50 protein-coding genes (2 of these 50 cut by a window edge) are annotated in these 56,614 nt (G+C 71.0%); 24 read left to right on the top strand and 26 right to left on the bottom strand.

Annotated features, from left to right (window positions below):
- The 3 genes from ACZ4TR_RS47960 to ACZ4TR_RS47970 all read right to left on the bottom strand — a co-directional run.
- Positions 1 to 129, bottom strand: partial view of a response regulator transcription factor gene (locus ACZ4TR_RS47960; protein WP_364524032.1) — the 5' end (the start) only. Its footprint begins 531 nt before the window's first position; the window shows 129 of its 660 coding nt (coding positions 1-129); it begins with the start codon at positions 127 to 129; its stop codon lies beyond the left edge, outside the window.
- The gene (locus ACZ4TR_RS47965; protein WP_465295860.1) at positions 126 to 1,631 is read right to left on the bottom strand and encodes a GAF domain-containing sensor histidine kinase; all 1,506 of its coding nucleotides are present in this window, start codon (positions 1,629 to 1,631) and stop codon (positions 126 to 128) included. The genes ACZ4TR_RS47960 and ACZ4TR_RS47965 overlap by 4 nt, the downstream gene beginning before the upstream one ends.
- Positions 1,632 to 1,777: 146 nt before the next feature.
- Entirely contained in the window at positions 1,778 to 2,176 is a 399-nt protein-coding gene (locus ACZ4TR_RS47970) for a pyridoxamine 5'-phosphate oxidase family protein (protein ID WP_465295732.1), read from the bottom strand.
- A gap of 232 nt (positions 2,177 to 2,408) precedes the next feature.
- Here ACZ4TR_RS47970 and ACZ4TR_RS47975 point away from each other — a divergent pair, with 232 nt between their 5' ends.
- Positions 2,409 to 3,026 carry a sigma-70 family RNA polymerase sigma factor gene (locus tag ACZ4TR_RS47975; protein ID WP_465295734.1) on the top strand — a complete coding sequence of 206 codons (618 nt, stop codon included), beginning with the start codon at positions 2,409 to 2,411 and terminating at the stop codon, positions 3,024 to 3,026.
- A 356-nt stretch (positions 3,027 to 3,382) separates the two neighbouring features.
- Positions 3,383 to 3,898 (top strand): P-loop nucleotide/nucleoside kinase family protein, encoded by a 516-nt coding sequence (locus ACZ4TR_RS47980; protein ID WP_465295736.1) that lies wholly within the window; start codon positions 3,383 to 3,385, stop codon positions 3,896 to 3,898.
- On the opposite strand, the gene ACZ4TR_RS47985 is transcribed toward ACZ4TR_RS47980, so the two are convergent.
- Positions 3,867 to 5,261, bottom strand: coding sequence for an MFS transporter (locus ACZ4TR_RS47985; protein WP_465295738.1), 1,395 nt, complete (start codon positions 5,259 to 5,261; stop codon positions 3,867 to 3,869). The two genes, ACZ4TR_RS47980 and ACZ4TR_RS47985, sit on opposite strands and share 32 nt — an antisense overlap.
- Before the next feature lie 158 nt (positions 5,262 to 5,419).
- Positions 5,420 to 6,214: an IclR family transcriptional regulator gene (locus ACZ4TR_RS47990; RefSeq protein ID WP_364524022.1), complete on the bottom strand. Its 795-nt coding sequence runs from the start codon at positions 6,212 to 6,214 to the stop codon at positions 5,420 to 5,422.
- 116 nt (positions 6,215 to 6,330) lie between these two features.
- Here ACZ4TR_RS47990 and ACZ4TR_RS47995 point away from each other — a divergent pair, with 116 nt between their 5' ends.
- From ACZ4TR_RS47995 to ACZ4TR_RS48010, 4 genes are all read left to right on the top strand, one after another.
- Positions 6,331 to 7,539 carry a CaiB/BaiF CoA transferase family protein gene (locus ACZ4TR_RS47995; protein WP_465295740.1) on the top strand — a complete coding sequence of 403 codons (1,209 nt, stop codon included), beginning with the start codon at positions 6,331 to 6,333 and terminating at the stop codon, positions 7,537 to 7,539.
- Between the two features lie 2 nt (positions 7,540 to 7,541).
- Positions 7,542 to 8,441 (top strand): hydroxymethylglutaryl-CoA lyase, encoded by a 900-nt coding sequence (locus ACZ4TR_RS48000; RefSeq protein ID WP_465295742.1) that lies wholly within the window; start codon positions 7,542 to 7,544, stop codon positions 8,439 to 8,441.
- Between the two features lie 649 nt (positions 8,442 to 9,090).
- Positions 9,091 to 10,521, top strand: a complete 1,431-nt coding sequence (locus ACZ4TR_RS48005; RefSeq protein ID WP_465295744.1) for a DUF1996 domain-containing protein — start codon at positions 9,091 to 9,093, stop codon at positions 10,519 to 10,521.
- Between the two features lie 62 nt (positions 10,522 to 10,583).
- A complete protein-coding gene (locus tag ACZ4TR_RS48010; protein ID WP_364524014.1) occupies positions 10,584 to 10,934 on the top strand; it encodes an MmcQ/YjbR family DNA-binding protein in 351 nt (116 codons plus the stop codon).
- Here ACZ4TR_RS48010 and ACZ4TR_RS48015 read toward each other — a convergent pair.
- Positions 10,910 to 12,133: an MFS transporter gene (locus ACZ4TR_RS48015; protein ID WP_465295746.1), complete on the bottom strand. Its 1,224-nt coding sequence runs from the start codon at positions 12,131 to 12,133 to the stop codon at positions 10,910 to 10,912. The two genes, ACZ4TR_RS48010 and ACZ4TR_RS48015, sit on opposite strands and share 25 nt — an antisense overlap.
- A gap of 75 nt (positions 12,134 to 12,208) precedes the next feature.
- Between ACZ4TR_RS48015 and ACZ4TR_RS48020 the strand changes: the two genes are divergently transcribed.
- Positions 12,209 to 12,754, top strand: a complete 546-nt coding sequence (locus ACZ4TR_RS48020) for an ArsR/SmtB family transcription factor (protein WP_465295748.1) — start codon at positions 12,209 to 12,211, stop codon at positions 12,752 to 12,754.
- 295 nt (positions 12,755 to 13,049) lie between these two features.
- Here ACZ4TR_RS48020 and ACZ4TR_RS48025 read toward each other — a convergent pair whose 3' ends face one another.
- The 6 genes from ACZ4TR_RS48025 to ACZ4TR_RS48050 form a co-directional block, all read right to left on the bottom strand.
- The gene (locus tag ACZ4TR_RS48025) at positions 13,050 to 13,820 is read right to left on the bottom strand and encodes an SH3 domain-containing protein (RefSeq protein ID WP_465295750.1); all 771 of its coding nucleotides are present in this window, start codon (positions 13,818 to 13,820) and stop codon (positions 13,050 to 13,052) included.
- 144 nt (positions 13,821 to 13,964) lie between these two features.
- Positions 13,965 to 15,407, bottom strand: a complete 1,443-nt coding sequence (locus tag ACZ4TR_RS48030; RefSeq protein ID WP_465295752.1) for a glycoside hydrolase family 3 protein — start codon at positions 15,405 to 15,407, stop codon at positions 13,965 to 13,967.
- A 3-nt stretch (positions 15,408 to 15,410) separates the two neighbouring features.
- Positions 15,411 to 16,241 (bottom strand): carbohydrate ABC transporter permease, encoded by an 831-nt coding sequence (locus tag ACZ4TR_RS48035; protein WP_465295754.1) that lies wholly within the window; start codon positions 16,239 to 16,241, stop codon positions 15,411 to 15,413.
- Positions 16,238 to 17,224 (bottom strand): carbohydrate ABC transporter permease, encoded by a 987-nt coding sequence (locus tag ACZ4TR_RS48040; protein ID WP_285481823.1) that lies wholly within the window; start codon positions 17,222 to 17,224, stop codon positions 16,238 to 16,240. The genes ACZ4TR_RS48035 and ACZ4TR_RS48040 overlap by 4 nt, the downstream gene beginning before the upstream one ends.
- A complete protein-coding gene (locus ACZ4TR_RS48045) occupies positions 17,221 to 18,525 on the bottom strand; it encodes a sugar ABC transporter substrate-binding protein (protein ID WP_465295756.1) in 1,305 nt (434 codons plus the stop codon). The genes ACZ4TR_RS48040 and ACZ4TR_RS48045 overlap by 4 nt, the downstream gene beginning before the upstream one ends.
- 517 nt (positions 18,526 to 19,042) lie before the next feature.
- Positions 19,043 to 19,597: an FHA domain-containing protein gene (locus ACZ4TR_RS48050; RefSeq protein WP_465295758.1), complete on the bottom strand. Its 555-nt coding sequence runs from the start codon at positions 19,595 to 19,597 to the stop codon at positions 19,043 to 19,045.
- 154 nt (positions 19,598 to 19,751) lie between these two features.
- Here ACZ4TR_RS48050 and ACZ4TR_RS48055 point away from each other — a divergent pair, with 154 nt between their 5' ends.
- Positions 19,752 to 21,254 carry a CBS domain-containing protein gene (locus ACZ4TR_RS48055; RefSeq protein ID WP_465295760.1) on the top strand — a complete coding sequence of 501 codons (1,503 nt, stop codon included), beginning with the start codon at positions 19,752 to 19,754 and terminating at the stop codon, positions 21,252 to 21,254.
- A gap of 3 nt (positions 21,255 to 21,257) precedes the next feature.
- Here the strand turns inward: ACZ4TR_RS48055 and ACZ4TR_RS48060 are convergent, their stop codons facing one another.
- Together ACZ4TR_RS48060 and ACZ4TR_RS48065 are read right to left on the bottom strand one after the other, a co-directional pair.
- Entirely contained in the window at positions 21,258 to 23,351 is a 2,094-nt protein-coding gene (locus ACZ4TR_RS48060) for a (Fe-S)-binding protein (RefSeq protein ID WP_465295762.1), read from the bottom strand.
- Positions 23,352 to 23,382: 31 nt separating this feature from the next.
- Entirely contained in the window at positions 23,383 to 23,802 is a 420-nt protein-coding gene (locus ACZ4TR_RS48065) for a hypothetical protein (protein WP_364523992.1), read from the bottom strand.
- Between the two features lie 220 nt (positions 23,803 to 24,022).
- On the opposite strand from ACZ4TR_RS48065, the gene ACZ4TR_RS48070 reads away from it, so the two are divergent.
- Positions 24,023 to 24,685, top strand: coding sequence for a nitroreductase family protein (locus tag ACZ4TR_RS48070; RefSeq protein WP_465295764.1), 663 nt, complete (start codon positions 24,023 to 24,025; stop codon positions 24,683 to 24,685).
- A 6-nt stretch (positions 24,686 to 24,691) separates the two neighbouring features.
- On the opposite strand, the gene ACZ4TR_RS48075 is transcribed toward ACZ4TR_RS48070, so the two are convergent.
- The 3 genes from ACZ4TR_RS48075 to ACZ4TR_RS48085 all read right to left on the bottom strand — a co-directional run bounded on the left by ACZ4TR_RS48075 (position 24,692) and on the right by ACZ4TR_RS48085 (position 29,369).
- Complete coding sequence (locus ACZ4TR_RS48075; RefSeq protein WP_465295766.1) at positions 24,692 to 26,788, bottom strand: putative bifunctional diguanylate cyclase/phosphodiesterase; 2,097 nt, start codon at positions 26,786 to 26,788, stop codon at positions 24,692 to 24,694.
- An 87-nt stretch (positions 26,789 to 26,875) separates the two neighbouring features.
- Complete coding sequence (locus ACZ4TR_RS48080) at positions 26,876 to 27,967, bottom strand: alpha/beta hydrolase (RefSeq protein ID WP_465295768.1); 1,092 nt, start codon at positions 27,965 to 27,967, stop codon at positions 26,876 to 26,878.
- Positions 27,968 to 28,040: 73 nt separating this feature from the next.
- A complete protein-coding gene (locus ACZ4TR_RS48085; protein ID WP_465295770.1) occupies positions 28,041 to 29,369 on the bottom strand; it encodes a cytochrome P450 in 1,329 nt (442 codons plus the stop codon).
- A gap of 124 nt (positions 29,370 to 29,493) precedes the next feature.
- Between ACZ4TR_RS48085 and ACZ4TR_RS48090 the strand changes: the two genes are divergently transcribed.
- Complete coding sequence (locus tag ACZ4TR_RS48090; protein ID WP_465295772.1) at positions 29,494 to 30,309, top strand: SAM-dependent methyltransferase; 816 nt, start codon at positions 29,494 to 29,496, stop codon at positions 30,307 to 30,309.
- Positions 30,310 to 30,539: 230 nt separating this feature from the next.
- Here ACZ4TR_RS48090 and ACZ4TR_RS48095 read toward each other — a convergent pair whose 3' ends face one another.
- A complete protein-coding gene (locus ACZ4TR_RS48095) occupies positions 30,540 to 33,458 on the bottom strand; it encodes a glycoside hydrolase family 3 protein (RefSeq protein ID WP_465295774.1) in 2,919 nt (972 codons plus the stop codon).
- A gap of 347 nt (positions 33,459 to 33,805) precedes the next feature.
- On the opposite strand from ACZ4TR_RS48095, the gene ACZ4TR_RS48100 reads away from it, so the two are divergent.
- The 5 genes from ACZ4TR_RS48100 to ACZ4TR_RS48120 are packed head-to-tail and all read left to right on the top strand — an operon-like array spanning position 33,806 to position 39,837.
- On the top strand, positions 33,806 to 34,813 hold the full coding sequence (locus ACZ4TR_RS48100) for a LacI family DNA-binding transcriptional regulator (RefSeq protein WP_465295776.1): 1,008 nt from the start codon (positions 33,806 to 33,808) through the stop codon (positions 34,811 to 34,813).
- Between the two features lie 34 nt (positions 34,814 to 34,847).
- Positions 34,848 to 36,077, top strand: a complete 1,230-nt coding sequence (locus ACZ4TR_RS48105; protein ID WP_465295778.1) for a sugar ABC transporter substrate-binding protein — start codon at positions 34,848 to 34,850, stop codon at positions 36,075 to 36,077.
- The gene (locus ACZ4TR_RS48110; RefSeq protein WP_465295780.1) at positions 36,074 to 37,012 is read left to right on the top strand and encodes a carbohydrate ABC transporter permease; all 939 of its coding nucleotides are present in this window, start codon (positions 36,074 to 36,076) and stop codon (positions 37,010 to 37,012) included. Before ACZ4TR_RS48105 ends, ACZ4TR_RS48110 begins: the two co-directional genes overlap by 4 nt.
- Positions 37,009 to 37,824: a carbohydrate ABC transporter permease gene (locus ACZ4TR_RS48115; RefSeq protein WP_465295782.1), complete on the top strand. Its 816-nt coding sequence runs from the start codon at positions 37,009 to 37,011 to the stop codon at positions 37,822 to 37,824. The genes ACZ4TR_RS48110 and ACZ4TR_RS48115 overlap by 4 nt, the downstream gene beginning before the upstream one ends.
- Positions 37,825 to 37,833: 9 nt before the next feature.
- Entirely contained in the window at positions 37,834 to 39,837 is a 2,004-nt protein-coding gene (locus ACZ4TR_RS48120) for a glycoside hydrolase family 31 protein (RefSeq protein ID WP_465295784.1), read from the top strand.
- Between the two features lie 39 nt (positions 39,838 to 39,876).
- Here ACZ4TR_RS48120 and ACZ4TR_RS48125 read toward each other — a convergent pair whose 3' ends face one another.
- The gene (locus ACZ4TR_RS48125) at positions 39,877 to 40,797 is read right to left on the bottom strand and encodes a pentapeptide repeat-containing protein (protein ID WP_465295786.1); all 921 of its coding nucleotides are present in this window, start codon (positions 40,795 to 40,797) and stop codon (positions 39,877 to 39,879) included.
- Positions 40,798 to 40,850: 53 nt separating this feature from the next.
- Between ACZ4TR_RS48125 and ACZ4TR_RS48130 the strand changes: the two genes are divergently transcribed.
- Entirely contained in the window at positions 40,851 to 41,456 is a 606-nt protein-coding gene (locus tag ACZ4TR_RS48130) for a TetR/AcrR family transcriptional regulator (protein ID WP_465295788.1), read from the top strand.
- 22 nt (positions 41,457 to 41,478) lie between these two features.
- Here ACZ4TR_RS48130 and ACZ4TR_RS48135 read toward each other — a convergent pair whose 3' ends face one another.
- A complete protein-coding gene (locus ACZ4TR_RS48135) occupies positions 41,479 to 42,036 on the bottom strand; it encodes a YceI family protein (protein ID WP_364528728.1) in 558 nt (185 codons plus the stop codon).
- A gap of 104 nt (positions 42,037 to 42,140) precedes the next feature.
- Between ACZ4TR_RS48135 and ACZ4TR_RS48140 the strand changes: the two genes are divergently transcribed.
- The 4 genes from ACZ4TR_RS48140 (at position 42,141) to ACZ4TR_RS48155 (ending at position 46,339) form a co-directional block, all read left to right on the top strand.
- Positions 42,141 to 42,617: a MarR family winged helix-turn-helix transcriptional regulator gene (locus tag ACZ4TR_RS48140; RefSeq protein WP_364528731.1), complete on the top strand. Its 477-nt coding sequence runs from the start codon at positions 42,141 to 42,143 to the stop codon at positions 42,615 to 42,617.
- A gap of 7 nt (positions 42,618 to 42,624) precedes the next feature.
- Entirely contained in the window at positions 42,625 to 43,608 is a 984-nt protein-coding gene (locus ACZ4TR_RS48145) for a glutathione S-transferase family protein (protein WP_465295790.1), read from the top strand.
- 22 nt (positions 43,609 to 43,630) lie between these two features.
- On the top strand, positions 43,631 to 44,413 hold the full coding sequence (locus ACZ4TR_RS48150; protein ID WP_465295792.1) for an SDR family NAD(P)-dependent oxidoreductase: 783 nt from the start codon (positions 43,631 to 43,633) through the stop codon (positions 44,411 to 44,413).
- Positions 44,414 to 44,515: 102 nt separating this feature from the next.
- Positions 44,516 to 46,339: a GmrSD restriction endonuclease domain-containing protein gene (locus tag ACZ4TR_RS48155; RefSeq protein ID WP_465295794.1), complete on the top strand. Its 1,824-nt coding sequence runs from the start codon at positions 44,516 to 44,518 to the stop codon at positions 46,337 to 46,339.
- On the opposite strand, the gene ACZ4TR_RS48160 is transcribed toward ACZ4TR_RS48155, so the two are convergent.
- Positions 46,323 to 47,261, bottom strand: coding sequence for a helix-turn-helix transcriptional regulator (locus tag ACZ4TR_RS48160; protein WP_465295796.1), 939 nt, complete (start codon positions 47,259 to 47,261; stop codon positions 46,323 to 46,325). The two genes, ACZ4TR_RS48155 and ACZ4TR_RS48160, sit on opposite strands and share 17 nt — an antisense overlap.
- A gap of 61 nt (positions 47,262 to 47,322) precedes the next feature.
- Between ACZ4TR_RS48160 and ACZ4TR_RS48165 the strand changes: the two genes are divergently transcribed.
- Positions 47,323 to 48,453, top strand: coding sequence for an epoxide hydrolase family protein (locus tag ACZ4TR_RS48165; protein ID WP_465295798.1), 1,131 nt, complete (start codon positions 47,323 to 47,325; stop codon positions 48,451 to 48,453).
- Here ACZ4TR_RS48165 and ACZ4TR_RS48170 read toward each other — a convergent pair.
- Together ACZ4TR_RS48170 and ACZ4TR_RS48175 are read right to left on the bottom strand one after the other, a co-directional pair.
- Entirely contained in the window at positions 48,450 to 48,983 is a 534-nt protein-coding gene (locus tag ACZ4TR_RS48170; protein ID WP_465295800.1) for an LmrA/YxaF family transcription factor, read from the bottom strand. The two genes, ACZ4TR_RS48165 and ACZ4TR_RS48170, sit on opposite strands and share 4 nt — an antisense overlap.
- Positions 48,916 to 49,569, bottom strand: coding sequence for a GNAT family N-acetyltransferase (locus tag ACZ4TR_RS48175; protein ID WP_465295802.1), 654 nt, complete (start codon positions 49,567 to 49,569; stop codon positions 48,916 to 48,918). Before ACZ4TR_RS48175 ends, ACZ4TR_RS48170 begins: the two co-directional genes overlap by 68 nt.
- A gap of 254 nt (positions 49,570 to 49,823) precedes the next feature.
- On the opposite strand from ACZ4TR_RS48175, the gene rox reads away from it, so the two are divergent.
- The 3 genes from rox to ACZ4TR_RS48190 are packed head-to-tail and all read left to right on the top strand — an operon-like array spanning position 49,824 to position 54,127.
- On the top strand, positions 49,824 to 51,251 hold the full coding sequence (rox, locus tag ACZ4TR_RS48180; RefSeq protein WP_465295804.1) for a rifampin monooxygenase: 1,428 nt from the start codon (positions 49,824 to 49,826) through the stop codon (positions 51,249 to 51,251).
- Between the two features lie 30 nt (positions 51,252 to 51,281).
- The gene (gene helR / locus ACZ4TR_RS48185; RefSeq protein WP_465295806.1) at positions 51,282 to 53,486 is read left to right on the top strand and encodes an RNA polymerase recycling motor ATPase HelR; all 2,205 of its coding nucleotides are present in this window, start codon (positions 51,282 to 51,284) and stop codon (positions 53,484 to 53,486) included.
- 41 nt (positions 53,487 to 53,527) lie between these two features.
- Positions 53,528 to 54,127 carry a hypothetical protein gene (locus ACZ4TR_RS48190; RefSeq protein WP_465295808.1) on the top strand — a complete coding sequence of 200 codons (600 nt, stop codon included), beginning with the start codon at positions 53,528 to 53,530 and terminating at the stop codon, positions 54,125 to 54,127.
- Positions 54,128 to 54,145: 18 nt separating this feature from the next.
- Here the strand turns inward: ACZ4TR_RS48190 and ACZ4TR_RS48195 are convergent, their stop codons facing one another.
- The 3 genes from ACZ4TR_RS48195 to ACZ4TR_RS48205 all read right to left on the bottom strand — a co-directional run.
- Positions 54,146 to 54,373: a hypothetical protein gene (locus ACZ4TR_RS48195; protein WP_465295810.1), complete on the bottom strand. Its 228-nt coding sequence runs from the start codon at positions 54,371 to 54,373 to the stop codon at positions 54,146 to 54,148.
- A 73-nt stretch (positions 54,374 to 54,446) separates the two neighbouring features.
- Positions 54,447 to 56,138 (bottom strand): chaperonin GroEL, encoded by a 1,692-nt coding sequence (groL, locus tag ACZ4TR_RS48200; RefSeq protein ID WP_465295812.1) that lies wholly within the window; start codon positions 56,136 to 56,138, stop codon positions 54,447 to 54,449.
- Positions 56,139 to 56,148: 10 nt separating this feature from the next.
- A protein-coding gene (locus tag ACZ4TR_RS48205; protein WP_465295814.1) for an NAD(P)-dependent alcohol dehydrogenase crosses the window boundary here: on the bottom strand, positions 56,149 to 56,614 show its end. The gene runs 560 nt beyond the window's last position; 466 of the gene's 1,026 nt are visible here — the last part of the coding sequence; its start codon lies beyond the right edge, outside the window; the stop codon is at positions 56,149 to 56,151.

Genomic DNA, 56,614 nt, shown 5'->3' on the forward strand with positions numbered 1-56,614 from the left:
CCGGACCAGCGCCTCCGCCACCGTCCCCGCCTCGCCGACCACCTCGATGTCCTCTTCGGACTCGAAGACGGTCTTCAGGCCGGTGCGGACCAGCTCGTGGTCGTCCAGCAGGAACACCGAGATCGTCATCGTCCACTCCCCTGCTCGCCCGTCCGGGCCGGCAGCTCCACGGTCCATTCCAGCCGGGAGCCGCCGCCCTCGGCGGCCACCAGCTCGCAGGTCCCGCCCCACCGGGCCGCGCGGGCGGCCAGGTTGGCGAGCCCGCTGACGCGCTCGCGTTCCGGCGGCGGGCCGGTCCCGTCGTCGCGCACGAGGAGGCTCAGCCGCCGGCCGGCCCCGTCCACGGTGACCTCGACCGAGGACGACGTCGCCCCGGCGTGGCGCGCCACGTTCGTCAGCGCCTCGCGCAGCGACGCGATCAGGTCGGACCGGACGGCGTCCGGCACCGCCGCGTCGAGCGGCCCGTCGAAGCCGACTCGCGGCTCGAAGCCCAGCGTGTCCCGCGCGTCGACGGCGACCCGCAGCAGCTCGGCGCGCAGGCTTCCCTGCGCCTGCGCGGGCGCCTGCAGCGAAAAGATGCTGTTGCGGATCTCGCGGATAGTGCCGTCGAGGTCCTGGGCGAAGCCGGCGACGCGCCCCCCGACGGCCGGATCGGCGATCAGCCGGCTGACGCCCTCCAGCCCGAGCCCCGTCGCGAACAGCCGCTGGATGACCAGGTCGTGCAGGTCGCGGGCGATCCGGTCGCGGTCCTCGAACACCGCCAGCTGCTGGCGCGCCTCCTGCGCCCGGGAGAACTCGACGGCGAGCGCCGCGTGCCCGGCGAAGGTCTCGGCCATCTGGACCTCGGCTTCGGTGAACGGCGTCTTGTCCCGGAACTTCGCGACGACCAGCACGCCCAGCGTCTCGTCGCCGACGAGCAGCGGTACCGAGATCGCCGAGTCCAGGTCCTTGATCATCGCCGGCATCGGCCCGGCGCGGTCTCGCTGTTCTTCCTGCACGTGGTCGCCGTAGTCGCGCACGACGACCGGGCGGCGGGTGGTGAACGCCATCCCGGTGGCGGTGCCTTCGGCCGGGACGGTCAGCCCGGCGAGCCGGTCGGCGTCCGCGCCCGGCGGCTCGACGACGTCGAAGACCAGCTGTCCCGGACCGGCCGGCAGCGCGATCGCGCCCCCGGTGCCGCCGGCCACCACGCGAGCGCGTTCGGCGATCAACCGCAGGGTGGCGCGCAGGTCCTGGGCGCCGAGCAGCGCCCGCGTGACGTCGTAGGACGCTTGCAGCCAGCGTTCGCGGCGGCGCATCCGGTCGACGAGCACGGCCTTGTCGACGGCCATCGCGGTCGCGGCGACGAGCGCACCCAGCACCTCCCGCTCGCGGCGGCCGAATTCGCGACCGGGAGCGGGCTCGACCTCGAACCGGCCGATCGTCTCCGGCCCGGCCCGCATCGGCAGCTCGACCACCCCGTTGCCGGCGGCCCGGCCGTACTCGGCGACGGCGCCTTCGGGACCGGTCAGCTCGACGCGGCCGTGCCGGGCGCCGACCAGTTCGCACACTGCCGTCACCCCGGCGGCCAGTACCGCCGGCACCTCCAGCTCACGCGCGATCCCGGCCACCGCGGCCAGGATCGCCGGCATGCCGATTTCGTCCGCCACTTCCCGCCGACCCCACGTGAGCCCGATCCCGGGGTGGTCCCCGGGCCGTCAAGGGTCCCACAGGCGACTGCCCGTGTCGGCCCAATCCGGTTCGTCCATCCGGTGGGTCGATCGGCGGAGCGGCTTTGTTACTCCGCGTGGCAGGCGATGCGGTGACCGGTCACGGACTCGACCGGAATCCGCAGGAAGCGGCGGCCGGCGAGCGAGGGGCACAGGCAGGCGATCGCGGCGCCGTCGGCCGGGGACTCGGCGGCCCGGCCCAGGATGCTGACGTACCACCCGGCGCCGAAGTCGGCGGAGATGTCGTCGGCCTCGAACGCGACGACGGCGTCGCGCACGCCCGCGTAGAGGGGACTGCCGGTCGGGACGGCGAACACGACGGCCTCGCCGACGACGGTGAAGCGCACCGGCCGGACGGCCGGCATGGCCCGGTGGGTGAAGATCACCCGGCCGAGGCTCGCCGTCCGCAGCAGGGCCAGGCACTGCTGCCGGTCGAGCAGCAGCCCGAAGCCCACGTCGTCCACCATCGCGTCCCTGCGTTTCTCCCCGTGAAAATCCCGATCGCCAGCGTGAGTGGTGGGCCGAGGCGGCCGGTAGGGCCGTTCGGCCCGGCCCGGCCGGGGTGTCCGGGCAGGCACGCCGCGCGGTGTCGCGCCAGGGCCGGAAGACCCGGGCCGCGGCGGCCGCCCGGCCGGTGCGGCGGCCACGCGGCGTCACCTAGCGTCGTGACCGTCAGTCGCCGAGGAGAGGTGAGACCCGATGCCGCCGCAGTCCGCCACGGGTGAGCCCGCTCCCACGGCGACGTTCAGCCTCGATCCGGAGCTGGTCCGGTCCGCGATCGCCGGCCACCGCGCCGGAATCGCCGGTGTGCTGCGCGCCCTGCGGCCGATGGTGTTCCGCTACTGCCTCGGCCGGCTCGGCACGTGGCAGGACGGCTCGTCGGACGCCGAGGACTGCGCGCAGGAGGTGCTCCTGGCGGTCGTCGGCGCGCTGCCGGGCTACCGCTACGAGGCCGACAGCTTCCTGGCGTTCGTGTTCGGCATCGCGGCGCACAAGGTTTCCGACTTCCACCGCCGCCGGGCGCGCGACCGCACGAGCCCGGTGGCCGATCCCCCGGCCGAGCGCGGAACGGGCGGCGACCCGACGGGCGAAGAGATCGAGCGCGCCGCGGGCCTGGACTGGTCGGCGGACCTGCTCGACACGCTTCCGCCGCGGCAGCGGGAGATTCTGGTGCTGCGCATCATCTTGGGCCTTTCGGCCGAGGAGACGGCCGCGGCGGTGGGGCTGAGCAGCGCGGGAGCGGTCCGCGTCGCCCAGCACCGGGCATTGACCACCCTGCGGCGCGGCTTGGTGGCCCAGAAGCGGGCGGCCTCCTGACGGGGCGGCCGCATCGAGGGACTTGGCCTCTTCCGATGCGGTGTTCCCGGCCGCGGGGCATCCCGTGCCCGCCGCGACCCGGTTCGCTCCACCGGCCACTGCGCCGCCGCCCGCACCAGCCATGCGCCGCACCGCCACCGGCGCCGGTCCGGCCGCGACCGCTTTCGCTCCCCCGGACCGCGTGACATCCCGCACCGGCCACGACCGGCCTGATCTGTCGGCCACCACCCCGACTACGGCGACCGCCACCGGCATCCCGCGCTGATCTCGCGGCGGCCACCGATTCGCCGCCGGCCCCAACCGGGGCCGCGCGGCCGCGCCGTCTCTCCGCCGCCGCGGCGTGCGATCATGCGGCCGTGCCTCCGCTCCTGATCGTCGTCGGCGGGCTGCCCGCCACCGGGAAGACCACCGTCGCCACGGAACTGGCCCGGCGCACCGGGTTCTCCTTCCTGCGGGTCGACACCGTCGAACAGGCCATCGTCCGCGCCACTCCGCTGGTGCAGCCGCTCGGGCCCGTCGGCTACGTCGTCGCCCGGGAGGTCGCCGCCGATCTGCTGCGCACCGGGGTCAGCGTGATCGCCGAGTGCGTCAACCCGCTGGCCGTGACCCGTGATGCCTGGCGGGACACCGGTCTCGGCCACGGCGCGCGGGTACTCGAAACCGAAATCGTCTGCTCGGACCCCGCCGAACACCGGCGCCGCGCGGAAACGCGCGACGTCGGCATCCGGGATCTCGTGCCGCCGACGTGGCAGCAGATCGTGAGCCGGGAGTACGAGCCGTGGACCCGGGACCGCCTCGTCGTCGACACCGCCCGGCTGCCGGTCGACGAGGCCGTCGCGGTCATCGAAGCGGCGGCGCGGCCTCGTCGTTGAGGCTCTCCAGGCGGCGGCCGGTCGTGCGCGGGCCGAGCACCGCGATGTCCACGGCCACCACCACCAGCGCCCCGGCCACGACCAGGAACAGCGTCGTCGGGCCGCTCGAGTTCAGCAGTGGCACCAGCACGAACGGCATCGCGCCGCTCGCCAGCCGCGAAAGCGAATAGGTGCCGCTCGACGCCGTCGAGCGCAACGCCGTCGGGAAGATTTCGGCCTGGTAGATGTGGTAGGCGTTCGAGAAGACGTTGCTGGTCGCGGTGTAGAGGAAGCCGAACACGAGGATCAGCGCCATCGAACCCGAGTAACCGAACGCGATGCCGAACACCGCCATGGCCAGCACCGAGCCGACCACGAGGTACTTCCGCTCGAAGCGTTCCACGAGCGGCAGCGACAGGGCCGAGCCGACCGGGTAGCCGAGGTAGGTCAGCGCGGCGAACAGCAGCGACTGCGAAAGCGCGTACCCCTTGGCGGCCAGCACGAGCGGCACCAGCGTGCCGAAGCCGTAGTAGCCGAGCGTCTGCAGGATCTGGAACACGACCATCATCCAGGTGCGGCGGCGCAGCGCCGGCCCGAAGAGGTCCCGCACCGGCGCGGCGGCGCGCCTGCGGGTGGTGCCGCGCGGCGGGGCGGGATTTTCGTTGACGCCGCCGCGTGCCTCGGCTTCGAGCCCGGCCACCAGGTGCTCGGCCTCGTCGGTGCGGCCGACGGACTCCAGCCACCGCGGCGACTCGGGCAGGCCGCGCCGAAGCAGGAACACGGCGCCCGCGCCGAGCGCGCCGATCACGAACAGCCAGCGCCAGCCGGCGATGCCGAGGATCTCGTGTTCGGTCAGGCCGCGGGCGAGGAAGCCGACGACCGGGAAGCCGCAGAAGGCGAGTGTGTACGCCCAGGCGATGAACCGGCCGCGCTTGCGCGCCGGGAGCAGGTCGGTGAGGTAGGTGTCGGCCAGCGGCGGCTCCGCGCCCAGCCCGATGCCCGCGAAGAACCGCGTCACCAGCAGCATCAGCGCGCTGCCGCTGAACGCGCCGAGCAGCGAGAAGAGCGAGTAGAGCCCGAGGTTCAGCAGGAACGCGCCGCGGCGGCCGAACCGGTCGGCGAGCCGGCCGAGCAGCAGGGCGCCGAAGAACATGCCGACGAACGTCGACGCCAGCAGCGGCGGCAGCTCCGCCTTCGTGAGGGAAAACTCCTCGACGAGCACCGAGCTGAGCACGCCGGTCAGGAAGACCTCGTAGAAGTCGAAGAACAGGCCGAGCCCGACGGCCACGGTGGCCCGGCGGTGCGTGCGGGTGATGGGCAGCCGGTCGAGCCGGCCCGCGATCGTGCCGGTGTCCGGCACGGCGGCGTCGGGGATGTTCGCCATCCGTCGTCTCCTTTGACTTCTCCACCATGTGGTTGGCCGACCCATAATGTGACGGCGATGGCGCCGAGTCAAGGACGCGCGAGACGCAACCAGGATCCGTTAACGGGCAACGAGCCGCACGCCGGGACGAACCGGGCACGACGCCGCGCCCGCGAGGCTCAGAGCCCGGCGACCTGCTCGACACCCGGCCGGTACCCGAGCCGTTCCGAGGCGCGCCGGCTCGCTTCGACCACGATCGGCGCCAGCCGCGGCACGTCCGCCGGCGTCATGCGCTGGGTCGGCGCGCCGATCCCGATCGCCGCGCTGACCTCACCGTTCAGGCCGAACACCGGAGCACTCAGGGACGCCGCGCCGAGGTCTCGCTCCTCGAAGCTGACCGCGTACCCCGCCTCGCGGATCTGCCCGAGCTGCTCGGTGAGCAGGTCGATGTCGACCGTCGTGCGCGGGGTGAAACGCGCCAGGCCGTGGCCGATCGCGTCCTTGACCGCCAGCTTGTCCCAGGCCAGGAACACCTTCCCGGCCGAGCCCGCGTGCAGCGGCATCACCATGCCGACCACGAACAGCCGCACCACCGGGTGCCGGGACTCCGCCAGCGAAATCACCGTCCGGTACGCGCCGTCGCGGACGTACAGGCAGGCCGTCTCGCCGGTTTCGTCCCGCAGCTGCTGCAGCACCGGCCGGGTCAGCCGGACCAGGTCGAGGCCGAACGTGCCCGGCGCCGCCCAGCGGACCAGGCCGAGCCCGACGCGGTAGGTGTCGTCGTAGCGGTCGAGGAACCCTTCGCGCACCAGGTTGTGCACCAGCCGCTGGCACGTGCTCGCCGGCAGCCCGGTCGAGCGGGTGATCTGCTGCAGCGTGAGCTCGGGGTCGTCGATCGTGAACGACTCGAGGATCTGCTTGAACTTGCGCAGTACGAGCACCGGCGTCGTGCCGCTGCGTTCTTCCTCTGCCATCGCCCCGCCCCGTGCCCGTGGTGTGCCGCACAGTCTATCCACGCTCGACGCTGTTGACTCGGCGACACTCGCCCGTATTCTGGATTTACAACTCACATCGTGGTTTGGAGTCGGGCATGAGTCAGCAAACCGGGCCCCTGGCGGGCATCCGGGTGGTCGAACTGGGGAACTTCATCGCCGCGCCGACCGCGGGCCGGCTCCTGGCGGACTTCGGCGCCGACGTCGTCAAGGTCGAACGCCCGGGCACCGGGGACGAGCTCCGGCGCTGGCGGCTGCACGACGGCGACACGTCGCTGCTGTTCCGCACTCTCGGCCGCAACAAGCGCTCGGTGACCGTCGACCTGCGCCGGCCCGAAGGCCAGGAACTCGTCCGCGCACTCGCCGCCCGCAGCGACGTCCTCCTGGAGAACTTCCGTCCCGGCACCCTCGAACGCTGGGGTCTCGGCCCGGGCGAGCTGCGCGCGCTCAACCCGCGGCTGGTCGTCGTCCGCGTCTCCGGGTACGGCCAGACCGGCCCGTACCGCGACCGGCCGGGCTTCGGCGGCGTCGCCGAGGCGATCGGCGGCCTGCGCGCGCTCACCGGCTACCCCGACCGGCCGCCCACGCGCGTCGGGGTCAGCCTCGCCGACTCCGTCGCCGGGCTCTACGCGGTGATCGGCGCCCTGATGGGCCTGCTCCGGCGCGACCGCGAGCCGGGCGCCACCCCGGGTGAAGTCGTCGACGTCGCGCTGTACGAAGCCGTCTATTCGCTGATGGAGTCGCTGCTCCCGGACTTCGAGGTGTCCGGCGTCGAGCGCGGTCCGGCCGGCTCCGCGCTGCCCGGGGTGGCGCCGTCCAACACCTACCGCTGCGCCGACGGCAAGTACATCGTGGTCAGCGGCAACGGTGACGCGATCTTCCGCCGGCTCATGCACGCCATCGGGCGCGACGACCTCGCCGGCGACCCGCGGCTCGCGGACAACGCCGGCCGGGTCGAGCACGCCGGGCTGCTCGACGACGCGATCGGCGCGTGGACCGCGACGCTCACCCAGGAAGCCGCCGAAGCCGTGCTGCGCGGGGCGTCCGTCCCGTGTGGACCGATCCTGACCGCCGCGGACATCGCGAAGGACCCGCACTTCGAGGCCCGCGGCATGCACGAGCGGCACCGCGTACCCGGCCACGACGGCGAAGTCACGTTCCCCGGCATCGTGCCGACGCTGACCGAGCGCCCCGGCCGCACCCACGCGCTCGGGCCGGAGCTCGGCGAACACACCGAGGCCGTGCTCGCCGAGCTCGGCGTCACCGGCGAGGCGGTCGCCCGCCTCCGCGAGAACGGAGTGATCTGACCATGACCGAAGTGCTCCTCACCGAGGTCGTGCTGCGCGACGGCCTGCAGGACGAGGCCGTCACCCTGCCGACGCACGAAAAGGTCCGGCTCGCGCGCGGCCTCATCGACGCGGGCGTGCGATCCCTCGAAGTCGGGTCGTTCGTCTCCGCGCGCCGGGTGCCGCAGATGGCCGGCACCGGCGAGGTGCTGAAGACCCTGCTGGACGCGCCGGCGGCGCTGCACACGCTGGTGTTCACCGAACGCGGGGCGCGGCAGGCGATCGACGCGGGCGCCCGGACGGTGCGGCTGGTCGTGTCCGCGAGCGACGGGCACAGCGTCGCCAACGCGGGCGTGCCGACGGCCGCGGCGCTCGACCGGCTGGCCGGGTGCGCTTCGCTGCTCACGGAGGCGGGCGTGGCCATCGAAGCTTCGGTGGCGACGGCGTTCGTGTGCCCGTTCGACGGCGACACGGACCCGGACCGCACCGCCGACGTCGCCGCGCGGCTGGGCCGGCTGGGCGCGCGCGTGGTCCACCTCGCCGACACGATCGGCGCGGCGCGGCCGAGCCAGCTCCGCACGGTCGTGTCGGCGGTCCGCGACGAGTTGCCGGACGTCCCGCTCGGCCTGCACCTGCACAACACGTACGGGCTGGCACTGGCGAACGCGTGGGAAGGGCTGGGCCTGGGCATCCGCCGGTTCGACGCGGCCCTGGGCGGCCTCGGCGGCTGCCCGTTCGCGCCGGGCGCGTCCGGCAACGTGGCGACGGACGACCTGGTCGACTTCTTCCACCGCGAAGGTATCGCGACGGGCCTCGACGTGGTCAAGCTGGCCGAGCTGCGCGACCAGATCGGGATCGCGGTCGGCCACCGGCTTGGCTCGGCCCTGTCCGCGATTCCGGCGGTCCCGGCCGCGCTGCGCTGACCCGGATGTCATGAACGAGTCGTTCACCGCGCCGGACGAGGTGAAAGAGTCGTTCATGGCTTTTCGGGGCGGCGGTCACGGGCACGGATTCTCCTGCGTCGGCGGGTATTCGGCCGGCGGGCATTCGGAAGGCCTCACCCTGGTATACGGATGCGGGTTCAGGTCGGTTCAAAGTTTTTCGCCACACCCGCCGAAGCTGGACAACGCCCCGGTCAGCGGCCCAGGATGAGCGCACACCCGAGTACGCCGGAGAGGGACACGCGCGGCAACCCAGCGTGATCCAGGTGCGGGCCGTCGCGCCCGCAGTTTTCGCGTACGCCATTCTTCCGCTATTTCCGGCGCCTTTTCGCGAGCACTCGCGACTACGGAAACGGAACCCCCGCCTGACGGTTGGTAATTGCCGATAATTTCTTCTTGCCCGGTGTCAAACCCCGGTGTAGCTTCCATCACGGAACGATAACCAGCCGGTTGACGGCGCGGCCACGGGCAGGTGGCGGCGCACCCACTGATGTCGGGTCAGTGGCCGGCCCGGGAATCGTCCGTCCCGCCGACGCTGCTTTCGAATGTCTCAGTCTGGTGAGCACGAGCCTGGGCTCGTGCCGCCAGTGTCGCGCATTCCCGCCAGCCCGACACCCCGGAGGATCCACCCATGTCCCGCACCCAAGGGCGCCATCGCATTTCCCGCAGAACGAAGATCGCGACCGGCGGCCTCGCCCTCGCGCTCGCGGTCGGCGGTATCGTCGTCGCGACGACCACCGGCAACACCGGTGAAGCGAGCGCCGACGAGGCCAACCCCGCGTTCTTCGTCGACATCCTCAAGGTCGAGCCGAACCAGTTCGACCCGCGCCCGGTGTACGGCGCGTCGACCGGCACGTTCACCGTCGACTGCGGCCGCAACGAGAACGGCCACTTCAACCCCGACAACTTCATCGCGCAGCCCGGCGTCCGCAACGGCGCGCAGCACCTGCACGACTACGTCGGCAACCTCTCGACGAACGCCGACTCGAACAACAAGAGCCTCGTCAAGGCCGGCACCACGTGCCGCAACGGCGACAAGTCCGCCTACTTCTGGCCCGTCGTGCGCATCGACACCGGCGAGGAAGAGAAGAACGAGCCCGCCAAGGCGCCGGACAACGAACGGGCGCAGGCCGACCAGGAGGCCAAGACCGTCCAGGTCGCGTGCCCGGACGTCGCCAGCAAGCTCACCGACGTCCCCGACCCGGCCATGGCCGAGGTCGGCGACAACCTCGACCAGCTCGACACGCAGACCGACGAGGCCAACAAGCGCGTCGCGCAGACGCAGGGCCAGGGCGGCGCGAACTTCGTGCAGAACGCCATCCTCGGCCCGCTGAAGGACCGGCGCGCCGCGATCCTCGAGCGGATCGCCACCATCATCGCCCGGTTCGCGCCGAAGCCGAAGGACCTCGGCGGCCTCGCGCCGTGCGCGCCGAAGCCGGGCAAGGACACCGGGACGCCCACCCCGCCGCCGAGCAGCACCGCGGGCGGCGCGCTCCCCGGCCAGGACGAGAACAACGAGCTGCCGGGCAACGACGGCGAGATCCTGCGCCCGCAGAAGGTGCAGATCACCTTCCGCGGCAGCCCGGCCGGCAAGGTCGTGGCGATGCCGAAGTTCCTGCGCGTGCTCTACGGCGACGCGAAGGTCTCGACCAACGGGCCGGCCAACGCCCGCGCGAGCTGGACGTGCAGCGGGTTCGAGAACCGCGTCACGGACAAGTACCCGATCTGCCCGCAGAACAGCAAGGTCAAGCGGATCCACACGTTCCCGAGCTGCTGGGACGGGCAGAACACCGACAGCGCGAACCACCGCACGCACATCGTGTTCCCGGACCAGTTCGGCCGGTGCGCCAAGGGGTTCAAGGCCGTCCCGCAGCTGCAGATCTCGCTGACCTACGACATCCCGCACGACATCCAGGTCAAGAAGCAGTACAAAGTGGACGCTTTCCCGCAGGAGAAGCACAACCCGGGCTCCGACCACGACGACTTCGCCAACGTGATGTCGCAGCGGATCATGAGCGGGCTCGTCAACTGCGTGAACCGCGGTAAGACCTGCCGGGCGTGACATCCGCGGAACCGGCGGCGCGGAGCACCCGCGCCGCCGGTTCCTGCGGTTGAATGGCCGGCATGGTCACCGGTGACGAAGTCCGCGCGTTCGCCTTGACGCTCCCCCGCGCCTACGAGGCGGTCGTGCGCGACCGGGCCAAGTTCCGCGTCGGGCAGATCGTGTTCGTCGCGCTGTCGCGGGACGAGACCGAGATGGGCTTCGGTTTTCCCCGCGACCAGCGGGAAGCGCTGGTCGCGGGCGAACCGGAGAAGTTCCTCATGCCCGAGCCGTCGGATCTGCGCTACCAGTGGGTGCGCTGCCGCCTCGCGGCGATCGACGCGGACGAGATGCGCGAGCTCGTCCTGGACGCCTGGCGGATGTGCGTGCCGAAGAAGGTCTGGGCGGCCTACGCGGAGACCCACCCGCTCTGATCCCGCTCGGCGGCGGCGAGCGCGTCTTCGGTGATGACGAGCAGGCCCGCGAGCACGGCGAAGGCCGGCACCGCCATGACCACGAACACCGCGTGCAGCCCGAAGGCCTGCGCGATCGCTCCTCCCGCGAGGGCCCCGAGGGACTTGGTCCCCCACGCCACGAGCCGGTAGCTGCTGTTGAGCCGGCCCAGCAGCCCGTCCGGGGTGAGCCGCTGGCGCAGCGAGACCATGACGACGTTGGACACCATGACGCCCACGCCGCCGGCGAAGAAGCCCGCGGCGACGGCGTACGGGTTGGCGGTCAACGCGAGCGTGCCGACCGAAAGGCCGCCGGCGAGCCAGGAGATCCAGAGCGTGCGGACGCGGCCGAACCGGCGTTCCGCCACTTCGGCGACCAGCGACCCGGTCAGCCCGCCCGCGGCGCTCGTGGCCATCAGCAGCCCGAAGGCCGGTGCGGACAGGCCCATCGCCGAACCCGGGCCCACCGCGTAGAGGACCACGACGGCGAAGGTCGCGCCGGTGGCGAAGTTGAACGTGCCGACCATGGCCGAGAACGTCCGCAACACCTTGTGGCGCAGCAGGAAACGGACGCCTTCGGCGATGTCCGCACGCAGGGTGGTGTGCTTCTCGCGCGGGATCCGGTACTCGCCGCGCACGAGCAGCAGCGCCGCGGCCGCGACGGCCCACAGCGCCACCGGCGTGCCGAGCGCGGCGACGACCCCGGCCGCGGCCAGCACGCCGGCGAGCGGCGGGCCGGCGAACTCGTTGGCCGTCTGCTCGGCGGCGAACATGCGGCCGTTGGCGCGGGCCAGCTGCTCCCGCCCGACGACCTGCGGAACGATCGACTGCGCGGCGGTGTCGTAGATCGTCTCGGCACACCCGACGCCCACGGCGGCGACGTACAGCGCCCAGATCGATCCCCCGCCGAACACGGTCAGCAGCGTGACGCCGGCGAGCAGCGCGCCGCGCACGAGGTTGGCGACGAGCATCGCGCGTCGGCGGTCGAGCCGGTCGACCAGCGCGCCGGCGGGCAGCGCGAACAGCAGCCACGGCACGCTGAAGGCGAAGGCGAGCCCGGCGATGAGGGCGGGCTCCCGGGTGTAGCCGACCGCGACCAGCGGCAACGCGACCTTGAGGACGCCGTCGGCGAGGCTGGACAGGCCGGCGGCGGACCACAACCGCCAGAACACGGGGTTCATTGGTGGAGCATTGCACATCGATGGGCTTTTCTCCATCGATGTGGCTCTATTCCATCGATGGACTACGCTCCGCTCATGACGGAACCCCGCCGCCGGCGCCCGGCGACGCCGGAGGAGGCCAAGGCCCTCGGCCACCCGCTGCGGCTGCGCATCATGCGGATGTGCCTGGTCGAGGAGCTGACGAACAAGCAGCTGGCCGACCGCCTCGGCCGCGACCCCGGCACGGTCCTGCACCACGTCCGCCAGCTGGTGTCGGCGGGGTTGCTGGAGCAGGCGCCGGTCCGCACGGGAGCGAGCGGCGCGCTGGAGAAGCCGTACAAGTCGAACAACGAGACGTGGTGGCTGGACGGCCCCCTGGCCGAAGCCGACGCCGAGACGCGGTTCGCGCCGATCGAGATCTTCCAGGAGGAGATCCGGGCGGCCGGGCCGGAGTCGGTGGCGGTGCACGAGAAGTTCCTGCTGCACCTGTCCCCCGACGAGATCGAGGAGCTGGACCGGCGGATCCTGGCGGTGCTGGACGAGTACGTGGCGACCGACCACGAGCGCTCGGACCGCCCGGCGGTGGGCGGAATCTTCGTGCTGCACCACGTCAAGCGCGAGGCCTCCGAACGCAGTGAATGACTCATTCCTGGCGTCCGGCGCCAGGAATGAGTCATTCACTGCAGCGGCCAACCCGCGGCGAGCCCCGGCCGGGGATGGTGGCCGGGGCCGCGGTGACGCTGTCGCCACCGAGCCGGGATCGCTGCCGATCCCGCCGGAGCGGCGGGGCTTGGCCCTGCCGCTCGGGAGCACACACAGCCGAAGGTGAACATCACCATCGGCTCGTCGAGCGGGATCCACCGCTCGGCGACGGGGTTTCCGACCGGCGCGGTTCTCGCCCACCCCCGGGGCCGGCGAGAGCCGCGTCGGTGATTCGTCAGTGGTTCACCTTGAACCACGGCTGCGACCAGCCGAGGTAGGTCTGGCCCCACTTGCTCTTGATCTGCGCGATCGTCGTCTCGGTGTACGTGCCCGCGCCGTTGATGTCGTTCGACAGGAACTTGCCGCCGCCGATGGAGATCATCGTGTGGCCCGCGCCGCCGTTGGAGAAGAACGCCAGCCCGCCCGCCGGGACGTCCGTGCTGTTCGGGTGCTTGTACGCGCTGGGGATCTGCGTCCAGTGCACGTACGCCGTGGTCGAGCCGCTCGCGGAGAAGCCGTAGTTCTGGGCGTTGATGCGGTCGCACCAGCCGTCGTAGGACGACTCGTAGTTCGTGTGGACCCGCGACTTCGCCTTCGTGACCGCCTGGGCGCAGGTGTTCAGGTCGCCCAGCCCGGAGGTCGAACACACCTCGGTCGGCACGGTAGGCACGTCGGTGCAGTCCGGCGCGATCCGGCCGTCGGAACCGGTGTAGACGTAGGTGTCGGTGATGTAGCCGCCCGGCACGTGGTCCCAGATGTTGCTGGTGCCGTACTTGCCGGTGACCGTCTCGCCGGTGGTCTGGCAGTCGATGTCCACGGCGGCGCCGTCGGTGACCGTGCCGGCCGAGCTCGCGCCGGTGCTCGGGGCCGAGCGCACGGTCAGCGGCGCGCCCGAGTCGGTGTGCACCGTGCCGGTGGCCGCCAGGGCCGGGGTGGCGCCGGCGAGCACGATCGCCACGGCGATACCGGCCACGCCGGCCGCCCGCTTCCCGATCCGAATTCTCATTTGTCCGTCCCTCCGGGATTCGTTGTGGGGACAGCATGGCGACCGCCGGTACAAGGCCCGTACAAACGCACGAACGCGCTGTGAAGATGCGGCGAAAAGGACGAAGCCCCGCCGGACCACCGGCGGGGCTTCACCACGGGGAACTCAGGCCAGGTACTCGGCCGCCGCGCGCAGGCTCACGTAGGAGCCGCTGAACGTGTCGATCCGCGGGCCGTCGCCGTCCGCGGGTCCCGGCACGCCGGTCTCCACCCGGATGTAGTCCACAGTGGACAGCGCAGTCAGCAGCTCGCGCACCCGCGGGTGCCGGTGCGCCTCCCGGGTCACCACGACGACGCTGCGGAAGTCCCGCGCCGCATCGAGGACCGCGTCGGCGTCGCCGGGTGCCGCGGTGAACGTCCGCGTGCCCGGCACCAGCTCGGCCAGGTGCGCGCCGAGGCCCCACGGCATCGGGCCGGCCGCGATGGTCGGCTCGGTCTGGACGTCGACGACCAGCGGCGGCCCGTCCAGCCGCACGTCACCCCGGACGCGGAGGGCCTTGCGGGCCGCCTCCAGGCCGAGTCGCCGGTCCACCGGGCCCACCGAAGCCGGCGCCGGGTCGGTGCCCAGCGCCGCCGTCCGCGACGCGGCCTCCGCCAGCCGGTCCAGGGGCAGCTCCCCCGCCGCGACCGCGGCCACGATCGCCGCGACGCACGCGTCCAGGTGCTCGGCCTCGAACGCCGCGCCCCCGAGGCAGAGCGCGTCCGCACCCGCGGCCAGCGCCCGCACGGCCGAGCGGCCGAGGCCGTCGTGCTTGCCGTACGCGCCCGAAACCGCCCCCATCTCCAGGGCGTCGGTGATCACCGCGCCGGTGAAGCCGAGCTCGCCGCGAAGGACGTCGGTGAGCGCCGTCCGGTTGAGCGTCGCCGGCTCGTCGCCCCAGGCCCGCACGACCAGGTGGCCCGACATCACCGACCGCACCCCGGCCCCGATCGCCGCGGCGAACGGGACCAGCTCGATCTCCCGCAGCTCTTCGACGGTCCGCGGCAGCACCGGCAGCGCGACGTGCGAGTCCTCGGTCGCCGCGCCGTGGCCCGGGAAGTGCTTCGCGCACGCCGCGACGCCGTACTTCTGCAGGCCGGTCACGTAGGCCGCGACGTGCGGCGACGCCTTCGCCGGGTCGGATCCGAACGCCCGGACGCCGATGATCGGGTCCTCGGCCGCCAGGGTCAGGTCCGCGCACGGCGCGAGGTTCAGCGTCACCCCGCACGCAGCCAGCCGCTCGCCGAGCGCGGCGGCGACCGCCGTGGTCAGCTCCGGGTCGTCGGCCGCGCCGAGGGCGAGGGGGCCCGGCACGAACGACCCGGTGTTGACGTCGAGGCGGGTGACGTCGCCACCTTCCTCGTCGATCCCGACGACAACACCGTCCCGCTCGCCCCGCAGCTGGGCGGTGAGCGCGGCGACCTGCTCGTCGTCGACGACGTTGCGGCCGAACAACACCACCCCGCCCAGGCCGCCGGCGATCCGGCGGCGCAGCCAGTCCGGCGCGGTGGTTCCGGCGAACCCGGGCAGGAGGACGGCCTCGGCGAGCTTTGCCACATCCGAAGACAACGGCTACCCCTTCACGGCGCCGGCGGTCGCGCCGGACACGAGCTTGCGTTGCACGAGCAGGAAGAACACCAGCGCCGGGATCGCGTAGATGACCGACGCGGCCATGACGCCGCCCCAGTCGGTGGCGAACGCCGTGCGGAAGGACGCCAGCCATACCGGCAGCGTCTCCTTCGGCTTGTCCTGGATGAACACCAGCGCGAACAGGTACTCGTTCCACGCGGTGATGAAGCTGAACACCGACGTGGTGACCAGGCCGGGGCCGAGCAGCGGCAGCGTCACCCGGCGGAACGCGCCGGTCTGGCTGCAGCCGTCGATCATCGCGGCCTCTTCGAGTTCGTACGGGATTCCGTTGACGAACCCGTAGAGCATCCAGACCGTGAACGGCAGCGTGGTGGCGAAGTAGATCAGCAGCAGCGACGGCAGCGTGTTGAGCAGCCCGGCGTCCCGCATGAGCAGGAACAGCGGGATGAACAGCGCCGACACCGGCGCCAGCTGCGCCACCATGACCAGCACCAGGAAACCCTTGCGGCCGGTGAAGCGCAGCCGCGACAGCGGGATCGCCGCCAGGGTTCCGGCGACCAGCGCGCACAGCACCGAGCCGACCGTGACGATCAGGCTGTTGAGCAGGTAGGTCGGGAAGTTGTCCTTGCCGAGCGCCGTGCTGAAGTTGCCGAACGAGATCGACGTCGGGATCAGGTCGTACTTGGGCGAGAGGATCTCGCCGGGTGTGCGCAGGGACGTGACGAACATCCAGTACGTCGGGAAGACGATGGCCAGCGCCACGAGCACGCCGACGACCGAGAGCACGATCCGCTGCGAGAGCGATTTCTTCACGACAGATCACCTTCCCGGGTCCGGGTGAGCAGCTGGATGTACCGGCCCGTGATGAGCGCGAGCACGATGAGCATCAACGTCGCGATGGCCCCCGCCGCGCCGAAGTGGTTGCCCGCGATGCCCTTGAGGTACAGCACGACGGCCAGGGTGGTGCTCTCGCCGTCGGGGCCGCCCTCGCGGATCGCCCAGATCTGGGCGAACGCGTTGAAGTCCCACAGCACCGACAGGAACGTGACCATGGTGGTGATCGGCTTGATCGCGGGCCAGGTGACCGCGCGGAACGTCTGCCACGCGCTGGCGCCGTCGATGCCGGCGGCCTCATACTGCTCGCGCGAGACGCCGATGATGCCCGCGTACAGCGAAAACGTCACGAACGGCACGGCCTGCCACACGATGAGCAGCCCGATCACCGACAGCGTGCTGGCGCCGCTGGAGAACCACGAGAAGCCGATGAAGCCGTGGAACCCGAGGCGGTCGAGGGTCTTGTTGAGGATCCCGTACTGCTCGTCGAAGATCCACTGGAACACCGTGGTCGTCGCGATCACCGGCGTCGCCCACGCCAGGACCAGCGTGACCTGCACGATGATCCGCACGACCGGGCCGAGGTGGCGCATGAGCACCGCCAGCAGCAGGCCGCCGAGGATGGTGGCGGCCACGATGGCGGCGGTGAAGACCAGGGTCCGGAAGGTGACCGTCCAGAACTCCGGGTCCGAAAGCGTGTTCGTGTAGTTGTCGAACCCGATCCAGACGGTCTTGCCGGAGACCAGCTGGCCGATGTCGAGCTTGCGGAAGCTGATCGCGAGCACCTGGACCAGCGGCCAGGCGAGCAGGACCAGGATCGCGGCGAGCGCGGGAAGCAGCAGCAGGTACGGGAGCACCCGGTCGCCGAACCGGCCCCGCCTGCGCTTCTTGGCCCGCGTGTCGCGCGGCGATGCCGGCGGGGTCGCCCCCGCCGGCATCGTCACATTGGCGGTCGCTGTCATCCGCCGATGAGCTTGTTCAGCGCTGCGTTGGCGTCGGCGGTCGCCTGGTCGAGCGTCTTCTTGCCGGTCAGGTACGCGGTCAGCATGTCCTTGACCGGGTTCTGGCCGGACTCCACGTCACCCCACTGCGGGCTGGCCGGCACGGCCTTGCCGTTGGTGGAGGCCTTCGCCATCACGCTGCCCAGCGGGTCCTTGTCCAGGCCGGTGAGGTCGGTCGACGTGCCGGGCACGACGCCGGCGGCGGCGAGCTGGCTCTGGTACTTCGGGCTGGAGAGCAGCTTGATGTACTCCTTGGCGGCGGCCGCGTTCTTGCTGTTGGCCGGGATCGCCAGGTTGGAGCCGCCCAGGAAGACCGGGGCGGTCTGGCCGGCGGTCTTGCTCGGGATCGCGAACGCGCCGGTCTTGGCGGTCAGGCTCGGGTCCGTCTTGGCGGCCGTCGGCAGCTCCCACGGGAGACCGATCATCATGGCCACCTTGCCGCCGCCGTAGACGGTCGCCTGCTGCGGCTTGGCCTCGTCGGCGTCCTTCGGCGCCTTGGTGCCGGAGGTGTCGACGAGCTTCTTGTAGAACTCGAGGCCCGCCTTCGCGCCGGCGCTGTCCAGCGTCGCCTTGAACTTCTTGCCGTCGGGCTGGGCGATGTCACCACCGTTGTCCCAGATGAACGACAGCAGCGAGTACCAGTTCTGACCCGGCATGTAGAGGGCCTGGAAGTCCGGGTCGGAGCCGAACTTCGTCTTCAGCTTGGTGATCGCGTCGATCCACTCGTCGTTCGACGTCGGCGTCTTGGTGATGCCGGCCTGCTCGAACATGTCCTTGCGGTAGATGACCTCGCGGTTCGCCGCGTAGAACGGGACGCCGTAGACCTTGCCTTCGTAGGTGCCCGAGTCCGCGAGCCCCTTCAGCCACTGCGCGCCGTTGAAGCTGTCCTTGTCGGCGGTCAGGTCGGTCAGGACGCCGTCGTTCGAGGCGAACGCCGCGGTCTGCGTGTTGCCGATCTCGATGACGTCCGGCGGGGTCCCGCCGGCGAGCGCGGTGGTCAGCTTCTGCTGGATGCCGTCCCACTGCTGGATTTCGTACTTGACCTTGACGCCCGGGTGGGCGGCTTCGAACTCCTTGTTGAGCGCGTCGGTCAGCGTGGCCGGCGCGGAGCCGGTCATCAGCCAGACCGTGACGTCGCCGGTGATCGGCGCGGGAGCACCGCTCGACGAAGCGGCCGTGTCGGTGCCGCTGGAGCCCGCGCAGCCTGCGGTCGCGAGGGTGACTGCGGCGGCGCCCGCCGCCAGCTTGAGCCAGCGTTTCACTCGATGCCGTCCTTTCCATGCCCGGCCACCGTGGCCAGGCGCCCCAAATGGTGTAGACCAATGTTGGGGTTAGAGTGGTACGTACCACAGGCGCTGTCAAGGCGGTTGCCGGAACGTTGTAAACGCACCGGGGAGTCTGACGCGGAGTAGCCGGACGGTCACCGGCGTCGCCGCGACCTGCGGGGGAAGTCGTCCGAATAGGAGGGTGTCCGGAACGTTTTTCACCGGTGGCCACGCGCGATTCACCCCACGGCCACCCGGTCGGCGCAACGAAAACCGCCCTGGGAACGGCTCCCCCGCGCGGCGGTCTTGCGTGAAGTCGCGGTTCGGCCGGTTTCCACCGCAGCCGGATTCGAACGTCTGACCGGGGCACCACGCCCATCGGCCGGTGCCGGGGCGGCCAGGTCGGCTTACTCCGCCGGAGCCCGCGGGTTGCGGACGACAGCGGCCGCTGGGCGCCTTCGGACGGGAGCGCCGATGGACTGCCTGTCCAGGGGCGGTGAGTTCGCGCGCGGAATCACCGCGAGCCGAAGCGGCGTGGCCGCGCCTTCCGCCGGCGGGCGAGCACGACGCCGAGCACCGTCACCAGCAGGCCCGCCGCCAGCAGGGCGGCACCGAACTCCGGTCCGGCGCCGAAGTGCCGCAGCACCCGCACCGCCCCGAGCGCGAAGCCGGTCACGACCAGGACCGGCCCGAGCACCAGCGCGACGGTACCCGTCCGCTCCGCGGGGACGACCTCGAACACCGGCCGCTCTTCGCCGGCCGCGCCGACGTCCGAAAACACGGTGGTGATCGGCCCGAAGGACACGCGGTCGCCGTCGTGCAGCAGCCGCGCCTGCCTCGGGGCCAGCGCCTCGCCGTTGACGAGCGTGCCGGCGCGCGAGCCGGCGTCGGACACCCAGGTGCCGCGCGCGTCCCGCCGGAGCCGCGCGTGCCGCGGGCTCACCCGGTCCGAATACAGCTTCAGGTCCGCCTCGGGGGCGCGCCCGACCAGCCACGAGCCCCGCCGCACCTCCAGTCGCGCGACCGCGCCGCCGAGCGTCTCGATCGTCGCTGTTCCCCGCTGCCCCATCGCCCCTCCCACCGCTTCCCGACTCCGGACAGAGCGGCGCCGCGGCGGAAAGATGCGCCCCGATCGGGTGAACCGGGCGGCTTTCGGGCGACGATCATCCTCCCTCGGCCGACTGGGTGCGTAAGCCGATCCGGCCCCAGAAACCGGGAGAACGATGAACTCAGCTTGGCAAGTCCGCGCGGGCAGGCAGGGCGAGCGCGACGAGGAGTCCCTCGCCGAAGGTCTCGCGATCGTCGGCTGGGGCGGCGTCCCCGCTCTCGGCGCGTTCGCCACCCGGGAAGCGCTCAAGGCCGGGCTCCGGGAGTGCTATCCGCAGCGCTCCACCTACGTGATCGGGAACTGGGCCGGGCAGCTGTGGCGCTTCTACCGGGAGATGAGCGAGGGCGACCTCGTCGTCATGCCGCTCAAGAACGTCCGGCGGTTCGCCATCGGGGAGGTCACCGGGTCCTACCACTACCGCCCCGGCGCGACGCCGGACTGCCGGCACGCCCGGCCGGTCCGGTGGCTCCGGACCGACGTCGACCCCGGCGAGTTCGGCCCCGACCTGCGCGGCAGCCTCGGTTCACTGCTCACCGTGTGCAGGCTGAGCCGCCACGACGCCGCCCGGCGGATCGGGGAAATCGCGGCCGGACGGTCGGACCCGGGCTGGCGGCACGCCTCGGCGAACCTCGATCCCGACGCCACCCAGGCCGACCTGTGGGAAGCCGTCGAGACCGGGGCGGCACCGGTGAAGCTGACCGTCCGGGCCCTGCTGTCCCTGTGGGGCTACCGGCGGCGCACCGCGACGTCCCTGGTGACCGTTCAATCCGAGCTGGCCGAGCACGGCGTCACGACCAAGCCGGCCTTCACCACGGCCCGGATGGACGCGGTCGTCGAACTGGTCCCGGTCGCCGACGAGCCGGGCACCACGGACTCCGAAGCGGATCCACCCGAGGTCGAGGCGCTGGACGACCTGCCGGCCAAGTGGATGGTGCGAGCGGTCCTGCCGGACCAGCCCGCCATCGTGGCCGTCACGGCCGGGAAGCCGCTCTCCACCGCGGTGACGCTCCTGCTGGCCAAGAACTATTCCCAGCTGGCGGTGACGGACGAGGACGGGTTCTGCGTCGGCGCGGTCAGCTGGGAGTCGATCGGCCGGGCCCGCCTGACGAACCCCAACCCGACGTTGCGGGACGCCACCACCCAGGTCCGGGTCATCGACTTCGACGACGAGCTGTTCGCGCAGATCGACGAGATCTACCGGCACGGTTACGTCTTCGTCCGGGGAGAAGACCGCCGGAGGCTCATCGGGGTCGTGACCGCCAACGATCTCGCCCGCCAGTTCGGCGCGCTGGCCCGGCCGTTCTCCCTGCTCGAAGAGGCGGAGCTGCGGCTCCGCCGCCAAACCAAGCGCAGCCTGCCCGAGGACCTGCTCGACCGGGTCGCGCCCAAGTGGGCGAACGGGAACCCGACGTTCGGCAACTACGTGCGCCTCTTCGAGGAACAGCAGCACTTCGACCTGCTGAACTGGCCGCTCGACCACGGGGCGTTCCTCGACCTGCTCAAGGAAGCGCGCCGGATCAGGAACGACCTCATGCACTTCTCCGGCGACGAGGTCCCGGAGCAGGACCTCGCCGCCATCGAAGGGTTCTGCGCGACGATCAAGGCCGTCGACCAGTGAGCGTCAGGGTTTCGGCGCCGGCGCCTTCACCCGCTCCAGCAGCAGCTGGGCCACATCGCGGACGTCGACGTTCTCGGCCTTCTGCTCGCTCTGGCGCTGCACCAGCCCGTCCGTCAGCATCACCCGGCAGAACGGGCAGCCCGTCACGATCGTCTCCGCGTCGGTCGCGATCGCTTCGTCCACGCGCTCGAGGTTGATGCGCTTGCCGATCTGCTCCTCCATCCACATGCGCGCGCCGCCCGCGCCGCAGCACAGGGCCCGGTCCGCGTGGCGGGGCATCTCCTCGAGTGTTGCGCCCGTCGCGCCCACCAGCTCGCGGGGCGGGGTGTAGACCTTGTTGTGGCGCCCCAGGTAGCACGGATCGTGGTACGTCACGCGAGGGCCGTCCTCGACCGCCTTGACCGGCGTCAGCCGGCCACCGCGCACGAGCCGGTTGAGCAGCTGCGTGTGGTGGACGACCTCGTAGTGCCCGTCCAGGTCCGGGTACTCGCGGCCCAGCGTGTTGAGGCAGTGCGGGCATGTCGTGACGATCTTGCGCAGCCGCGGCTCACGACCCTCGAACACGGCGTTGAGCGTCTCGGCGGTCTGCTGCGCCATCATCTGGAAGAGGAACTCGTTGCCCGCGCGCCGCGCCGGGTCGCCCGTGCAGGACTCCTCCTTGCCGAGCACCACGTACTTCACGCCCGCGATGTGCAGCAGCTCCGCCGTGGCGCGGACCGTCTTGCGGGCCTGGTCGTCGAACGCGCCCGCGCAGCCGACCCAGTAGACGTATTCGACGTCTTCCGCGAGCTCGCCGTCGAACACCGGGACGTCGAAGTCCAGGTCCTTCGTCCAGGCCAGCCGTTCGGAGTTGTTCTGGCCCCACGGGTTGCCCTTGGTCTCCAGGTTCTTGAACAGCCCGCCCAGCTCGGTCGGGAACGCCGACTCGATCATCACCTGGTAGCGGCGCATGTCGACGATGTGGTCGACGTGCTCGATGTCCACCGGGCACTGCTCCACGCACGCCCCGCAGGTGGTGCACGACCAGAGCACGTCCGGGTCGATGACGCCGCCGTCGTCCTCGGGGCCGACCAGCGGGCGCGCGCCCTCGTGCTCGGTGCCCGCGAGGATGTAGGGCGCCTCCTCGAAGAGGTTGTCACGCAGGTTCATGATGACGAGCTTGGGTGACAACGGCTTCCCGGTGTTCCACGCCGGGCACTGCGACTGGCAGCGGCCGCACTCGGTGCACGTGGCGAAGTCGAGCATGCCCTTCCACGTGAAGTCGCCGATCTTGCCCCGGCCGAACGTGTCGTCCTCGCCCGGGTCCTCGAAGTCGATCGGCTTGCCGCCGGACTCCATCGGCAGCAGCGGCCCGAGCCCGTCCGGCAGGCGCTTCGCCGAGACGTTGATCGGCGCCACGAAGATGTGCAGGTGCTTGGAGTAGAGCACGATCGACAGGAACACCAGCATGACGCCGATGTGCAGCATCAGGCCGATCGTCTCGAGCACCTCGGTCGTCGAGTGCCCGAGCGGCTCGAGGAGGTTCCCGACGCCGAGGGAGACGTACGCGCCGTTGTCGTACGGGAAGTTGCCGGACGCCGCGGACGCGCCGCGGAAGAAGAACATCGTCCAGACGACGTTGAAGATCATGAAGAGGATCAGCCACGCGCCACCCGTGTGGGAGCCGTAGAAGCGCGACGCGCGGTCCTTGCGCGCGGGGGCGTTGCGGATGCGGATCACCGTGAACACCCCGAGCGAGACGGCCACGGCGACAGCGATGAAGTCCTGCAGGAAGCCGAGCACCGACCAGTGCCCGATCCACGGGATCGCGAACTTCTCGTCGAAGAGCGCGCCGTACGCCTCGAGGTACACCGAAGCGAGGATCACGAAGCCCCAGAACGTGAAGAAGTGCGCCAGGCCGGGCACGGACCATTTCAGCAGCTTGCGCTGGCCGAACACCTCGCGCACCTGCGCGAACACGCGGGCGCCGAGGTCGTCCGACCGCTTGGTGTCGGGCTGGCCGGCCTTGATCAGCCGGTACAGGAAGGCCACCCGCTTGCCGGCGACGGCGAGGCCGACGACGGTCATGAGCAGGCCGAGGATGAGGCGAACGAGCACGAGTCCTCCGTGACGTGCTTGAAGGAACGGCTCAGTGCGAGCCGGTGTAGTAGCGGCACGCCTGGCACGCGTACCGCATCTTCGCGACCCGCCAGTGTTTCCGGTACAGATCGAGGTCGGGCGACCGCCGGACGCCGAGGCGCTGGTAGCGCCCGGGGCGGCGGCGGCCGGTTTCGTACTGCTCGGTCGCCCGGCCGAGGTGGGCGCGCCGCAGCACGCACCCCCGCGTCCGGCAGCGCCCGAGCGCGCCGCGGCAGAACCGGTGCAGCAGCACCAGTTCCCCGGTGACTTCTTCGACCACGCCGTAGCCGGGGTGTGCCCCCGGCCCGGTGAGCCGCACCGGCAGCCCGCAATACCCGCACTTGAGGGTGCAGGAGAGGCAGCCGGCGATGTGCCTGAGCCGTAGTTCGCGCCGGTCTTCGGAGCCGGGTCCTCGGACGCGCGACGCCATGGGGCCTCCTCCGGCGACTGTGATCGGCACCACTGATCTACTGGAGGGTAATGAGGAGGTCACTGCACGCGACAGGACCGAACAGCCTAGTTCCTTTGGCCTGTTCGACGTAAAAGTCGAGGGAAGGATGACCTTACTGTCCGTACAGCGAACGCGGCTGTCCTGCGGATCGCACGATCGGCCCTGATGGCGCAACGGTGTTCCCCGCCACAATCCGGCCATGACCTATCGACCCGTCCCGTATCGGCCGGCCCGCGTGCCCGCCGCCGAAGCCGTCGCCGAGGCCGCCGCCCTGCGGCAGCGGATGGAAGCGCGGCGCTCGGTCCGGATGTTCTCCCCCGACCCGGTCCCCGAGCGCGCGGTGCTCGACGCGATCGCGGTGGCCTCCACGGCCCCCAGCGGCGCCCATCAGCAGCCGTGGACGTTCGTCCTCGTCACCGATCCCGCGGTACGCGCGAAGATCCGGGAAGCCGCCGAAGCGGAGGAACGGATTTCCTACGAGGGCCGCCTCGGCGACGAGTGGCTCGACGCGCTGCGGCCCCTGGGCACGGACGCGGTGAAGCCCCACCTGACCGACGCGCCGTACCTGATCGTCGTGTTCCAGCAACGGTTCGCCCTCGACGACGGCGGGGGCGTGCACAAGCACTACTACGTCGACGAGTCGGTCGGCATCGCGGTCGGCATGCTGCTGACGGCGTTGCAGGTGGCCGGGCTGGCGGCGTTGACGCACACGCCGTCGCCGATGCGGTTCCTCGGCGAGCTGCTCGGCCGGCCCCGCAACGAACGGGCCTTCGCGGTCATCCCGGTCGGCTACCCGGCCGACGACTGCGTGGTGCCGGACCTGCGGCGCAAGTCCCTCGACGAGGTGCTGGTGCGGATCTGAGCGGGTTCAACAGGCGGGCAGGCCGCCCGGCACCTCGGTGAACAGCGGCCCCGACAACCGGTCCGCGCCCCGCTCACGCCACCACTGCGCCTGCTCCGCGCTGTCGATCCCGGTCACGGCGACCTCCGCGCCGGCCAGGTGCGCCGCTTCGACCAGCGCCGTCAGCGAACGGTCCACCAGCGGGTGCTCGCGGCGGGCCACGAGGTTCGCCGCCACGCGGACCGCGCGGGCCGGGAACTCGACGAGGGAGGTGACCTCGCCGAAGCCGTGGATTTCGGCGTCCACGCCGATTTCCGCCAGCACCTTGAGGTTGTCGGCCGCGTCGCCGGAGTCCGCGAGCAGCGTCGCCGAGGGGAACCCGGGCCGCAGGCGGCCGGGCGCCAGGCCGGTGGACTCGAGCACGCCGCGGATCTCGCCGACCAGCTCCGCGTCCGCGGCCTGGTGGGCCGTCAGCTCCACGGTCAGCGGCACGGCGACCTCGGCCGCCGCGAACCGTTCGACCGCCGTGCGCAGGAGCCACGTGCCCGAGGGCAGCCCCGTCTCCCCCGCCAGCCGGACGCACGTCTCGTGCGGCAGCACGCCTTCGGTGGGGTGGTTCCAGCGCAGCCGCGCCTCGACACCCACGACCGAGCCGTCGACCGCCGCCACCAGCGGCCGGTAGCCGACCTCGAGCTCGCCGTTCTCCCAAGCACCCGCCATCGCCGCCGCGAGGCCGAAGTCGTGGCGGTCGCGGCGATCCAGCTCGCGGTCGAACAGGCCCCACTGGGCCCCGGCCCGCTGCACACGGCGCAGCGTCAGATCGGACGCGCGCAGCAGCTCGGCCGGCGTGATGTCGCGGGGCGGCCGGTGGACGACGCCGATGCTGGCCGACACCGCGACCCCGCGGTGCCCGTCCACGTACTCCGGCTCCGCGAGCTCGTGGGTGATCCGGCGGACGAGCGCGAGGACACCCGGTGTGTCCGCGGTGTTCTGCACCAGCACGCCGAATTCGTCCCCGCCGAGCCGCGCGATGAGCGCCTTCTCGCCTTCGAAGGCGGTCTTCAGCTTCGCGGCGACCGCGCGCAGCACCCGGTCGCCGAGGTCCTGGCCGAGCCCGCCGGTGATCTGCGAGAAGCCGTCGAGGTCGAGGTGGAAGAGCGTGACGCCCAGCGACGCGTCGGCGTCGCGCAGCAGGTTCTCCAGACGGGTGCTGAAGAACTGCCGGTTCGGCAGCGCGGTGAGCACGTCGTGCAGGGCCTGGTGGGACAGCCGCCGCTGCAGCAGCGACACCTCGGTGTCGTCGTCGACGATGGTGATCAGCTGCCGGGGCGCGCCGACCGCGTCGCGGATCACCGACGCGGCGAACGTGGCCCACATCGGCTCGCCGTCCTTGCCGATCAGCCGGCGTCCGGCGCGCAGCCGGTGCAGCCGGCCGGCCACCAGCTCCGCGTAGGCCTCCCGCAGCTGTTCGACGTCCTCCGGGTGAACCAGGTCGAACAGAGTCACCGAGGCGATCTCGGCAGGCGTGCGGTTGAGTGTCTTGGCGAGCGCCGCGTTGGCGCGCAGCACGCGGCCGTCCAGCTCGGTGAGCGCGACGCCGCTGGCCGAGCCGGAGAACACCTCTTCGAACTGCGCGCGCGTGATGACCTGCTTCTGCCGCGTCTCCTGCTCGACCTTCAGCAGCGCCCGGCTCAGGCCTTCCTGGCGCTTCTGGATGTCTTCGCGCAAAGTCTCGCCGTAGCCCGAGCTGAGCGCGCCGAGCACCAGCACGACCCGCTCGGCCAGCCCGTCGACCCGGCGCAGCTCCGGCTCGCGCAGCAGCGCCTTGCCCAGCACCTCGAGGGTGCGGCGCAGGCTGTCCGCGCCGACGCAGCGCAGCTCGACGAGCCGCGCGCCCGCGGCCGCGGCCTCCTCGAGCTCCGGCGGGTCACTCGCCACCGCTTCGAACAACCGGCCGGCCAGCACCGCCAGCTCGCGCTCGATCTCCTCGGGCGTGTGCGGCAGGTACGCGGTCGTGCTGATCAGGTAGCCCCACTTGCGCGCCAACGTGCCGAGCCGTCTCGCCGCACGTTCGGCGGACGGCTTCTTCCGCGGGTCGTCACCGCGGGGATGGGGAGCAGTCACCTCAGCCTGTCCTGGGTCCGGTCAGCACTCCGGTCGGGTAGCCGATATATCTTGGCGCGGAATTGCGTCCGGTGCACGAAACAGCATTCATCCAATCGAGTGATAACCCTGCGGAGCGATCGCCAGGCTGTCCCGCAGCCACGAGCGGGTGGCGTCACGGTAGGCGGCCGCGTTTTCGTGCAACGCAACGGAATGGCCAGCACCCGGGAGGACGTACATCGACAGTTTCGACGGGTCGGCGTAGTACGGCGCTTCTTGCGCGCGCAGCGCTCCGGCGTTCGAACAGTCACGCAGCGCGAGCAGGCCGCAGAAAAGAACGTCCTTTTCTCCCACCACCTGGAAAACCGGTGCGGTGATTCCCTTCGTGGCCGGCAACACGATCCCGAACAGCGCCACCGTGCCCATGCCGGGCACCGAAACCTGGTCCTTGGCCGCTTCGTCGGCGGCGATCACGGCCGGGTCGGCATCGCCCGCCGCGTAGAACAGCCCGGTCCGCGCACCCGGTTTCGTCGTGAAGTACAGCGGGTCGCTGCCGAGGCGGCCCAGCTGGCCGTCGAGCAGTGCGGGCTGCAGCCCGAGGGCCGCGCCGAGCGCCAGCACCGGCAGCGCGGGCAGGTGCGTGATGCCGGTGAGGACCACGCCGTCGACGTCGTGGTAGGTCGACGCCTCCACGGCGACGACCCCGGACCCGACCGAGTGCCCGACGATGACGACCTTCGCGAAGCGCACCCCGCCGACGTGCCCGGCGCGCAGGTGGCCGACCACCTCGTGCGTCGACTCGGCGGCCGCCCAGACCGACAACGGCAGGCTCAGCGGACGGCTGCTCCGCCCGGCACCGAGCTGGTCGGCGGCGAAGGTCGCGTAGCCGTGCGCGGCCATGTCGCGCTGGTACGAGTAGCGGTCGGGCTGGTAAGGCAGATCCCAGTAGGAGCTGTTGTACGTGCCGCCGTGCACGAGCAGCTGGACGGTGTCCGGCGCCTCGCCGGCGGGCAGGCACAGCCGGCCGTGCATCGTCGCCGGCGCGCCCGGCACCAACGGGGGCAGACCGGGGCCGCTGACCGGCAGCTCCGTGTCGGTGCAGGAGATCGCGGCGGCCTCGGCGGGCATCGCGGCGGTCAGCGAAGCGAGCAGGACACCGCAGGCGAACAGGGCCGTCGTCACCCTGACGGGCAGCTTCACGCCGCACTCCCTCTGGACTCGGACAGGTGAAAGGAACTCCGGAACACTACACCCGGTAGCCGAACGGGTACCGTCAGGTCCGCGGCACCACGGTCATCGGCAGCCGGTTCGGCTGCATGGTGGCCTTCAGCTGCGCACGGACTTTCTTGCCCGGCACGGGAACCAGCCGCCACCGTGCGCCGATCGTGGCAGCGACGATGCCGATCTCCGTCGGCGCGAAGACGTGTCCCGGGCACAGCCGCGCACCCGCCCCGAACGGGATGTACGCGCCCTTCGGCAGTTCGGCGGTGTGGCCGGGCGTCCACCGGTCGGGGTCGAAACGATCCGGCTCGGGGAACCAGCGCGGGTCCCGGTGCAGGGTGTGCTGGCTGACCGCGACCTCGCTGCCCGCCCGGACGGTGACGCCACCGAGCACGACGTCCTCGCGGGCGCGGCGCATGAGGATCAGCGGCGGGGTGCGGCGGACGACTTCGTTGACGATCTGGTGCGTGTACACCAGATCCGGCAGGTCCTCGAACCGCGCGGGCCGGCCGCCGAGGACGTCGTCGACCTCCGCGTGGAACCGGCGTTCGACCTCCCGGTGCTGCCCGAGCTCGTGGAAGAACCAGGCCAGCGCGACGGCGGTGGTCTCGGCGCCGGTGGTGAGGATCGTGATGACCTCGTCGTGCACCTGCCGGTCGGACATGCCCTCGCCGGTGTCCTCGTCGCGGGCCATGAGCAGCGTCGACAGCAGGTCGCCGTGGTCGGCACCCTGTTCCCGGGCGGTGACGACGGTTCCGCCGATGACTTCGCGCAGCCGCGCGGCGGCGGCGTCGAACTTCCGGTTCGGCGGGATCGGCAGTTTTTCCACGAATTTCGGAGAGAAAGCCCGGATCAGGACGTATTTCAGCATGATCGGGATCGAGCGCTGGATTTCCGCCAGCGCTTCGTCGCCCAGCGCGGTGGCGAAGAGTGTCTGCCCGGCGATGGTCAGCACGAGCTCCTGCATCCGCTTGTCGAACTGGACGACTTCGCCCGGCTGCCACGAGCTGACCAGCTCGTCGGCCAGTTTCGTCATCGTGGTCTCGGCGTAGCCCGCGATCCGCGTTCGGCCGAAGGCGGGCATCACCAGGCGGCGCTGACGGCGGTTGAGCTCGCCGTTCGAAGTGGCCAAGCCGTCACCGAAGAGCGGGCGCATCTTGTCGAAGACCAGGCCCTTGTCGAACTTGTCTGCGTCGGTGGCCAGTACCTGCCAGGACAGTTCCGGGCTGGTGACCACGTGCACCGGCAGCGGCCCGAGGCGGAGTTCGACGACATCTCCGTGTGCCGGAAGGGAAGTGAAGAGCTTCAGCGGGTCGCGCAGCAGGGGCACCGTGTGCCCGAGCACGGGCCACCGGCCGGGAACGGGATGCGCGTCGGTCATGTCTCGTCTCCTCGCGACCGGGCCACCCTAGCGGTGCGGCGGAGGCGTCGAGCGCGGGTCCGCACGAACGGAGGATGGCGTTAGACTCCGGCCCTTCGAGATTCCGCGAGGGGTGGAGGCCACGGTGACCGGGGAACTGAGCTGGGTACCGCCGGAGATCGACACCACGGTGCCGAACCCGGCGCGGGTGTACGACTTCTGGCTCGACGGCGACCACAACTTCGCCGCCGACCGCGCCCTCGGGGAGCAGATCCTCAAGATCATGCCGGGCGTGCGCGACGCGGCCCGCCTCAACCGCGCGTTCCTGCGGCGTGCCGCCAAGTTCATGGTCGACTCCGGCATCCGGCAGTTCCTGGACATCGGCTCCGGCATCCCGACCGTGGGGAACCTCCACGAGATCGTCCAGCAGGCCGACCCGTCGTGCCGTGTGGTGTACGTCGACCGTGAGTCGGTCGCGGTGGCGCACAGCGAGCTGCTGCTGCAAGGCAACGACAACTGCCTGGTGCTGCAGGCCGACCTGCGCGACGTCAACGACGTCTTCGCCGGCGCCGGCAAGCTGCTGGACCTGGACCAGCCGGTCGGCGTGTTCATGTTGCTGCTGCTGCACTTCGTGCCGGACGCGTGGGACCCGGCCGGCATCCTGGCCCGCTACCGCGACCGGCTGGCCCCGGGCAGCTTCCTGGCGGTCACGCACGTCGCGGCGGACTCCGAGGCAGGGCGGCTCGACGAAGCGGTCGAGGTGTACAAGAGCAACCAGAACCAGCAGAACCAGCCGGTCCCCCGCACGCACGACGAGGTCCTCGCCTTCTTCGACGGCTTCGAGATGGTCGAGCCGGGCGTCGTCGGCTGCGCGATGTGGAAGCCGGAGGGCGCCGGCGACATGTCCGACGACCCGGCGATCAACGCGCTCCCGTACGCCGGGGTGGGCCGGAAACCCTGAGTCCGGGCCGACCGGAGCACGGCGGCTCGCCGAACGAAGTGAACGACCCCGTTCATCGCGCCGGACGAGGTGAATGAGTCGTTCACTGCACCCCGGTTGTCGCACCCACCTGAACCCGTCGCAGTGAATGACTCATTCCTGGCGCGGGACGCCAGGAATGAGTCATTCACTGCACTCGGGCGACGCGACCGCCCGACCCCGGCGAGCACCGCCGCGGCCACGACTCCCTTTCACCGCACGGAGAACGTCGCCAGGTTCACCGGTCCGTCGAAGGTCAGGTACACGTCGTGGCGGCCGGTCACCTTCGCCAGCGACGCGGTCACCGTCGTGTACGCGTACCGATCCCCCGTGGACGGCACCGAAGCCGTCCCCAGGACGCGACCGGTCGGCGAGTCCAAGCGCACCGTGACCCGCGCCGGCTCCACTGTGGACACCGACGCCGTGAACCGCGCGGGACCGCTCAACGCGACGTCGCGATAAGCCAGCCAGCTCCCGGCCACCGCCGCGACCGAGGTGCCCGCAGTCTTGGACGTGTCCGTCAGCGTCGTGCCCGAGTAGTCGTCGAAGTTCTGCGCCGGCGTCGGACGGCTCAGGTCGCGCGCCGGGATCCGCTCCCCCGGCACGAAGACCGGCTGTGCCGCGGACACGTCCAAAGCGTTGCGGCCCACCGAGAAGCCGTACATCCCCTGCTCCACCACGGACCGGTCGAGCCCTGCATTCCACGTGGCCAGATCAGCCACCGGCACGGAGAACCGCACCGTCCGCGTCTCGTGCGGTGAAAGCGTCACGCGCGAGAAGTCCCGCAACCGCTGCACGCCGGACTTGCCCGAGTACAGCTGGACGACGTCGGTCCCCGCGCGGCTCCCCGTGTTCGTCACGTCCACGCTCACCTGCACCGCACCACCGACCCGCGAAGCCCGCACGGCCCCGTACCGGAACGAGGTGTAGCTCAGCCCGTACCCGAAGGGGTACAACGGCTTCCCGCGGTAGTACTGGTAGGTCATCCCGGTCTTCGCGATGTCGTAGTCGAGGATGCTCGGCAGCCCGGCGTCGGAGGCGTACCAGGTCTGCGTGAGCCGTCCGCTCGGGTCGTGGTCACCGAAGAGGACGTCCGCGACCGCGTGGCCGGTCTCCTGCCCCGCGTGGCTCGTCCACACGATCCCCGGCACGGACAGCGTGTCCCAGCCGGTCGTCGGGTAGCTGTTCTCCACCACGACGACCGTGTGCGGGTTCGCCTTCCGCACCGCTTCGATCAACGCGCGCTGCGCCGGCGCCGGCGCCGTGCTCGTCCGGTCGTTCGCCTCGCGGCCGTTGATGAACGGCATGCTGCCGACCACGACGACCGCGGTGTCGGCGCCTCGGGCCGCGGCGACCGCCGAGGAGACCCCGCTCGTGAGCACTTCGCGCCCGAACTTCGTCGCGTGCGCCGCGTCCGGCGACGAGATCGTCAGGACCCCGTCCGCACCGACGACAGCGAAGCGGTTCGGGCCGAACCACGGCTCGGTGACCTCGTTGCCCGCGTACTCGAGCACGTAGCTCCCGTCGGGCTGCGGGTCCAGCTTGAGCTGCTGCTGCACGAACCACCCGGTGGGCTGGTCGGCGTCGTTCACCAGCGCGCCCCCGGAGTAGCTCAGGTACTTCCCGTTCGCCGCCGCGCGCAGGGTGTTCTTGCCCGCGCCCCAGTCGAAGACGTCGAAGGACTCCGCCGCTCCCGCCGTGGTCCCGCCCGCGGTCACCTTGCCGGGGGTGGCCGGCGCCGTCAGGTACCGGCCGGTGGCGAGATCCTTCAGCGCGATCCGGTCGACGCCCTCGGACGACGCCACCGAGGTGCCGAGCCGCTCCTCGATGCCTTGCTTCGGCGTCACGCGATAAGGCATCGAGCCGCTGTACCAGTCTTCGTACAGCGTGTCGGACAGCGGCCCGACGACGGCGACCTTCTTCTTCGAAGCGTCCAAGGGAAGCGCGTTCGCGTCGTTGCGCAGCAGGACGACCTGCTCGTCCGCCACCTTGCGGGCGAGCGCCCGGTGCGCCGGCGAGTCGATGACCGCCGGCGTGATCTTCGCGTACGGGTTGCGGCCCGGCGGGTCGAACTCGCCGAGCCGGAAGCGCAGGGACAGCAGGTGCCGGTCGGCCTTCTCGACGTCGGCCATCGTCAGCAGCCCGCGGGACAGCGCTTCCTGGACGGCTTCGACGGTGATCGAGCCGTTCGTGTCGTTGTCGGTGAAGCTGTCGAGGCCCGCCTTGATGGCCGCCGCGTCCGCTTCCGCCTTGGTGGCGTAGTACTTCTCCGAGTTGACCAGGTTCGACGGGGCGCCGGCGTCGCTCACGACGGCGATGTCCTGCGGCGCCCACTTCCGCAGCAGGCCGCCCAGGTCGGGGCTCACGGTGTTCGGCCGCCCGTTGACCAGGTTGTACGACGGCATGACGGCGTTGGCCGCGCCTGCCCGCAACGGGATCTTGAACGCCTGTTCGTCGTAGTCGTGCAGGATCTTGGGCGGCACCGAAGAGTTGCTGGTGTCGCGGCTGACCTCGTTGTTGTAGGCGAGGTAGTGCTTCAACGTCGGAGCGGCTTGGAGGTAGCGCGGGTCGTCGCCCTGCATGCCGCGGCCGTACGCCGTCGCGAGCTCTCCGGTGAGGTACGGATCCTCGGAGTAGCCCTCCTCGTTGCGGCCCCACCGCGGGTCGCGCAGCAGGTTGACCACCGGCGCCCACAGGTTGAGGCCCCACAGCGTCGGGTTGCGCGCGTTGAAGCCGCGCGCCTCCTGCCCGACGGCCGTGCCGACCTGCTTCACCAGCGCCGGGTCCCACGTCGAAGCCAGCCCGATGGCCTGCGGGAACACCGTGCCGTCGGCTTTCACCACGGCACCGTTGTTGTCATAGTCCGTCGACCAGGCGACGCCGTGGAGCGCCTCGGTGCCGGTCTTGAACACGCCGATGCCCAGCCGCGGGATGGCGGGCTCGTACTGGTGCAGCAACGAGATCTTCTCGTCCGCCGTCAACCGCGACAGCAGGTCGTCGATCCGCGTGGCGAGGGGCAGCGCCGGATCGCGGAACGGCAGCGGTGGCGCCGCGAGCGCCGGCGCGGGCGCCAGCAGCAAGGTGGCGGCCACCACCGGGACGAGGGCACGGCGGAACGGGGACTGGCGCACGGACGGCCTCCCGGATTCGTCGAATCGTTTCGACAGTGCGGCGCGGAACATTCGCGTCGAAGGTGAGGATGGGGACGACTATTGCAGTCGGGTAAGCACGAGGTCAAGACTTTCTGGGAGCGCACCCAGGACCTCCGAGCACCTTCGGAAACTGCGCGCTGAGCTGCGGAAAGATCCCTCACCAGGTCTGTTCGACAGATTCGACGCGAGGGGTCCTCGTCGAATGCGAATCGAATATGTGCCGACGGCAAATCCTGCTTGTGTTTCGGGCGGGTGTCACTTACCTTCGTGCCATCGTCGATGCGCTTCGACAGCCTTCCGCCCCACCAGTCCCCAGGAGGCCGCCCGTGGTCACGATCAACGACGTCGCGACGGCGGCGGGCGTGGCACCCAGCACGGTGTCGTACGTGATCAGCGGCAAGCGCTCGATCTCGCCGAAGACCCGTCGGCTGGTCGAGGAGAGTATCCGCAAGCTCGGCTACCACCCGCACGCCGGGGCCCGGGCGCTCGCCAGCAGCAAGACCAACGTGCTCGCCCTGGTCGTGCCGCTGCGCACGGACCTCAACGTCGCCGTGGTGATGGAGTTCGTCGCCTCGGCGGTCACCGCGGCCCGCGCGCACGACCACGACCTGCTGCTGCTCACCAAGGACGAAGGCCCCGCCGCGCTGCAGCGGGTGGCGTCGTCGGCGATCGCCGACGCGCTGATGGTGATGGACGTCGAAGCCGCCGACCCGCGGGTGCCGATGCTCATCGCGCTCGACCTGCCGGTGGTGCTCATCGGCGTGCCCGACCACCCGGCCGGGCTGAGCTGCGTGGACCTGGACTTCACCGCCGCCGGCTCGGCGTGCGTCGCGCACCTGGCCGAGCTCGGCCACCGCTCGATCGCGCTGATCGGCCCCTCCCCCGCCGTCTACCGCCGCGGGACCAGTTACGCGACACGGTTCCTGCGCGGGTTCGACGACGCCGCGAAGACCCACGACGTGCGGGCGGCGAACCGGCCGTGCGCGCATTCCTACGAAGCGGTGAGCGCCTGCCTCGACGACCTGCTCGCCGCCGCCCCGGACCTGACCGGCCTGGTCGTGCACAACGAGGCCGTGCTGCCCGGGCTGCTTTCGGACCTGCGCCACCGCGGCCTGCGGGTGCCCGAGGACATCTCCGTCGTCGCGGTCTGCCCGGACAGCATGGCCGAGCACCACCCGGTCGCGCTGACCACGGTCGCGATCCCGGCCGAAGAAGTCGGGGCCCAGGCCGTCGAGATGACCATGCGCCGGCTCGCCGGCCACACCACCCCGGAGGTCCGGCTCCTCGGGCCTCGCCTCACCCAGCGCGACAGCACTTCCGCGCCGCGCCCCTGACCTGGTTCTGCTCCGCCGCCGAAGGAGAATCGCCATGTCCGTAGCCCGTCGCGCCCTGATCCTGGCCGCGAGCGCCGCACTGCTCGCCGCGTGCGGCCCCACCCCCGCCGCCCCGCCGGCCGGCACCGGAGCCGCACCCGCCTCGTCCATCACCGAACTCGACTACTACGCCGACGAGCAGGGTTCCGCGGCGTGGCAGAAGATCCTCGACACCTGCGCGTCGCAGACCGGGATCGAGATCCAGCGCCAGACCGTGCCGACCGCGCAGATGCTGCCGAAGGTGCTGCAGGGCGCCAGTTCGAAGACGCTGCCGGACCTGCTCTTCACCGACAACCCGACGCTGCAGCAGGTCGCCGCGACCGGCGCGCTCACCCCGCTGGACGACTACGGCATCTCCACCGACGGCTACTACGAAAGCATCGTCAAGGCCGGCAGCTACCAGGGGAAGGTGTACGGCGTCGCCCCCGGCGTCAACGGCCTCGCCCTCATCTACAACAAGGACCTCCTCACCGCGGCGGGCGTGGAGCCACCCAAGACCTGGGACGAACTGAAGGCCGCCTCGGCGAAGCTCACCAAGGACGGCAAGTACGGCCTCGCCTTCTCCGCGATCCCGTCCGAAGAGGGCACCTGGCAGTTCCTCCCGTTCTTCTGGAGCAACGGCGCCGAACTGTCCCAGCTGGACTCCGCGCAGTCCGTGAAAGCGCTTCAATTCGTCACGGACCTGGTGAACTCCGGGTCGGCGTCGAAGTCGGTGGTGACGTGGAACCAGAACGACGTCGCCGACCAGTTCGTCGCCGGCAACGCGGCGATGATGGTCAACGGGTCGTGGAACCTGGCCCGGCTCGACGAGCAGAAGTCCCTGCACTACGGCGTCGTGCCGATCCCGGTGCCGCAGGCGGGCGCGAAGCCGGTGGTCGCGCTCGGCGGCGAGGTCGGTGCGGTGCCGGTCACCGGCGGCCCCACCCAGCAGGCCGCCGGCAAGGTGCTCTCCTGCATCCTCTCGGAGCCGACGATGCTCGAGTGGAGCAAGGCGCACGCCTACATCCCGTCGAAGACCGCCACGGCGGCCAAGTTCGGTGCCGGGCAGCCGGCGATGCAGGCGTTCGTCGACGAGGTCGGCACCGCCCGTTCCCGCACCGCCGAACTCGGCGAGAAGTACCCGAAGGTCTCGCAGGCGCTGGCCGACGCGCTGCAGGCGGCGCTGACCGGGAAGCAGCCGGCCGACCAGGCGCTGAAGGCCGCCCAGCAAGCGAGCGGATCGTGACGCTGGTCGCCCCGGCCGTCGCGGCACCGCCCCGCGCCGGCCGGAAACCGCGGCGGGACAACCGGTTCGCCGCGTGGCTGTTCCTGCTGCCGGCGCTGGCCTACATCGTCGTGTTCTTCGGCTACCCGCTGGCCGCGAACGTGGTGATGAGCACGCAGGACTACACGGTGAAGTCGTTTTACACCGGCGAAGCGCCCTTCGTCGGCTTCGCCAACTACTCCGCCGTGTTCGGCAACTCGCTCTTCTCCACGGCGGTCCTCAACACGGCGCTCTTCACGGCCGGGTCGCTCGTCTTCCAGTTCGGCATCGGCCTGGCACTGGCGGTCTTCTTCAGCGGCCGCTTCCTCGGCAGCGCGCTGCTGCGGTCGCTGCTCCTGCTGCCCTGGCTGTTGCCGTTGGTGGTCAGCGGGGCGATCTGGCGGTGGATGTTCGACCAGGACCACGGCGTGCTCAACGCGGCTCTCCGGTTCGCCGGTCTCGACGCGGTGCCGTGGCTGAGCAGCACCGGCTGGGCGCTGCCGGCGGTGATCCTCACCAACATCTGGATCGGCATCCCGTTCAACCTGGTGATCCTGCACGGTGGGCTGCGCGCGATCCCCGCGTCGCTCTACGAAGCCGCGTCGCTGGACGGCGCGGGCGCGTGGCAGCGGTTCCGGCACGTCACCTGGCCGCTGCTGCGGCCGGTCACCGGGATCGTGCTCATGCTCGGGCTGGTCTACACGATCAAGGTGTTCGACGTGATCATGGTCGTCACCGGCGGCGGGCCGGCCAACGCGACGCAGACGCTCACGACGTGGTCCTACCGCCTCTCCTTCCAGGACTTCGCGTTCGGGCAGGGTGCCGCGGTCGGGAACGTCCTCATCCTGGTGGCGACGGTGTTCGGCCTGCTCTACCTGCGCTCGGCGAAGGCGACCCTGGCCGAGGCGGCGGCATGAAGACCTCTTCGTGGCCGCGCACGCTCTGCGGCGTCCTGATCGTCGCGGTGCTGCTGTTCCCGCTGTACTGGATGGTCAACGCATCCCTGCAGCCCAGCGGCGCGCTGCTGCGCCCGGACCCGGCGTTCTTCCCGGTCGGCGGCACCCTGGACGGCTACCGCAAGGCGTTGTCCTCCCAAGGGCCGCACCTGCTCTCCAGCGTCGTCGTCGCGCTCGGCACCGTGCTCGTGTCGCTGGCGATCGCCGCCCCCGCGTCGTACGCGCTGGCACAGCTGAAGTTCCGCGGCGGGCCGGTGCTGGTGTTCGTGCTGCTCATCGTGCAGATGATCCCGGGCATCGTGATGGCCAACGCGCTCTACACCGTGTTCAGCAACCTCGGCCTGATCGACAACTACCTCGGGCTGGTGCTCGCGGACTCCACCGCGACCATCCCGTTCGCCGTGCTCCTGCTGCGGGCGTTCATGATCTCCGTGCCGAAGGAGCTCACCGAAGCGTCCCGCGTGGACGGTGCCGGGTACTGGCGGACGTTCCGCTCGATCATCCTCCCGGTCAGCCGCAACGCGCTCGTCACCGCCGGGCTGTTCTCGTTCCTGTTCGCCTGGGCGGACTTCCTGTTCGCCGTCACCCTGACCACCGGCCAGTCGTTCGAGCCCATCACCGTGGGCATCTACCGGTTCGTCGGCAACCAGTCCGCCGACTGGAACGGGATCATGGCCACCGCCGTCCTCGCCGCGGTCCCCGCGGCCGTCCTGCTCGTCGTCGCCCAGCGGTACGTCGTCGCCGGGCTGACCAGCGGCGCCGTCAAAGACTAAGGAGACCGCGTGATCACGTCCGAAGACGGCCGCTCGCTGGAAGTCACCGTGCGGCACGAGGTCCTGCGCGTCGAACCGTGGGGCGACGGCAGCCTGCGCGTGCGCGCCGGCCGGCACCGCATCCTCGACGACGTACCGGGGGCGCTGCTGCCCGCGAAGCCGTCGGCCGCCACCGCCGCGGCCGACGGGCGCTCCGGCCGGGTCGTCAACGGCCCGATCACCGCGATCGTCGAGATCGCCGACACCGACACCGGGATCGACGCGCAGTTGAAGTTCGTCCGCACGGACACCGGCGAAGAGCTGCTTTCCGAGCAGCGCGCGCACTTCTGGTGGCCCGGCGCGCGGCTGTTCATGCCCTCGCGCAACGGGTACGGCCGCCTCGAACAGCGGTTCACCGCCTACGACGACGAGCGCCTCTACGGCCTCGGTCAGCACACGCACGGCCGGCTCGACCAGAAGGGCCTCGTGCTCGACCTGGTGCAGCGCAACGCCGAGGTGTCGGTGCCGTTCCTGCTGTCCAGCCGCGGCTACGGGTTCCTGTGGAACAACCCGGCGGTCGGCCGGGTGGAGCTGGCCGCCAACGGCACCCGCTGGGTCGCCGACGACGCTCGCCAGCTCGACTACTGGGTCACCACCGGCGACGGCCCGCGGGAGATCCTCGGCCACTACGCCGACGCGACCGGGTACGCGCCGATGCTGCCCGAATGGGCGGCCGGGTTCTGGCAGTCGAAGCTGCGGTACCGCACTCAGGACGAGCTGCTGTCCGTGGCGCGCGAGTACCACGCGCGCGGCTTGCCGCTGTCGGTGATCGTGGCGGACTTCTTCCACTGGACGCACCTCGGCGACTGGAAGTTCGACCCGGCCGAGTGGCCCGACCCGGCCGGGCTGGTGCAGGAGCTCGGCGAGCTGGGCGTCAAGCTGATGGTGTCGGTGTGGCCGTCGGTGAGCCCCCTGTCGTCGAACTACCGTGCCCTGCACGAACAGGGTCTCCTGGTCGCCGCCGAGAACGGCGTCCCGGCGCACGCGCCCTGGAAGGACAAGGGGTTCGACGTCGAGATGCCGGTGGCGTTCTACGACGCGACGAACCCGGCGGCCCGGCGGTTCGTCTGGAGCAAGGTCAAGGAGAACTACTACGACCTGGGCGTGCGCGCGTGGTGGCTGGACGGCGACGAGCCGGAGATCCAGCCCGGCCACCCGCACAACCTCGGCTTCCACGCCGGCCCGGGGTCGGAGGTGTTCAACCTCTACCCGCAGGCGAACGCGCAGGCGTTCCACGACGGCATCCGCGCCGAGGGCGACGACGAAGTGGTGTTGCTCAGCCGCTCGGCGTGGGCGGGCAGCCAGCGGTTCGGGGCGGCGCTGTGGTCGGGTGACGTCCCGGCGACGTGGGAGTCGCTGCGGACGCAGGTCCGGGCGGGGCTGAACGTGGCGCTGGCCGGGATCCCGTGGTGGACCACGGACATCGGCGGCTTCCACGGCGGCGACCCGTCGTCGGACTCGTACCGGGAACTGATGGTCCGCTGGTTCCAGTACGGCGTGTTCTGCCCGCTGTTCCGCCTGCACGGCTTCCGCGACCCGCGCCCGCCGTTCGGCCCGGAGATGACCGGCGGCCCCAACGAGGTCTGGTCCTACGGTGCTTCGGCTTACTCCTCGATCGTGGAGTCGCTGAAGCTGCGGGAGCGGCTGCGGCCGTACTTGATGGAGCAGATGCGGGTGGCGCACGAGCAGGGCGTCCCCCCGATGCGGCCGCTGTTCGTCGACTTCCCCGGCGACGCTGCGTCCTGGGACGTGTCCGACCAGTTCCTGCTGGGGCCGGACGTGCTGGTGGCACCGGTGCTCTCGCCGGGGGTCACCTCCCGTTCGGTGTACCTGCCCGCGGGTGCCGAGTGGACGGACGCGGTGACCGGCTCGCGCCACGAAGGCGGGGTCACGGTCGAGGCGCCGGCCCCCGCGGACCGCATCCCGGTGTTCCTCCGCGACGGAGCCGAGGTACCGATCCGGCCGATGCAGTGAATGACTCATTCCTGGCGTCCGGTGCCAGGAATGAGTCATTCACTGCACTTGCAGCTCGGCCCAGTGACCCGGCTTGCGCGGGGCCGGCGGGCCGAGCGCCCAGCCCGCCGGCCAGGTGCGCTGCGCGTACACGTCGGTGCGGGCGCGTGCCCCGGGGAAGCGGAGCCGCTCGGCCGTGGCCCCAGTGAAATCGGTGTGCCCGCTGAACCTCGCCTCGCCGAAGAACGCGTCGCCGAACCGGGCGTCGCGGAAGGACGTCCGGCCCGCGAAGCCCGCGTGCGCGAACGAAACGTCGGCGAACACGCTCTCGGAGAAGTCGGTGTGGGCCGAGAACCGGGCTCCGTCGAACCACACTTCGCCGCCGGCGGTGGCTTCGGCGAACAAGGCCGTGCCGGTGAAGGCGACGTTCTCGAAGTCGGCGCCCGCCGTGAAAGCGGCGCCGCGGAACAACGCGTGACGCGCGAAGCAAGTCCCTTCGAAGCTGACCAAGCGGGTGAAGACCGCGCTGCCGAATCGGGCGGTGCCCGCGAACCGGACACCGCGGAAAGTCGCGTCGCGCAGTTCGCAGCCCCGCAGGTCCACGTCGTGGAGCACCATCGGCTTCACGTGCAGGTCCATCCCGGGCCAGAACAGCCGCGAACCGCGACGCAGGCGCGCCAGCAGCACCGGCCAGAGCCGGGCCTGCCAGGCGGCGATGTCGGGCCACCCGTGGCCGAGCTGGACCACGACGTGGTCGACGAAGTCCTGGCGCAGCGACGGGTCCCGGTCCGCCAGCTCGGCGAATTCGTGCACGCCGGCCAAGCGGACTTCGCGCTCGTCGGCGAAGATCTTCCGCTCGGTCTCGGAGCCGGCGAGCCGGGGTGCGGCGGTCAGCTCGGCGTACTGGTCCCGGCGCACGATCAGCCACGCCGTCACCAGACACGCGGCGACGGCGGCGTAGAAGAGGACCCAGCCGGTCATGCCCGGATTGTCTCGTGCTCGCGGGCCGCACGACACCCGATTAAAGTGGACCTGTGAGTCCAAAGCTGACCCCGAAGGGCGCCGCGACGCGGCAGCGGATCATCGAAGGCGCCGCGGCGGAGATCCGCGAGCGTGGCGTTGCCGTCACGACGCTCGACGACGTCCGGGCGCGGACGGGCACCAGCAAGAGCCAGCTCTTCCACTACTTCCCGGACGGCAAGGAAGAGCTCCTGCTGGCGGTGGCGCAGTTCGAAGCCGGCCAGGTGATGGCGGCCCAGCAGCCGCAGCTCGGCGAGCTGGGGTCGTGGGCGGCGTGGCGGCGCTGGCGCGACACGGTCGTCTCGCACTACCGCGAACGGGGCCAGTTCTGCCCGCTCAACGTGCTGATCTCGCAGCTCGGCCGCGCGACGCCGGGGGCGCGGGCCGTGGTGAGCGAGCTGCTGCGCGCCTGGCAGAACGAGCTCGAAGCGGGCATCCGCCGGATGCAGGACGCGGGCGAGGTGAGCCCGCGCCTCGACGCTGAACGCACGGCGGCCGCCCTGCTCGCGGGGCTGCAGGGCGGCGTGGTGGTGATGCTGTCGACCGGCGCCATCGACCACCTGGAAGCGGCGCTCGACGTCGGGATCGAAAACCTCCGGGCGAGCGGGAACCGACACTGAGGCCGGCTCCCGCTCGGCGAAGTCAGGCGTTCTTGATCGCGGAGATCTCGAACTCGAGGGTGACCTTGTCGCTCACCAGGACGCCGCCGGTCTCCAGCGCCGCGTTCCAGGTGATGCCGTAGTCCTTGCGGCTGATCGTGGTCGAGCCCTCGAAGCCGATCCGGTCGTTGCCGAACGGGTCCTTGGCGGAGCCCTCGAACTCGAACGGGATGGTCACCGAGCGGGTGACGTCCTTGATCGTCAGGTCACCGGTGACCTCGAAGGTGGTCTCGCCGGCCTGCTTGATCTCGGTGGTGGTGAAGGTGATCGTCGGGTACTCGTCCATCGACAGGAAGTCGTTGCTCTTCAGGTGCCCGTCGCGGTCCGCGTTGCGGGTGTCGATGCTGTGCGCCTGGATGGTCACCTGGGCGGACGACTTCTCCGGGGCGTCGCCGTCGATGGTCGCGGTGCCGGTGAAGTCGTTGAAGCTGCCGCGCACCTTGGTCACCATCGCGTGCCGGGCGACGAACCCGATCCGCGAGTGGGCGGCGTCCAGGGTGTACTCGCCGGTCAGCTGGGGGTAGGTGGTCGCGCTGGTCATCTCTGCTTCTCTCCTCGTGGTGGCGCCCCCCAGTGATTGAGGGCTCAACAACACTGTACTCATTTTGACTGGTTGCGCAAGCAAGCTTTCGATAGACTGCCGGTATGGGTGAACCGGTCGCGCTGGACGAGGAGGAAGCCGCCTTCTGGCGGTCGCTGATCCGCATCACCACGGTGCTGCCCCGCGCCCTCGAGGACCACTTCCTCCCCGAAACCGGGCTCACGAACACCGACTACGGGGTGCTCGTCGCGCTGTCGGAAGCGCCGGAGCGCCTGCTCCGCATCTCCGCGCTGGCGGCGACGACCGCGTTGTCGCTCAGCCGCATCAGCCGGGTGGTCGACGACCTCACGCGCCGCGGGCTCGTCGAGAAGCGCAAGTGCGCGGAGGACGGCCGCGCGTCCAACGCCGTGCTGACCGAGGCGGGATTGGCCAGACTGGAGGCGGCCTTCCCGAGCCACCTCGCCCGCGTGCGGGCTTCGGTGTTCGACCACCTGGGCACCGAGGACATCCGCACGGCCGGGCCGGTGCTGGCCCGGCTGGCCGCGGCGCTGGACGCCGCTCCCCCGACCGACGACTGCTGAGGACGCGATGAGCGACAAGGGCGAGTACAAACGGGACCTGAACTACCTCCCGGACCGCATCACCGCCGACGGCCGCGACGGCTGGCCGGTCGAGCCCGGCCGCTACCGGCTGGTCGTCGCGCGGGCGTGCCCGTGGGCGAACCGCGCGGTGATCGTGCGGCGCCTGCTCGGCCTCGAGCCGGTGCTGTCGATGGGTATCGCCGGGCCGGTGCACGACGAGCGGAGCTGGAGCTTCGACCTCGACCCCGGCGGCCGGGATCCGGTGCTCGGCATCGAGCGGCTGCAGGAGGCGTTCTTCAAGCGCGACCCGGAGTACCCGCGCGGCATCACCGTGCCGGCGTTCGTCGACGTCCCGAGCGGCAAGGTCGTCACGAACGACTTCGCGCAGATGACGCTGGACATGTCCACCGAGTGGACCGCCTACCACCGCGACGGCGCGCCGGAGCTGTACCCGGAGAAGCTGCGCGACGAGATCGACGACGTCGCGCAGAAGGTCTTCACCGACGTCAACAACGCGGTGTACCAGTGCGGGTTCGCCCGCTCCCAGGAGGCGTACGAGCACTCGTACACCAAGCTGTTCTCACGGCTGGACTGGCTTTCGGAGCGGCTCGCGGACCAGCGTTACCTGGTCGGCGACACGATCACCGAGGCCGACGTCCGGCTGTTCACCACGCTCGTCCGGTTCGACGCGGTCTACCACGGTCACTTCAAGTGCAACCGGCAGAAGCTCACCGAGCTGCCGGTGCTGTGGGCCTACACGCGCGACCTGTTCCAGACGCCCGGGTTCGGCGACACGATCGACTTCCCGCAGATCAAGGAGCACTACTACGTGGTGCACAAGAACGTGAACCCGAGCGGGATCGTCCCACTGGGACCGGACGTGGCCGGCTGGCTGACCCCGCACGACCGCGAGCAGCTCGGCGGCCGACCGTTCGGCGACGGCACCCCGCCGGGCCCGCCGCCGGACTCCGAGAGGGTGCCCGCGCTGTAGTTTCTTGGCTACGGTGATCGCCATGGAACGCCTGCGCGATCGCCGAGTCCTCGTCACCGGTGCCGGGTCCGGCATCGGCCGCGCCACCACCCTCCGCCTGATGGAGGAGGGGGCGCGGGTCATCGGCACCGACGTCTCGGAAGAGGGTCTGCAGGGCACCCAGGAGGCCGCCCGCCTGCCGGGCTTGACCACGTTCACCATGGACGTGGCCGACGAGGAGTCGGTGGCTTCGAAGGTGGCGTCGGCCGTCGAGGTCCTCGGCGGGCTCGACGTGCTGGTCAACGCGGCGGGGATCCTGCTGGCGTCGCACACGCACGAGACGTCGCTGGAGCTGTGGAACCGGGTGCTGGCGGTCAACCTGACCGGCACGTTCCTGGTGACGCGGGCGGCGCTGCCGACCCTGCTGGCCTCGGCGCACGGCGTGGTGGTGAACTTCAGCTCGACGTCGGCTTCGTTCGCCCACCCGTACATGGCGGCGTACTGCGCGAGCAAGGGCGGCATCCAGGCGTTCACGCATTCGCTGGCGCTGGAGTACAGCAAGCAGGGCCTGCGCGCGGTGAGCATCGCGCCGGGCAGCGTGAAGAGCGGCATCACGGACTCGGCGGCGAGCTGGCTGCCCCAGGACGTGGACTTCTCGCTGTTCGGGAGGCTCCTGCCGATCCTCCCGACGGACCACACGACCGAGGTCGGCAACCCGGTGGCGGGCCCGGAGACGGTGGCGGGAGTGGTGGCGATGCTGGCTTCGGACGACGGCAAGTTCATCACGGGCACGGAAATCCGCATCGACGGCGGCACGCACACCTGAGCAGCCCCGATGACGATCGATATCGGTCCTTGACCTTCATCCTGAAACTTTTCGCCGAACTCTCGCGACATAGAGCGGACGGCGACGAGGACAGGAGAAGACGTGGGTGTTGAGGCCTTCGGCATCGAGAAGGAATTCCTCAAGGACTTGCTGGTGCAGGTCGACCGTGGAGAGACGCAGCTGCCGGAGTTCCAGCGCGGATGGGTGTGGCCGGATCGCAACATCGCGAGCCTGATTGCCTCGATTTCCCTCGGCTACCCGGCCGGTACCGTGATGATGCTGAGGCAAGGTGGGGAAACGCGTTTCAAGACGAGGGCTGTCGAAGGTGCCCAGCCGGCGTCGAAGATCACACCCGAGCGCCTGATCCTCGACGGTCAGCAGCGTCTGACGTCGCTCTACCAGTCGATCCACCGCAAGTCTCCGGTCGAAACCCAGGACGTCCGCGGAAAGGACGTCAAAGGCTGGTTTTACCTCGACATGGAACGAGCTGTGCTCGACGACGGTGACCGTGAGGACGCCGTCGTCTTCGTACCGGAGAGCAAGGTGCGACTCGACTTCCGGGGCCGGCCGCTGATGGACCTGTCGACGCCGGAGAAGGAATACTCCGCGAGGATGTTCCCCTGCACCGCGCTGTTCGACTCGATGCCGTGGATGATGGGCTTCTTCCAGTACGACCCCGCTCGGCAGAACGACAACCTCAAACTTTGGGGCAGCTTCCACGATGCTGTCGTCCAACGCTTCATCCAATACCAGCTGCCCGTCATCGAACTGGGTCGCAGTACTCCCCGGCAGGCCGTCTGCCAGGTCTTCGAGAAGGTCAACACCGGCGGAGTCACGCTCACGGTCTTCGAGCTGCTCACCGCCACGTTCGCCGCCGACGACTTCGACCTGCGCCAGGACTGGGATGACCGCAAGGCGTCGTGGAGCACCGGCAAGTACGACATCCTGGCCAACGTCGCCAACACCGACTTCCTCCAGGCGGTGGCGTTGTTGGCCACCATCGAGCGACGACAGACAGCCATCGAGGCCGGGCGCGACGAAGCCAGCGCTCCGCGGATCGGCTGCCGCCGGGCGGACATGCTCAACCTGACTCTGCCCGAGTACCTCAAATGGGCGCCTGACGTAACCGAGGGTCTCAAGGTGACGGCGCAGTTCCTCCACGCCCAGCACATCTTCGACACCCGGTTCGTCCCCTACGGCAGCCAGCTCATCCCGATGGCCGCCGTGTTCGCGCTCTTACGGCAGCAGGCCGAGACGGTCGGTGCCCGGCAGAAGATTTCCCGCTGGTATTGGTGCGGAGTCTTCGGTGAGCTCTACGGCGGCACCACGGAGACGCGGTTCGCCCGCGATGTCCCGGATCTCGTGGACTGGGTTCGCGGAGCGGAAGCAGAACCCCGGACCGTCCAGGAAGCCCAGTTCGTCTCCAGCCGGTTGTGGTCCCTGCGAACCCGCGGCTCTGCCGCGTACAAGGGCCTCTATGCCTTGCTCCTGCGCGAGGGCCCGCTGGACTGGTGCACCGGTTCGGACATGTCCGACGAGAACTATTTCGACAACGCCGTGGACATCCACCACATCTTTCCCAAGGTGTGGTGCGAGAAGGCCGGTTTGGACGCCAACCGCTACAACTCCATCATCAACAAGACCCCGCTGACCGCCCGCACCAACCGCATCATCGGCGGCCGGCCACCCTCCGTCTACCTGCGAGGGCTCGCGAAGAGCGCCGAAACGACGCCCGAGATGATTGACCGGAACGTGCAGTCCCACCAGGTCTCCGCCGTCGATCTGCGGAACGACGACTTCGAAACCGTCGTGGGTCAGCGCGAGCGTGCACTGATCTCGCTGATCAGCCGGGTCATGGGCAAAGAGGTGCAGACCGACGCACCGGTCGACAACGAGTTGAGAGGCGTGTTCAGCGGCGGTCTTTGACAGCGGCGGCGTACCTCGCCGACAGGACCCGGAGCCGTTCGGCCAGTTCCGGAGGTGACTCCACCTCGAAGGCGACGTCCAGCATCCCCACCACGAACGCCACGAGGTCGTACGAATCGGACGCCAGCTCCAGCCGGCACGTCCCCGCGTCGATCGGGGTCACCTCGCCCTCCACCCGGCCCGCCAGCTCCGATGCCGGTGCGTGGATCTTCAGCACCGCGCGCAACGGCCACATCTCGCGGCCCATCGTGCGGGTCAGGTAGGCCGTGAGGTCGCCGTCCGGTGGGGTGCGGTGGGTGAAGCGCGGGCCGTTCGGGGTGCGCAACGCCACGCGGTCCGCGCGGAACGTGCGCCAGTCCGACCGGTCCGTGTCCCAGCCGACCAGGTACCAGCGGCGACCCCACGACACCAGCCGGTGCGGCTCGACCGAACGGCGGGACGCACGTCCGTCGTGGCTCACGTAGTCGAAGCGCAGCGTTTCGGCCGCGCGGATCGCCGCCGACACCGCCGTCAGCACCGCCGGGTCCACCACCGGCCCGCGCACCGGCAGCGACAGCAGGCTCGCTTCCAGCGCCGCGACGCGGTGCCGCAGCCGCGCCGGGAGAACTCGCGAAAGCTTGCTCAAGGCCCGTTGCGACGCCTCGGTCGAACCGGACGACGTGTGCAGGGCGATCGTCACCGCGACGGCTTCGTCGTCGTCCAGCAGCAGCGGGGGCAGCTCGGCTCCGGCTCCGAGGCGGTAGCCGCCGACCGGGCCCATCGCCGCGTGCACCGGGTAGCCCAGCTCACGCAGGCGGTCGACGTCCCGCCGCACCGTCCGCGTGGTCACGTCCAACCGCGCGGCCAGCTCCGTGCCGGACCAGTCCCGGTGCATCTGCAGCAGCGACAGGAGCCGGAGCAGCCGGCCAGGGGTTTCCCGCATGCCACAAGCTTCTCAGACGTCTAGGACCGGAACTGTCCTACACGCGCGGGAGGGTGGCGAAATGGATCCCTTCCGCATCGACGTCCCGCAGACCGACCTCGACGAGCTCCGCCACCGGCTCGCCCGCACCCGCTGGCCCGGCGAGCTGCCCGGCGCCGGCTGGGACTACGGCGTCAGCGAGCCCTACCTGGCCGAGCTCGTGGAGTACTGGCAGGCGGGCTACGACTGGCGCGCCCAGGAGGCCCGGCTCAACGCGTTCCCGCAGTTCACCACCACGATCGACGGCCAGCGCGTGCACTTCCTGCACGTCCGCTCCCCTGAGCCGGACGCGACGCCGCTGATCCTGACCCACGGCTGGCCGAGCACGGTCGCCGACTTCCTCGGCGTCCTCGGTCCGCTCACCGACCCGCGCGCACACGGCGCCGACCCGGCGGACGCGTTCCACGTCGTGGCGCCGTCGGTGCCGGGCTTCGCCTTCTCCGGCCCGACGACCGAGCGCGGCTGGACCACGCGCCGGACGGCCCGGGCGTGGGCCGAGCTGATGCGGCGGCTCGGCTACGAGCGCTACGGCGCCCAGGGCGGCGACTTCGGCAGCATCGTCTCGCCCGAACTGGGCCGGACCGCGCCGGAGTCGGTGCTCGGCGTGCACGTCAACGCCGTCGCCAACGCCGGTGTCCCGACCGCGCCCGGCGACCTCGACCGGCTGTCCGAAGAGGACCGGAAGCGGGCACGGGAGAACGAAGCGTGGTGGTACGGCCATTCCGGCTACGCCACGCAGATGGCCACGCGGCCGCAGACGCTCGCCTACGCGCTCAACGACTCCCCCGCCGGCCAGCTGGCGTGGAACCTCGAGTGGTTCGTGGACTGGGACCCGGCGACGACGAACCAGACGCCGGTGGACCGCGACGCGATCCTGACGAATGTGACGATCTTCTGGCTCACCGGCACCGCCGGCTCGGCCGCGCGCCTCTACCTGGAGGCGGGCCAGGACGGCTGGGGCGAGCGGCCGGAACCGTCCGGCGTGCCGACGGCGGTGGCGAACTTCCGCGGCGACCACGCGCTCCGCGGCCTGGCGGCGCTGTCCAACACGATCACTCGCTGGACGGAGTACGACACGGGCGGGCACTTCGCGTCCCTTCAGGCACCGGAGGAACTGGTGCGCGACATCCGGGAGTTCTTCCGCGACCTCTAGTCCACAGTGGACACGGCAGCCGATCGTCGCTTCGGCACCGCGCCGTCGAGCAACGGCCGCAGCTCCGCGACCACCGTGTCCAGGGGGGCGACGTCCTGGTGCGCCCGCGCCAGGACGATCGCGCCCTCCAGCGCGCTGAGCATCAGCACCGCTAGCGACTCGCTGCGCGCGCCGGGCACGCCCAGCTCCGAAAGGGCCGCCGCGACCGGGCGCTGCCAGCCGTCGAACGCCTTGCCGGCCGCTCGCCGCAGGTCGTCGCTGGTGGCCGCGGTGTCGGCGACCGTCGCGACCAGCGGGCAGCCCGCGTCGTAGCCCTGCGCCGTGAACTCGTCGCGCCACTGCGCGGCCATCGCCTCGAAGAGCTTGCCGGGCGTCGGGTCCTCGAGCTTCGCCGTGACGCGCGCGACGCGCCGGGCCGCGTAACCCCCCGCCCACTCGACCGCTTCGGCGATCAGCTGGTCCTTACCGCCGGGGAAGTAGTGCTGCAGGGACCCCCGCGGCGCTTCGGCGTGCGCGACCACGTCCCGCATGCCGGTCGCCCCGACACCGTGGATCCGCACCAGCTGCGCGGCGCTGAGCACCATCCGCTCGCGCGGCGTCCTCGTCATCGGCTGCCTCCTTCATGACGTCCGTCATGGTAGCCCAGTCCGGCACGACCAGGGTGAAGTCCCGCTCGCCGCGCTCGTAGCCGGGCACCGGCCGGAATCCCTGGCGCAGCAACAGAGCTTCGGCCCCCGCGTTGCCCGACCACACCGTGCCGCGCACCGTCCAGCCCGGGAACCGCCCCGACACCCGGAGCCACCGGGCCAGCGCGCTCCCGACCCCCTGCCGCTGCCACGGATCGGCGACGAGGATCCCGAGCTCGGCCTCGCCCGGGGTCACCGCGACGAAGTTGAGCAGCCCCGCCGGCACCCCGCCGCGGGTGGCCAGCAGGGCGGGTGCCCCGGCGAGCAGGAACCGGCCGTACCGCCGGAAGACCTCGCCCGGCTCGGCCGGGCCGCCCATCATGAAGCGCCGCCGGAGGCTGTCCGGCGAGCAGGCCGCGACCAGCGCGGCCACGCACTCCCGGTCCGCCGGGTGGTCGCCCAGCTCCCGGATCTCTATGACAGCTGTCATAGAGACATCACAGCACAGTGCGACGCGAACCACACTATGACAGCCGTCATAGATCGACGGCGCGGCGCGAGCCCGCGCCCACGCGGATGAGCTGGAGCTGGGAAGACGTCCCGGGACCGGCGGGAGGAATGACCACTCCCCTCCGTAATCAATGTATAGCGCACCCCCGGGCTTGCGGCAAGACCCCGGTCGTGCCGCACAATTCTCGACCGAAGCCACAACCTGCGGAAACGCGGGGATTTCAAGGGGGTCTTTTGACTGACGTGATCATCGCCGGCGCGGGACCGACCGGCGTGATGCTGGCGGCCGAACTCCGGCTGCACAACGTCGACGTGCTCGTGCTGGAACGGGACGCGGAGCCGACGAAGGTCGTCCGCGCGCTCGGCCTGCACGCGCGCAGCATCGAAGTGATGGATCAGCGGGGGCTGCTGGAGCGGTTCCTCGAACTGGGCACGAAGTACCCGGTCGGTGGATTCTTCGCCGGCATCCCGAAGCCGCCGCCGGAGAAGCTCGACACCGCGCACGGCTACACGCTGGGCATCCACCAGCCCGTCATCGACCGGCTCCTCACCGAGCACGCGAGCGAGGCCGGCGCCGAGATCCGGCGCGGCTGCGAGGTGACCGGGCTCGAGCAGGACGGCGAAGGCGTCACGGTCGAGCTGGCCGACGGGACGCGGCTGCGGGCGCGCTACCTCGTCGGCTGCGACGGCGGCCGCAGCACCGTGCGCAAGCTGCTCGGCGTCGGCTTCCCCGGCGAGCCCAGCCGGATCGAGACGCTGCTGGGCGAAGTGGAGGTGACCGCCTCGCGGGAGGAGATCGACACCGCGAACGTCGAGGTCCGCAAGACCCAGAAGCGGTTCGGCTTCATGCCCGTGGAAGGCGGCACCTACCGCGTCGGCGTCCCCGCCGAGGGAGTCGCCGAGGACCGCCGCACCCCGCCGACGCTGGACGAGCTCAAGGAGCAGCTGCGCAAGACCGCCGGGACCGACTTCGGCGTGCATTCGCCGCGCTGGCTCTCCCGGTTCGGGGACGCCACCCGGCAGGCCGAGCGCTACCGCGTGGGCCGGGTGTTCCTCGCCGGCGACGCGGCGCACGTCCACCCGCCGGTCGGCGGGCAGGGGCTCAACCTGGGCGTCCAGGACGCGTTCAACCTGGGCTGGAAGCTGGCCGCCGAGGTGAACGGGTGGGCGCCGGACGGGCTGCTGGACAGCTACGAGGCCGAACGGCACCCGGTGGCCGAGGACGTGCTGGACAACACCCGCGCGCAGATGGAGCTGATGCTGCTCGAGCCGGGCCCGCAGGCGGCCCGCCGGCTGCTCGCGGAGCTGATGGACTTCGAGGAGGTCAGCCGGTACCTCACCGAGAAGATCATCGCGATCGGGATCCGCTACGACTTCGGCGAGGGCCACGCCCTGCTGGGCCGGCGCCTGCGAGACGTCCAGCTCAAGCAGGGCCACCTCTACGGGCTGCTGCACGCGGGACGCGGCCTGCTGCTCGACCAGACCGGCACGCTTTCGCCCGCCGGCTGGGAAGACCGGGTCGACCACGTCGTCGACGTCAGCGAGGAGCTGGACGTGCCCGCGGTGCTGCTGCGCCCGGACGGGCACGTCGTCTGGGCGGGGGAAGACGGCACGGACCTGTCCGGTGCGCTGCGGAAGTGGTTCGGCGCGCCCGCCGCCTGAAACGCCGTCGTCCGAGAACGAAGAGGGAAATTGTCTCAGGGGTACGAAGAAGAACTGCGGTCCGAACGCGACCACGTCGCCGGGCTGTACGCGCGGCTCGACGCCGAGCGCGCGCGGGTGAAGGGCGAGTACGAGGCGGCGCTCGGCGGCAAGGGCGTGGGCGCCATGGAACGGGACGTCGGTGTGCGCTCCCTCGGCCGGCAGGTGAAGCGGCTGGACGTCGTCGACAACGGGCTGTGCTTCGGGCGGCTGGACGCCGCGTCCGGCGAACAGTCCTACATCGGCCGGATCGGGCTGTTCGACGAGGACGACGAGTACCGGCCGGTGCTGCTCGACTGGCGCGCGCCGGCGGCCCGCCCGTTCTACACCGCCACCGGCGCGAACCCGGAGGGCATGCGCCGGCGCCGCCAGTTCCACACGCGCGGGCGTCAGGTCCTCGGGTTCACCGACGAGGACCTCGGCCGCCCGGACGGGGACGCGCAGGGCGACGCGGCGCTGCTCGCCGCCGTCAACGCGCCGCGCGGGGAGGGGATGCGCGACATCGTCGCGACGATCCAGGCCGAGCAGGACGAGATCATCCGGCTCGACCACCCGGGCGTGCTGGTGATCGAGGGCGGCCCGGGCACCGGGAAGACCGTCGTGGCGCTGCACCGCGTCGCCTACCTGCTCTACACCCAGCGCGAGCGGATGGAACGCCACGGCGCGCTGGTGGTCGGGCCGAACCCGGCGTTCCTGAACCACATCGGGCGCGTCCTGCCGTCGCTGGGCGAGACCGACGTCGTGTTCACGACCACCGGCGACCTCGTGCCCGGGCTGCACGTCACCGCCGAGGACGCGCCGGAAGCCGCGTGGCTCAAGGGATCGCTGAAGATCCTCGACGTGCTGAAGGCGGCGGTCGCCGACCGGCAGCGGCTGCCCGCCGAGCCGGTGCCGATCGAGCTGAAGGACGTCACGGTCCGGATCGACGCCGAAACCGCGGAGTGGGCCCGGCAGGAGGCGCGCGACAGCGGGCTGCCGCACAACGAAGCCCGCGCCGTGTTCACCGACATCGTCACGTACGTGCTCACCGAACGGGCGATCGGCCGGATCGGCAAGGGCTGGCTGAGCCGGGACGACCGCGACGAGTGGGAAAGCATGCGGAAGGGCCTGCTCGAAGACCTCGCGGGCGACGAGAAGTTCACCGCCGCGCTCGGCGAGCTGTGGCCGATCCTGACGCCCGAAGGCGTGTTGTCCTCGCTGTACACCTCGTCCGAGCGGCTGCGGGCGGCCGGCGCGGATCCGGCGCTGCTGCGCACCGACGGCGCGGCGTGGACGGTGTCGGACGTGCCGCTGCTCGACGAGCTGGTCGACCTGCTGGGCCGCGACAAGACGGCCGAGAAGGCCGCGGAGAAAGCCGCCGCGCGGGAACGGAAGGCCGAGGCCGAGTACGCCGCGGGCGTCTTCGAGACGATGAAGCTGGACCGGGAGGAGATGGACGAAGACGTCATGCTGTCCGCCGAAAACCTCCTCTACGCCGAGGACCTGGCGGACCGGTTCGTCGAGGCCGACACGCGCACCCTGGTCGAACGCGCCTCGGCGGACCGGGACTGGACCTACCGGCACGTCGTCGTCGACGAGGCCCAGGAACTGTCCGAAATGGACTGGCGGGTGCTGATGCGGCGCTGCCCGGGGCGGTCGTTCACGGTGGTGGGCGACCTCGCCCAGCGCCGGTCGGCGGCCGGGGCGCGGGCGTGGGACGCGATGCTGGCGCCGTACGTCGCCGGCCGCTGGGTCTACCGGTCGCTGACGGTCAACTACCGCACGCCGGCGGAGATCATGGCCGTCGCGGCGTCGGTCCTGGCCGGGTTCGCGCCGGACGTCAAGCCGCCCGAGTCGGTGCGCGCGTGCGGCGTCCCGCCGTGGGCGCGGCAGGTCACCGGGGACGAGCGGGCGGCGGCGATCGAGGAGTTCGTCCGGGACGAGGCCGGGCGGGAAGGCACCAGCGTGGTGATCGGACCGCCGGGGACGCCGGGCGCGGTGCCGGCGTCGGAGACGAAGGGCCTGGAGTTCGACGCCGTCCTGGTGGTGGAGCCGGCGGCCATCCTCGCCGACAGCGCGGCCGACCTCTACGTGGCGCTCACCCGGGCGACGCAGCGGCTCGGCGTCCTGCACGAGGGTCCGTTGCCGGCCGAGCTGACCGGGCTCGCCGAGGTCGTCCGGAGCCAGCCACGGTTCGCCGGTGGTGAGCGCGGGTAAATTGCCGTCGCCCGCGCTCCCCCACCGCGAAAGGCGTCCCGATGCAGCTCTACGCCGAACGGCCGATCCGCCGCACCGCCCAGCTCGTCAGCGACCTGCTCGCCCTGCTGGTCGTGATCGTCGCGGTCTGGCTGGGGACGTCGGTGTACGACCAGGTGATGAAGCTGCGGGCGCCCGGCGACGGGCTGGTCGACGCGGGAACGGGGCTGCGGGGGACGTTCGACTCGGCCGCGAACTCGGCCGGCGGCATCCCGCTCATCGGCGACGGGCTGGCGAAGGCGCTCCACGGCGGGTCGGACGTCGGCACCAAGCTCGTGGACTCCGGCCGGTGGCAGATCGAGGCGGTGGAGAACCTCGCATGGTGGATGGCGGCGGTGATCATCGCGCTGCCGGTGCTGGCGCTGGTGGTGACGTGGCTGCCGCTGCGCTGGAGGTTCACCCGCCGGGCGTCGGCGGCGGCGCGGTTGCGCGAGCTCGGGGACGAGGGCTTGGACCTGCTGGCGCTGCGGGCGCTGGCGACCCAGCCGCTGCGACGGCTGGCGTCCGACGGCAAGGTCGCGACCGGGTGGCGGGAGCGGGACCGCGACGTCATCGAGAAGCTGGCCGGCCGTGAACTGGCGAGCCACGGCCTGGTGCCCTGACCGGACCGCGAGGTCGCGTCAGCGCGGGCCCTGGCGCCGGCCCACCGAGCGGCCGATGAAGAACCCCAGCAGCAGCCCCACCACCAGACCGACGGCGATGAAGAAGATCACGGTCGCCGCGGCGATCTTGCCCACCGTGCCCAGGAAGCCCTTCGCCTCGAACTCCTGGACCGTCGCCAGCGTCTGGACCATCACGTAGTGCGTCATGAGCACCAGCGTCGCATCGACGCCGGGCCGGCGCAGCACGGAAAGGTCCCTTCACCGGCGCTCAGGACGCCGGCGAAGGGACCTCCGATCTCCGTCGGCCGGCAGACGTGGCTCAGCCGACGGAGGGGCCCATCCCGAGGGACTGCGGCGTGCTCGCGTCGGGCGAGGGCTGGTGCAGACCCTCGTCCAGGGGACCGAACTCGGTCATCAGGGCCGCGCTGCCGCCCCACGGGGTCTGCTCCTCGGCGATCAGCGAGTTCGTCGTCAGCAGCAGCCCCGCCACCGACGCCCCGTTCTGGATCGCCGACCGGCACACCCGCAGCGGGTCGACGACGCCCATCGCCACCATGTCGCCGTAGCGGTCGTGCAGCGCGTCGAAGCCCTCGTCGTCGCCCAGCTCGCGGGTGCGCGCGACGATCTCGTGCGCCGGGTGGCCCGCGTTGTGCGCGATGAGGAACGCCGGTTCGGCCAGCGCGCGCCGCACGATCTCGACGCCGATCGCCTGGTCTCCTTCCAGCCCCAGGCCTTCCAGGGCCTTTTCGGCGTGCAGGAGCGCCGCTCCCCCGCCCGCCACGATGCCTTCGGCCATCGCCGCGCGGGTCGCCGACAGGGCGTCCTCGACCCGGTGCTGCAGCTCCTTCAGCTCGGCCGGGGTGGCCGCGCCGACGCGCACGACCGCGACCTTGCCGGTCAGCGCGCCGATCCGCTCGGTCAGGACGTCTTCGTCGACCCCGAACTGCGCTCGTTCAAGCTCCGCTCGCAGCTGCCCGACCCGGAACTCGACCGCGTCGGACGTGCCGGCACCGCCGACGATCGTCGTGTTGTTCTCGGTGACCCGGACCTGCTTGGCCCGGCCGAGGTGCTCCAGCGTCATCGTCTCCATGCTGAACCCGGACGTCTTCGAAAGCACCGCGCCGCCGACGATCGCGGCGAGGTCCTCCAGCTTGTGCAGCCGCCGGTCGCCGAAGCCGGGCGCGCGCACGGCCACCGACTGGAACGTGCCGTTGACGTGGTTGTGCACCAGCATCGACAGCGCCGTGCCCTCGATCGACTCGGCGATCACCACCAGCGGCCGCGGGGCCCGCATCACCTTGTCCAGCAACGGCATCAGCTGCTGCACCTTGGTGATCTTCTCCGCGGACATCAGGATGTACGGGTCGTCGAGCACCGCCTCCAGCCGGCCCGGGTCGGTGACCAGGTACGGCGAGAGGTAGCCGTTGTCGAACTCGAAGCCCTCGACGAAGTCGACGCTCATCCCGATCGACGGCGACTCCTCGACCGTCACGACCCCGCCGTCGCCGACGGTGTGCAGGGCCTTCGCGATGACGGCGCCGACCGTGTCGTCGTCGTTGGCGGAGATCGCCGCGACGCGCGCGTAGTCCTGTTCGGACACCACCGGGTGCGCCTGCTTCTCCAGGTGAGCCACCAGGAGCCCGACGGCGTGGTCGATGCCGCGCTTGACGAGCACCGGGTTGCCGCCGCCCGAGATCGCCCGCATGCCTTCGTGGACGATCGCCTGGGCGAGCACGGTCGCCGTGGTGGTGCCGTCGCCGACGACGTCGTTGGTCTTGATCGCCGCTTCCTTGACCAGCTGCGCGCCCATGTTCTCGAACTGGTTCTTCAGGTGGATCTCGCGCGCGATGGTCACGCCGTCGTTGGTGACCACCGGCGAACCGGTGATCTTCTCGATGATCACGTTGCGGCCCTTGGGGCCGAGGGTGGACTTGACCGCTTCGGCCAGCTTGTCGACGCCCGCGAGAAGCAGGTCGCGGGCGTCCGAGCCGAACCGCAGTTCCTTCGCCATGTTCCTGCTCCTAGGGTGTGAGGATGGCCCGACCGCGCACGCGTCCGGCATCGAGGTCGGCCAGTGCGTCGAGAGCCGCGTCCAGCGGGTACTTCTTCGTGTGGAGCGTGACCTTCCCGGCCTGGGCGAGCACCATCAGCTCCGCCAGGTCGTTGTAGGTGCCGACCAGGTTGCCGATGACGTTGCGCTCGGTCGAGATGATGTCGATCGTCGGGATGTCGATGTTGCTGCCGTAGCCGATGACGAAGTGCGACCCGGCGCGCCGGGTCATCGCGAACGCGTCCTGCTGCGCGCCCTGCTCGGCGACGAAGTCGAGCACGACCTCGGCGCCGTTGCCGCCGGTCAGGTCCAGCACGGCATCGACCTGCTTGCCGTCGCCCAGCACCGTCTCGTCGGCACCCAGGGTGGCCGCCAGCTCCAGCGCGTCGGCGTTGCGGTCGACCACGATCACGCGGGCCGCGGTCAGCGCCTTCAGC

This window comes from Amycolatopsis sp. NPDC028719, assembly GCF_055565395.1.

Bases quoted from the DNA above. Each gene is read 5' to 3' on its own strand.
- ACZ4TR_RS47965 (WP_465295860.1), bottom strand. From the start codon at position 1,631: ATGCCGGCGATCCTGGCCGCGGTGGCCGGGATCGCGCGTGAGCTGGAG.
- ACZ4TR_RS47970 (WP_465295732.1), bottom strand. From the start codon at position 2,176: ATGGTGGACGACGTGGGCTTCGGGCTGCTGCTCGACCGGCAGCAGTGC.
- ACZ4TR_RS47975 (WP_465295734.1), top strand. From the start codon at position 2,409: ATGCCGCCGCAGTCCGCCACGGGTGAGCCCGCTCCCACGGCGACGTTC.
- ACZ4TR_RS47985 (WP_465295738.1), bottom strand. From the start codon at position 5,261: ATGGCGAACATCCCCGACGCCGCCGTGCCGGACACCGGCACGATCGCG.
- ACZ4TR_RS47990 (WP_364524022.1), bottom strand. From the start codon at position 6,214: ATGGCAGAGGAAGAACGCAGCGGCACGACGCCGGTGCTCGTACTGCGC.
- ACZ4TR_RS47995 (WP_465295740.1), top strand. From the start codon at position 6,331: ATGAGTCAGCAAACCGGGCCCCTGGCGGGCATCCGGGTGGTCGAACTG.
- ACZ4TR_RS48000 (WP_465295742.1), top strand. From the start codon at position 7,542: ATGACCGAAGTGCTCCTCACCGAGGTCGTGCTGCGCGACGGCCTGCAG.
- ACZ4TR_RS48005 (WP_465295744.1), top strand. From the start codon at position 9,091: ATGTCCCGCACCCAAGGGCGCCATCGCATTTCCCGCAGAACGAAGATC.
- ACZ4TR_RS48010 (WP_364524014.1), top strand. From the start codon at position 10,584: ATGGTCACCGGTGACGAAGTCCGCGCGTTCGCCTTGACGCTCCCCCGC.
- ACZ4TR_RS48015 (WP_465295746.1), bottom strand. From the start codon at position 12,133: ATGAACCCCGTGTTCTGGCGGTTGTGGTCCGCCGCCGGCCTGTCCAGC.
- ACZ4TR_RS48020 (WP_465295748.1), top strand. From the start codon at position 12,209: ATGACGGAACCCCGCCGCCGGCGCCCGGCGACGCCGGAGGAGGCCAAG.
- ACZ4TR_RS48025 (WP_465295750.1), bottom strand. From the start codon at position 13,820: ATGAGAATTCGGATCGGGAAGCGGGCGGCCGGCGTGGCCGGTATCGCC.
- ACZ4TR_RS48040 (WP_285481823.1), bottom strand. From the start codon at position 17,224: ATGACAGCGACCGCCAATGTGACGATGCCGGCGGGGGCGACCCCGCCG.
- ACZ4TR_RS48050 (WP_465295758.1), bottom strand. From the start codon at position 19,597: ATGGGGCAGCGGGGAACAGCGACGATCGAGACGCTCGGCGGCGCGGTC.
- ACZ4TR_RS48055 (WP_465295760.1), top strand. From the start codon at position 19,752: ATGAACTCAGCTTGGCAAGTCCGCGCGGGCAGGCAGGGCGAGCGCGAC.
- ACZ4TR_RS48065 (WP_364523992.1), bottom strand. From the start codon at position 23,802: ATGGCGTCGCGCGTCCGAGGACCCGGCTCCGAAGACCGGCGCGAACTA.
- ACZ4TR_RS48070 (WP_465295764.1), top strand. From the start codon at position 24,023: ATGACCTATCGACCCGTCCCGTATCGGCCGGCCCGCGTGCCCGCCGCC.
- ACZ4TR_RS48085 (WP_465295770.1), bottom strand. From the start codon at position 29,369: ATGACCGACGCGCATCCCGTTCCCGGCCGGTGGCCCGTGCTCGGGCAC.
- ACZ4TR_RS48105 (WP_465295778.1), top strand. From the start codon at position 34,848: ATGTCCGTAGCCCGTCGCGCCCTGATCCTGGCCGCGAGCGCCGCACTG.
- ACZ4TR_RS48115 (WP_465295782.1), top strand. From the start codon at position 37,009: ATGAAGACCTCTTCGTGGCCGCGCACGCTCTGCGGCGTCCTGATCGTC.
- ACZ4TR_RS48125 (WP_465295786.1), bottom strand. From the start codon at position 40,797: ATGACCGGCTGGGTCCTCTTCTACGCCGCCGTCGCCGCGTGTCTGGTG.
- ACZ4TR_RS48135 (WP_364528728.1), bottom strand. From the start codon at position 42,036: ATGACCAGCGCGACCACCTACCCCCAGCTGACCGGCGAGTACACCCTG.
- ACZ4TR_RS48140 (WP_364528731.1), top strand. From the start codon at position 42,141: ATGGGTGAACCGGTCGCGCTGGACGAGGAGGAAGCCGCCTTCTGGCGG.
- ACZ4TR_RS48145 (WP_465295790.1), top strand. From the start codon at position 42,625: ATGAGCGACAAGGGCGAGTACAAACGGGACCTGAACTACCTCCCGGAC.
- ACZ4TR_RS48150 (WP_465295792.1), top strand. From the start codon at position 43,631: ATGGAACGCCTGCGCGATCGCCGAGTCCTCGTCACCGGTGCCGGGTCC.
- ACZ4TR_RS48160 (WP_465295796.1), bottom strand. From the start codon at position 47,261: ATGCGGGAAACCCCTGGCCGGCTGCTCCGGCTCCTGTCGCTGCTGCAG.
- ACZ4TR_RS48165 (WP_465295798.1), top strand. From the start codon at position 47,323: ATGGATCCCTTCCGCATCGACGTCCCGCAGACCGACCTCGACGAGCTC.
- ACZ4TR_RS48170 (WP_465295800.1), bottom strand. From the start codon at position 48,983: ATGCGGGACGTGGTCGCGCACGCCGAAGCGCCGCGGGGGTCCCTGCAG.
- ACZ4TR_RS48175 (WP_465295802.1), bottom strand. From the start codon at position 49,569: ATGACAGCTGTCATAGAGATCCGGGAGCTGGGCGACCACCCGGCGGAC.
- ACZ4TR_RS48190 (WP_465295808.1), top strand. From the start codon at position 53,528: ATGCAGCTCTACGCCGAACGGCCGATCCGCCGCACCGCCCAGCTCGTC.
- groL (WP_465295812.1), bottom strand. From the start codon at position 56,138: ATGGCGAAGGAACTGCGGTTCGGCTCGGACGCCCGCGACCTGCTTCTC.